Consider the following 57,671-nt stretch of genomic DNA (forward strand, 5'->3'; position numbering starts at 1 on the left):
GATTGTGTAAAAAACGAGGCGAATTGACTTGGGCTATCATTAAAAAAGTTTTTAATGAGTCCGTTTACATGCTTGGAGAAATAATCTTTCTTTTTAACCAAAGGATAGTATTCCCTAGAGCGTCCAAAGCTTTTGTAAGCCACAAAACCCTTATCTGCCATTCGTTTCAATAGGGTGGCCACAGTTGTGGTAGCGGGCTTTGGTTCCGGATAGGCATCCAATAAGTCTTTCATAAAAGCTTTCTTTTGCTTCCAGACGATGTTCATTAGTTCTTCTTCCGATTTTGACAGTTGCATTCTCTACAAGATTAGAATTAACTCTACAAACATAGAATAAATATTTTAATTCTACAAATGTAGAGAATATTAATATTAAAATTTTATTAGAAGAAATATTTCTAACCACCCCTTAATCAATACTTATAAGGGCTATAGCCTAACTATTGAGCTCAGTAAAATACTTGTAGAAATACGGGATGGTTTCAATGCCTTTTAAATAGTTCCAAACCCCAAAATGTTCATTTGGTGAATGAATGGCATCACTATCTAATCCAAAGCCCATTAAAATAGTTTTGCTACCTAAAACTTGTTCAAATAGGGCAACTATGGGAATACTTCCCCCAGTACGTTCCGGAATTGGGGTTTTTCCAAAAGTAGTCTCGTAAGCCTTAGCTGCAGCTTGGTAGCCAATACTGTCCATGTTGGTTACATAGGGCAAACCACCATGATGTGGAGTCACTTTTACCTTCACACTATCCGGAGCAATTGCTTTGAAATGCTTGGAAAATAATTCTGTAATTTCATCAGGGTCTTGATGAGGTACCAAGCGCATTGAAATTTTTGCATAGGCTTTGCTAGCAATAACTGTTTTGGCACCTTCGCCAGTATATCCTCCCCAAATACCATTCACATCAAGTGTTGGGCGAATGGAGTATCTTTCTGAAGTGGAAAAGCCCTCTTCACCTTGTACATCACCAATATCCAAAGCTTTTTTATAGTCCTCTAAATTGAAAGGCGCTTTTGCCATTTCCGCACGTTCGGCTGCAGATACTTCCTCAACTTTATCATAGAAATTAGCGACAGTTATTTTTCCGTTCTCATCATGTAAAGAGGCAATCATCTTACTCAATACGTTGATAGGATTGGGAACTGCACCACCATAAATACCAGAATGTAAATCACGATTTGGTCCAGTAACCTCAACCTCAACATAACTCAACCCACGAAGTCCCGTTGTAATGGATGGAACATCATTGGCAATCATCCCAGTATCAGAAATCAGAATAATATCATTGGAGAGTTTTTCTTTATTATCCTTTAAAAAATCGGCTAGACTATCACTACCTACCTCTTCTTCACCTTCAATCATAAATTTGATGTTACATGGCAACACTTCATTTTTAATCATGAATTCCGCTGCCTTAACGTGCATATACATTTGCCCTTTGTCATCACAAGCACCCCTAGCAAAGATTGCTCCTTGAGGATGTAACTCTGTAGCTTTTATGACAGGCTCAAATGGTGGAGAATCCCAAAGTTCCATTGGGTCTGGTGGCTGCACATCATAATGCCCATATACCAATACTGTTGGTAAGCTCTTGTCAATAATCTTTTTGCCATAAACAACAGGGTAACCTTTGGTCTCGCATATTTCAGTTGAGTCACAGCCAGCCTCTTGTAGTGATTTTTCAACAAATTTTGCAGTTGCTATGACATTTTTAGAATAAGCTGTATCTGCACTTATTGATGGTAGTTTCAATAGCTCAACTAGCTCCTTAATAAATCGGTCTTTATGTTGAGATATGTAATCTTTGATTTGTTCCATGAATATATTTAAAAGGAAAGTAAAAGTACGAAAAGAAGTTTTTGGAATTTGCTATTTCACAATTCGAAATTTGAATTATATTTGCATCCCAATAATTATTTGGGACTATGCGGGCGTGGTGGAATTGGTAGACACGCTAGACTTAGGAATTAAACAATAAAAGTTCATTAAAATTTTGAAAAAGCGGCTGTGATGGAATTGGTAGACATGCCAGACTTAGGATCTGGTGCCGCGAGGCGTGGGGGTTCGACTCCCTTCAGCCGCACTTTTTCAAAGTTTTCTTTAATAGTAAAAAGGCTCTCAGATTTGAGAGCCTTTTTTATTTGGGTACAACATAGGTACAACATTTTGCTTATTTTCTACTGGAAATTCAATTTGATGCTATTTACTTTCAATTTCATCCAACAACAATTATAATCCTCTGATTTACCCAAAATCTTTAGTTCCTTAAGTTAAAACCGAAGAGCTCTATTTTATGCTTAATGCAATTGGGGTTATCTCTTTGCCCAATATATAGTTGCAGTGCATAAGCATTAATTTCATCAAAATGATTCTGGAAACCTTCAATAAAGTTTTTAAATAGTCCAGAATCTTTAAAAAATTCATTACAAATAACCGTAACGTTTCTCGTTGTGTCTTTAAAGTCAATACTTACACCATTTGCTTTTGCAACACTAACATAGTGTTCAATAATATATTTGGTCCTTACTAATGTATGAGGATGAGACTTTTCCTTTGTATAGAATTCTGTATCTAAATTTTCTGGTTGAAAAGGATAAATTTTACCGTATAAGAAAAGCAACTGAGTAATAACGATACTAGAAATGCCCAAATACATAAGTCGTTTGAAATTATTTGGGGTTTGGTGGGTTATAGGTAATTGTTCCTGAAAAAACTGCTGAAAATAAATACTAACAAATTGGCAACCATTTAAATCGGCATCATATTCAAATACATGTTTTTCATAAGAATATTTATCGTCAGTCGAATGTTCATTCATTGAAAACACCTTACCCTTGTACTGAACTAAATGCGCAAATTCGTGATAGAAAGTGAAAATCGTAGATGCTTGAAACATCAAAAATTCTAGACTATTTGGGGTAACAGTTTGAAGATTTTTAAAGGCTACCCAATCGGTTTTATCAAAAAACTGTCCTTTTCTACCTAGCTTTTTATGTAAGGCCTCCATGTAAGGTTTTGAAAACCTAATCCTATATACTCTTTTACCTTTCCCGGCTACAGCATTAATTCTATAGGTATCCCAGTAATAAAAATAAGCAGGCTCTACACCAAATATCGGACTGTATTCAACAATATTGTCAACGCACCAATCAAAGTAACGCTGATAAAATGATTCAATCCTGTCTCCAGTAAAATCGTAAATTTCTTCCTCTGGTATCCCGAGTGAAATTAAATTTGCTTTATACTTTTGAAAATCAACTTTCTTCATCCAGGATTGGATTATTCTCAAAGATAGGATTAACTCTCAATTTGACTTTCGACTTAAGTGGATGGAACTATTCATAGAACAGCAGTTCTTGTTGTGCTCAGCACATTTCCCTTCATCCCATTTCGTGAAAAGAGCTTCACTATCTATATCTTGAACACAACCCACTCTTTTTTGCTCTTGCTCCAGTAAACCATTCCGGTACGCCTGGAATGGAACTTTCGCTTACCACAAAAAATACCGGGTTAAGTTCGCTTAGACGGAATTCCATTATTCGTTTTGGATACCCTTCTGTTTATTCGAAAACTTCCCATCTTTCATTTTACACTCACTTCCGAGCCGCCACTATTACTTCTTTTTTTGACCGCAAAACTACAACATCAGCGGTGGACAGCGGCATAAAGCCGTTTCGTTGCACTCCACTTTTTATACGCCTTACCGCCCTCTGATATTGCTGAATCGTAAAGCATCAAAAAAAAGGTAACAGCGACGGCGCTACGGGAAGTAAATCTAAAATCCGAACAATGAAATCGTATCAAAAAACATATCGAAGGCTATCCAAAAAATCAAAAAAGGAAAACGCTCTAGATACAATAAGTAAATCAATTTTTTAATCTCTTAAATTTTAATGTTATGAGTTCTATTCAAAATCACGTTCAGTTAATTGGAAATCTTGGGGATGACCCAACAGTAACAAATCTTGAAAACGGAAAGAAAGTTGCCCGATTGTCATTGGCGACCAATGAAAACTATAAGGACAAGGAAGGTGAAAAGCAGACCGAAACCAACTGGCACACTGTGGTCGCTTGGGGCAAGGTTGCCGAAATTATCGAGAAGTATGTTACCAAAGGCAAGAGAATTGCCATTGTGGGCAAACTAAAAACGAGAAGTTACAACGATAAGGAAGGTAACACACGCTACGCAACCGAGGTAATAGCTAATGAAATTCTATTGTTGAACGGTAACTAAGAAATGAAAGAGGGTGTACCCGTCGAAAAGATGCACCCTCTTTTTTCATTATCCAACTATTGAAAAGTAGAACTATGAGGAATAAAGTTAACGAAATAAAGATTAGCTACAAGGGTGGTTTAAAATCTTCTGAGTGGCAAGCGATCTCAAATTCACAGGATGCAGCAGAACTGCTATTCGAGGATTGGGACAAGAACACGATAAGCATCTATGAAACCTTCAAAGTGGTTTTGCTGAACAATAGCAACAAGGTCAAAGGTGTTTATCAGATTTCGCAAGGCGGAATAACAGGAACATTGGTTGATTTACGACTTCTATTTGCGGTCATTCTTAAATCATTATCTGTGGCAATAATATTGACCCATAACCATCCAAGTGGAAAATTGATTCCTAGTGAAGCCGATAAGAATTTAACGAACAAAATCAATAAAGCAGGTAAGCTTTTTGATATTAGACTACTGGACCATTTGATATTTGCACCTGATGGTGATTACTACAGCTTTTCAGATAACGGACTTCTTTAAAACTAAGTGCTATGATATATCTGAATTTCACAAATCTAGATGAGGAAACCCAGCAGGTACTGTTAGGTATGGCAAGAGAACACGTCGAGTCGGAAAGCAAAGTTGCGATTGAAAAATATTGCAAGGAAAATGGTGGAGACTATGAAAGAATCATAGATGAAGAATCCATTAAAAAATTATATACCTATGACTATGTATTCAATATATAATTTGTCTGATATGTTGGAAGAATCTTAACTAAAAAGCCGTAAATTAGACAACTGATTTTCGGCTTTCTTTTTTTGTGGTTATCGCATCTTTTTGACTTTCACTAGATGATCACAACAATCAATTTTTAAGGAACTATGGCAACTGGCGGTCATGCCATGTTGTTCGATTTTTTTGTGCGCCTCAGCGCACGAAAAGGAGAAGCAAGAGGGTAACACGCTATGCGATGTTATGGAAATTAAATAATTGATTTTCAAATATTTAATGAAATATGGATTACGTTTTAAGGAATGATTTACAGCAAATCAGCTTGAATGGCGAAAGAACAGGCAATTTTTTGCAGCAAAAAAATGGAAACATTCTCAAAATATAACTTTTCAGCCATCAATATCAAGAAAGATATTGCCTTAAGGTTTAGAGAATTTGCGAAGCAATTGTCCAAGACCAATACCGATGCCTTGGAATCCATGCTCAACTTTTTCCTGTACAATGGACTTGCACCAGATGATGATTTGGGCATCAAAAACGATGGGACAAAAAGAAGAATAAATTCCTTGATTGCGATTCTTAAAAATATCGAAAAGCACCAGACCAAACCGACTGCCGCTATGCTGAAAACGCTCTTTGAAGAAACCACCAATTTAGAAACGGATGAGCAAACTTTTGAAAGCCCAGAGCTGATTTCGGAAAACGAGGAACTGGAATATTATCGTGCCAACTACATCAAAATACAACAAGATTTCAATGTGCTTAAAAACGAAACCCTTACCCTTCTGAATGGAATTTCCCATGTCAAGGGAAGTTTTGGAAAAAGCTACCTAAAACTGGAAATGGACAAAACTGAATATGAACAATTAAAAGAAAAGTTGACCAATGTACATAACGATAACTCCTCAGAAATTGGGCAATAACTATACCCAAAGCGTCTCCGATTTTGTCTCCTATCTTGAAAAGGAAAATGAAGGCAAGATGGTTTCAGAACAAGAAAAGTTCTTTGACCAATATGGGGAAGAAATATCAAGTGGAGAGGTCATACAGGGAATAGACGGAAATACTGCTAAACTCAAAAAGAAGGAACCCAAATTTTATTCCATCACCATAAATCCAAGCAAGCGTGAACTAAAGCAATTACAAAACCATGGAAAGTATTTAAGGGCTTATACAAGGGAAGTGATGAAAGACTATGCCAAAGCTTTCAACCGTGAAATCAATGGAAGAAAAGTAAACGTCAATGATATCAAGTACTATGCAAAAATCGAATATCAAAGGGTATATAAGGGTCATGATATACAAATCAAAGAAAATCAACCCTATGCCACTAAGATATTGGAGCATAGAAACGTGATTCGTGCAATACAGGAAGGGAGGGTAGAGGGTAATATAAAAAAGTTGGAAAAGGAAATCACTCGATTGGAAAAAGAAGCTCCACATCAACAAAATGGGAAGCGAATCGTGAGAGGGATGCAGAAAGAAGGAGCACAGGCCCATATACATATAATCGTGAGTCGAAAAGATAAGTCGAACCTATTTAGTTTATCCCCAGGAAGTAAATACAAAGAGTCCGAGGTGATTATGAATGGGAAAAAGGTCAAACGAGGTTTTAATCGAGATGAGTTTTTCAAGAACTCAGAAAAAACCTTTGACAAATTGTTCCATTATAAACGCAATTATGTGGAATCATATACAGCGCGGAAGGCGTTTTTGAAGAATCCTAAAATCTATTTTTCAGCACTATCAGGATTGCCGACCAATGAGAAAGCTTTGGCTTATAAATTACTGGCCAAATCCGACATCACAATGATGAAAATACCAACAAACAAACTACAACTGACCTTGAAAGCAATTAAAAAGATAAGACAAGGCCTTGATAAAGCCGTTCAATCAAGTTCCATTGGCATATGAACACTTCCGTAGCCCAAATAGTTCTATACTTCGTTGTTCCATTGATTACAATTGGAATCGTTTTGTACGTCTTTTTTCAAAAAGAGAACATCGTTAAACAGAAGAAGTATCAGGTGACATTTAAACTTAAAAATGGAAAGTTCAGTATTGCAAATGTCAAAAGAGGGGTATCCATAATCGGTTCTGCAGGTAGTGGAAAAACACAGAGTGTCATTTATAATTTCATAGAACACTTCAGTAAATATGAATTCTGTGGCATCATGCACGATTATAAAGATTTTGAGCTAACTGAGATTGCTTATCCTTTGTTTAAGAATTCGAAGATTAAATTTTACACCGTAGCCTTTGACGAGGTATATTTCAGGGTAAATCCCATCGCGCCAAGATACTTGCCCAATGAAGAAAGTGTCAACGAAGTATCAAAAGTGCTCATTGAGAATTTATTGGAACAAAACCTTTCCGATGTTTCAGGGAGTAATAAATTCTTTTCTGATGCTGTTGAAGGATTGTTAAGCGGATTGATTTGGAAATTAAAAACATCACATGAACAGTATTGCACTTTACCCCATTTGATTGCACTTTTTCAATCAATGAATACAAAAAGACTGGTTGCTTTTCTGAGTTCTGATTTTACTTCAAGGGCTATGGCAAGTGCTTTTATAAATGGAATAGAATCTGAGAAACAGACTGCAGGTGTCAAAAGCACTTTGGCAAATGCCTTTAAAAAAATTAGTTCAAAAAAACTTTTCATGGTATTATCTGCTGACGAAGTTCCTCTTGATATTAACAATGCCAAAAACAAAGCGATTATATCAATAGTGAACAATCCACAATATGAATCTGCTTATTCACCAATAATTGCTATGATAACCCATACTGTTATAAAACAAATGAGTGTCAGAAATCGTGATGCTTCCTTTATCTTATTGGAAGAAGCGCCAACTGTAAAATTGCCAAACATGCATCGTATTCCAGCAACATTAAGAAGTTATAATATCAGCACTATTTATGTAATGCAAGACAAGATTCAAAATGATATGATATATGGTGAAAAAGCGAGTAAGGCGATTTTGAGTAATCTGTCCTATCAGTTTTTTGGTAAGGTGAATGACCCGGATACTGCGAAATACTATGAACGATTTTTTGAATTGATTAAACATCCTACCAAAAGTGTGAGCAAAGGAACAGGGCTTTCGTGGGATGCCAGAATTACCAAAGGAGAGAAGGAAGTGCCTAAACGCAGAGCTGATGTTTTTTTTAGATTAAATCAAGGAGAGTTCATTTCATTTGCAGATGGAAAAGATAGAAAGGTCAGATTTAAACTGAACCATATCAGTAAAGAAAGACCAAAACCCCAAATGTTTTATAGTCCAGAAGAACTGTCCATTAATCATCAAAAGATTTATCGGGAGGTCAAAAGGATTTCCTAGAGAATTATGATGTCTGTACGTAAGGAATTTGATAAGATTCCCTAATGATCTGGTAAGGGTGCCTGGATCTATATCTTTTTTTAAAAGGGAGTTTTTTGGTTTCCTTTTTCTTTAAAATGCCCAAACTTATATAATTATATTCCCAACTACACTCAAGCGTTTCATTGAAGGTGTTTCTGTATTTTATGGCGTAGGATTGCATAAATTCCTTTATAAATAGAAATGGTTTGAAGATCAAAAGGACAATTTTGCGTAATGCCATAATCAAATATTTACAGTAAAGTTACTTTTAATTAACGTTAAATTTACATAAAAATTATTTGATGGGATTATCAAAGATATCGCTACCCACATCCGAGGATGTTTAAATTATTTGAAATCAGTTAATTAATTTGGAAAGAAAGCCTTTTTTCAAAGGTGATTAGTTTGAGTATCGTTTAGCTTGTATGCCAAAAATCAAAAATAGAATGACATCCGTTTTGCTGCCTACGCTTTCCCTTATTTTTTTAAAGGCAATATTCATCTGCCTTTCAATGGTATTCTTAGAGATATTTAAATAATCCGCAATTTCAATATTGGTTAACCCCTCTTTCTTGCTTAATAAGAATATCTCTTTGCACTTTGGAGGTAATTCTTGAATTGCTTCTTTAACCAAAACGATTAACTTTTCCATAGTATCATTGTCTTGCTCAACTATTCCATCCAGCTCTTCGATGTATTTTTTTTCTAGGGCAGTAACCATTTGATTTTTCTTGTATTCATTAATACAAGCATTATAAACAGATTTATATAAGTAGCTTTTTAATGATAGGTCAGGTCGAAGGTTATCCCTTTTCTCCCAAACATTTATAAATACATTCTGTACAATATCTTCCGATGTTCCTATATCATTTATGAGGCTGTTTGCATATAAGCACAGTTTGTGATTATAATTTTCCACTAAGTCTACGTAGGCATTCTCATCCCCCCTTTTCAGTTGGAGTATCAGTTTAGAATTTTCAAAGGGGTTATTGATCATATTGGTATTTAGATAATTAGTGGAAATAAATCCAACAAGAATTAGAGGATAAAAATAGGAATATCAATAATATTTGAAAATTTTTTTGATAAAATGCAAAAAAAATACATTCAAAATTGGTGGTATGATAAAATTACATTGTAATAGATATATATGTCCATTCTTGAAATATGGAAAAAGTAGAAAACCTTATCATAAAATACCTCACGGAATCCATAACACACAAGGAGTGGAATGAATTAAATGAATGGATCAATAACTCTCATGAAGGCAAGTTGTTTAGTGAGTACGCAAGAATCAATTATGCAATAGATGATATCATGAGTGAATTTAACACTGAAAGAACGAAAAGAACACTTTTGGAAAAAATCCAGAAAGACAAACGCTTTAAGGCGAAAAAAAATAGGACTAGGTTAATTAAATATGCTGCAGTATTTACTGTTTTATTGGGATTGGGAATTTTATATCAACAACGTCAATCCTCTGAAAATTCGAATAAACCTGTGTCCCAAAGTGTCAATGAGATTACCCTGGAACTGCAAGATGGTAGTTTAAAGGTGTTAGAAAAAAATCAACCATATGAAGTTTTTGATTCGGAAGGAAATGTAGTTGGCGTTTATAAAAACAATCGTCTGGTTTACACAAACTCCCATGCAATAAATAATGAACCCGAAGAGAATTTATTGACTGTGCCATATGGAAAAAGGCTGGAGGTGGAGTTTTCGGATGGTACAGTTGCTTTTCTGAATGCTGGCACATCAATCAAGTATCCTGTAAATTTTGATAATTCAGAAACTAGAAATGTAGTGTTGACCGGGGAAGCATTTTTTGAAGTTGTCAGAGACTCCGTTAAACCTTTTTTGGTTAGCACCTCAAATAATTTTGATGTTAAGGTTTTAGGTACCAAGTTCAATATTTCCAATTATTCTGAGGATAACACTACCGAGGTTGTACTCGTTGAGGGATCCGTGGGATTGTATTCCCATAAAACAGAAACTGATGTTATTCTAGAGCCAGGACTTAAAGGGAGTTTTGATAGGTTAAAAGGGGATATTTCAACGAAACCTGTAATAACCAATGTATACACTTCCTGGATAAATGGAGAACTCATATTTAGAAATATGACTTTCGATAACCTGCTGAAAAAGTTGGAACGACATTACAATGTGACAATCATTAACCATAATTCTGAATTTTCTGATAAAAGGTTAAACGCAAATTTTGGAGATGAGCCAATCGAAGTTGTGTTGAAGTATTTCAAGAACACTTATGGTATAGAGTATACCATAAATCAGAGTACAATCATACTAAACTAACTAAACAAACTAATACTGCCAATGAAATAAACAGAGAGAATCCATGAAGAACATAAGTCGTTTTCTTAATAAGAAAATCGGAAAATGTTGGAGCATTTCCCGATTTAAAGAAAATGATTAGATGAAAAACTAATCACTTTAATTCACTATAAAATTATGAAAAATCTCATAGAACCAATGGGGTTTACTATCCCGTGGTTCAAATTTGACTTGAAAATGAAACTCAGCTTGCTGCTATTATTTACTTCTATTTTTTTATTGCAAGCAAATGAGAGTTATTCCCAACGAACCAAAATGACTCTTGATTTACAAGATGTCCCTGTGGAAGAGCTCATAGATGTAATTGAAAATAAATCTGAATATAGGTTCTTGTATCTCATTGAAGATGTTGACTTACAGCGAAAGGTATCTGTAAGAGCAAAAAACAAAAGGGTAGAATTTATTTTGGATGCTGTTTTTAAAGGAACGAACACGCAATATTCTATTGAAGATCGGCAGATTTCACTGACCAGGGCATCCGTTTCCGAAACAGCAAAGAAGGTTGTTCCTGTTAAAGTGCTGCAAGTCTCCGTTACAGGAACTGTTACCGATGAATCAGGTGCACCCTTGCCAGGTGCAAATATTATCGAGAAAGGCACTTCAAACGGAACCCAAACAGATTTTGATGGTAATTTCTCGATTACCGTGTCCAATGAAAACGCCACTTTGGTAGTATCCTATATTGGTTTTGCAGCCAAAGAGATACCGCTCAACGGACAAACAAGTATATCAGTGTCGCTTTTGGAGGACACTTCGGGCCTTGATGAAGTAGTTGTAATTGGTTATGGTACTCTATCCAGATCTAAAGTTTTAGGTGCGGTATCTTCCGTAAAATCTGAAGACATTAGCCAATTACCTGTAGGTGGGGTTGACCAGTCGATTGCCGGTAGGGTTCCAGGGGTTCAAATCGTATCATCAGGAGCGCCAGGAAGTGCATCTCAAATAAGAGTGAGGGGAGTTGGAACCATAACTGCTGGAAGATCACCTCTGATTGTGGTGGATGGATACCCTTTAACAGAAGGTAGTGATCTTAATGCAATAAATCCTTTGGACATTGAGTCTATACAAGTTTTGAAAGATGCAGCCTCAACTTCAATTTATGGTTCTAGAGGGGCAAATGGGGTCATTTTTGTTACTACAAAAAGTGCTGCTTCTGAAGAACCTACCTTTAATTTTGATACCTATACAGGTTTTCAATCCGTTTTAAATCCGATCAAACTTTTGGATGCCTACCAGTTTGCACAAATGGTTAAGGAAGCTAGGGATTGGGGCTATGTTTCCGCCGACCCTACAAATAGAAGTGAAAATGACGATACAGCTACAAGATTGGCTAATGGTGCAAGTCCTAGAAACCTTATCCCAGCCAATATAGATAGATATTTAGCTGGAACACCTGGACTGACAAACAATGATTGGCTAGATGATGTTTTTAGAGATGGAGCCATACAAAATCATAATCTGTCGGTATCGGGTCGTAGTGGGAAAACCAAGTGGTTTGTTTCCGGGGGTTACTTCAATCAAGAGGGATTGATCATTGGTTCGGATTTTGAACGTTTTACTGCAAGAATCAACTTGGAAACACAGTTGAGTGATGCTGTGAAATTTGGTATAAATATGACTCCAAGTGTTTCAAATCAAAATTCGGTTGTAGAAGGGTGGACAGATGGTCCGATGCAACAGGCAATTCTCTCAGAACCTTTTTTTACACCATATAACGATGAAGGTGAATTAAATATAAGTCAACAAATTCGTTGGCATAACAATGGGGGTACCGATGGAGCTCTAGTAGAGAATCCAGTTGCAATCGCCTTAAGAAGAAAGAATGAATTAAATAAGTTTAGGCTTTTTGGTAATTCTTTTGTGGAGGTTAATATTTTGAATGGTCTAACATTCAAAACGTTATTTGGTGGCGATTTTGATTTTTCCGTAAGAGAAGAATTCCGACCATCTACTATTGGCCGTTATCGAGTTGATGTGACTGCTACCGTACCGTCTGCAAGTGAGAGAACTCGGACCCGAAAAAACTGGATCACAGAAAACACCCTTACATATGACAAAACCTTTGGAAAGCATGATTTAAACTTACTGGCAGGATATTCCTATCAGAAAGAAAGATTTGATAATATACGTGTTGAGGCTCCAGTTCTAGAGAGCGACGATATTCCCAATGTTGCTGGTTCTCCTGAAACCATCTCCGATAAGGATGTGTCGGAATGGGTTTTGATATCGTACTTCAGTAGGCTTCAATATTCTTTTGACTCTAAATATTTGTTGAGTGCATCTATTAGACGAGACGGCTCATCAAGATTCGGGGACAACAACAAATTTGGAATTTTCCCATCAATTTCCGGGGGCTGGGTAGTAAGCAACGAAGGCTTCTTCCCCGAGAAATCGTTCATAAGTAATTTGAAATTGAGATATAGTTGGGGTAAGACTGGAAATAACCAAATAGGTGATTACGGTTCGATTGCAGTACTGAGGCAATTAAATGGTATACTGGATGATGGTCTTGCTGGCGGTCAGATTCCTGACACGGCTCCTAACGCTGATCTATCTTGGGAGACTTCAATTACAAATAACGCAGGTATTGATATTTCTTTCTTTGACAATAAGTTAAGTCTTAGTGCAGATTATTTTACATCCACTACGGAAGATATGCTGCTGAATGTGCCAGTACCACAACAATCCGGATTTGATACATCCTTACAAAATATTGGATCTATGGAAAACACAGGTTTAGAGTTGGCATTATCTGTATCTGATATCAATTTGGGTGGTGTAAAATGGAGCTCAAGTGTCAACTTTTCAAAAGTTGAAAACAAAGTGCTACAACTCGCCCCTGGACAAGACCAAATTATAGCAGGGGGTACCAATATTACCCAAATTGGCAGACCAATAGGGGAGTTTTATGGCTTTGTGGTAGATGGAATCTATAAATCACAAGCTGAAATCGATGCATCTCCTCAAAGTGGAACAGATGTCAAGGTTGGGGATTGGAGAATCATTGATGTGGATGGCAATGGCTTAATTAATGATGAAGATAGAACCGTCATAGGTACAGCGCTACCTGACTTCACTTATGGATTCAACAATAGGTTCGCTTACAAGAACTTTGATCTTAACGTTTTTATAGATGGTGTTGAGGGAGTTGATGTGTTATCAAGAACGGTAAGGAACTTTACAAACGGTCAGGGCTTCTCCAATCAATTGGCCTGGTATTTTGAAAATAGATGGCATCCACAAAACAATCCAAATGGAACATTGGCTCGGCCAGATTATACCCAGTCCAGTGAAAGACTTCGAGCAAATGTATCATCAGCTTTCTTGGAAGATGGTTCTTTTTTGAGGGTACGAAATATCACTTTGGGATATAATATGCCAACAGATATAATTTCTGGTATAGGTTTAAAAAGACTGAGAGTTTATGCTACGGCAACCAATCCTTTTTTGATTACAGATTTCAAAGGATTCAATCCTGAACAGTCTAGGTCAAACCCATTGGACCCTAGTGATACAGAGGGTAGTTATCCACTTAACAGAACACTCGTGCTCGGTTTGAACGTTAGCTTTTAATCAAAAAATATACTAATGAAGACTATAAAATATTTAATACTGATAACAAGCCTGTTTCTTTTTGCAACAGCTTGTGAAAATGATTTGGATATAGCTCCAGAAGACCAAAATACTTCCGCTGGATTTTACAACAATGCTTCAGATATGGAAGCTGCTGTAAATGCTATTTATGGTGGATTGCAACGAACAGGTCTGTATGGTTATAATTACCATTTTTTATTGGAAACACGATCTGATAATACTTTTGAAGAAGAACCATCAAATTCTGGAGGTTTTGGTGATGTTGACTTGTTCAATAGAGTGACAACAAATGGGGTATTTAGCAGGACTTGGGAAGATTCTTATGTTACTATCCAGGCGGCAAATATCGTCTTGAACAGAATAGATGGAATAGATGATATAGACAATGAAGTGAGAAGTTCCAGAAAAGGAGAGGCCAAATTCGTTAGGGCGCTCATTTATTACAATTTGGTAAATCTCTACGGAGATGTTCCACTTGTAATTGAAGAAACTACAAATCCTACAGATTTTTTTGGACAAGGCAGGACTCCGGTTTCTGAAGTATATGATCAAATTATTATTGATTTGACTGAGGCACAAAATGAGCTGCCTGCAAATAATGAAGACGGAAGGGCCACGAAAGATGCTGCCAACGCTTTGTTAGGAAAGGTTTATTTGTCCAACGGTAATCCTCAAGCGGCTGAAGCAGCTTTAAGGTCTGTTAACAACGCCACTTTAGTTCAAAATTACGCTGATATTTTTGGAATTAGTAATGAAAATGGCCCTGAATCCATTTTTGAAATACAATTCAAATCCGGAGTAAATGGAAACTCCGAAGGCAGTGATTTTGCAGCTTTATTTACCTCTCAGGCAAATCCTGGTTCTAGAGGAAACAATGTTATTACTGAAGATTTAGTTAATTCTTTTGAACCTGGAGATTTAAGAAGCAATGAAATTATTCCAGATGCCAGTACACCAACAATCTTTATTTCTACAAAATATGTCGATGATGATCTGCCTGTTCTGGATGACGGTGATAACAATGTAATTGTATTACGATATGCAGATGTTCTTTTAATGTTGGCAGAGGCATTGAATGAGCAAGGTTATGTTCCCGATGGAGAAGCGTTTAATCTCTTAAATCAAATTAGAATAAGGGCAGGATTGAGTGGTTTGGATTCTTCAACAATTACCAGTCAAGAAGAGTTCAGGGTTGCTTTATTGGAAGAGAGACGACATGAACTTTTTATGGAGTGCCATCGTTGGTTTGATTTAAAAAGATTAGGGGATGCAGTTTCTACAATGAATACTCATTTTGCCAATATTCCTGGTTTAAACATAACCATCGATCAAAATGATTTGTTGCTTCCAATACCTCAAGATCAAGTCGATACTGACCCCGATTTCATTACCCAAAACCCTGGCTACTAAAAGGTGACTTTTAATTAAACGTAATGACTAAGAAGCTTAATACATGGTTGGGAGGGATATTTGCTATCCTGCTTTTAATTTCTTGTGATAGTCAAGATTCTGACATTCAGGAGTTAAAAGCTTCATTTACTGTTCAATCAAAAGAAGTGGAAATTGGTACAACTGTTAATTTTTCTGACACTTCCGAAGGAACCGATGAAACCACCGAATATATATGGGATTTCGGAGATGGAGCTAATTCAACATTGAAAGCACCCACCCATGTCTATACTGAAATTGGCGAAGGTAGTTATCTAGTTACTTTGACTTTAAGAAGAAATGGTGAAGTAGTAACTACAAGTCAAGAGCTGTTAGTCTTTTTGTCGAACAATATTGATGGTAGAATTACCCTACTGGAAAGATTGGATGAAAATGAAATTATTGTTTGTGCTCACAGGGCAAAAAATGAATTAGATGCTCCAGAGAATTCTATTGCAGCTATCAATAATATCATATCTAAAGGTATAGAAATGATAGAGGTAGATGTTAGGGTAACCAGTGATGGAGAGTTGGTGCTTATGCATGACAAGACCATTGACCGAACCACAGAAGGGTCTGGTAATGTTTCTGATTTTACTTTGGAAGAATTGAAAGGGTTCAGGCTGTTCAATGACAATGGTGTTCTTACTGAAGAGAGGATACCCACGCTAAGGGAGGTACTATCATTGGTGCGAGGAAGGCTTTACATTGATTTAGATATAGCAAATAAAGTGCTATTTGATAGGATATATCCAGTTATCAATCAATATGGAATGTTAAAACAAGTCATCTTTTATACTTCTGATGATGTCAGTGAGGTTAATAGGATGATAGCAAGTGGACCAGATGCGATCCCAATGCCTCTTGTTGACAGTCAATCCGATTTTGACACGTATTCTAATTTGGATTTAAACGTTGCGCATTACACAAGTGCCTCTTTTACTCAAAGTTTGGTTCAACAAGCAAAAGATAAAGGATGGTCCATATTCATGAATGCTTATGTCAATTCAACTACACCCGAAGAGGACAATTTTAGTCGGATAGATAGGATAATAGCCTTAGAAGGCAATATTGTTCAAACAGATTATCCGGTTTCAGTTAAACAACATATCAATTAAAAATTATTTAGAAATGAAAAAAATACTAATATCAAAAACAATACTTGCAATACTATTGCTAGTTTCTTTTGCGTCTTGTGAGGATGACGAGACTCTTGGCACTCCAGCGCAAACAATAAAACCAGTGGCTGATTTTGAAGTAATTGCTAATAGGCTTAGAGCTGGAGAAAGAATAGAATTTAAAGATAATTCATCTGATCAGGATGGCTTTTTGACTTCATGGACGTGGGATTTCGGAAATGGTGATAGTTCAACTGAACAATCGCCAACTTACTTTTATCCAGAGGGAGGTGATTTCACAGTTAGTTTAACAGTAACTGATAATACTGGAAGCGCCAGTAAAACATCAAGTCAAAGAGTTGTTATCGAAGAGTCTGTTTTTGGAGACCCACCAACAGAGCTTTGGAACTTTACCTTGTCAGGTAGCTTAGATCGCTCATCTCCGGCCGTTAGCGATGATGGAACCGTTTTTATAGGCTTTAATCAAGAGAATAGGGATGACCAAGGGCCAGATTTTATTGCAATTAAAGACGGAGCACAAATTTGGGATCAAGTATTTATAGAAGGCTCTCAAGAAAGATCAGATCAGATTAGATCGTCTCCGTCTATTACCTCTGATGGCTCAGTGTATACAGCAAGTTATTTTAGTAGGACAGTATTCAAATTAAATCCCACCAATGGTAATATAGATGCGGAAATTAATCTTGATACTAGAATACGTAATTCCTGTCCAGTATTTTCATCAGACGAATCTACATTATATGTAGGCGGTCATAGTAGGGGTCCAAGAGGATTTCATTCTACGAATTCATCCTTGACCGTAAGTAATTGGATTTTTCAAGAAGATCAGGATTTTAATGCTACACCTGCTGTCGGCTCAGATGGTACTATTTACATAGCATCCACCAATGATTTTATCTATGCGGTCAATCCCGATGGTTCTGAAAAATGGAATGCGATGTACGGGTCATGGACGGCCACTGCTATCGCTCTTGGTGAGGATGGAACGGTTTACCTTGCAGCAGAAGACGGTTTTGAAGGTGTTTTTATAGCCTTTAACCCAGATAGTGGTACCGAAAAATGGCGGAAAGTATTCACTCCGGGCCCTGATGAAGAGGCAGGTACGACTTTCAAAATAAATCATGGAGGTCCGGCAATCGCTCCAGATGGGACAATTTATATCGGAGGCCATGAACAAAGATTGATAGCTTATGATCCTGATGGAACAGAAAAATGGTCTTTTGAGGCAAACGGTCCTATTGAAACAGTACCGGCTATAGATAATGAAGGCAATATTTATTTCGGAGATACAGCAGGTTTCTTTCATAGCATAAGTCCCGAAGGGGAGAAAATACGTCAATCTGTTCAGCTCGGTGATGAAATTTTGGCATCAGCTGCGATTGGTTCTGATGGTACAATTTATGTAGCTGCCAATGATGGTGATTTTGGAGTGGTATATGCTCTACAGACTGATGCAACGGGTTTAGCTGATGGAGGATGGCCAATGTATGCAAAAGACCCTAAACATACTGCGCGCAGATAAATGAATGTTATTAAGAACATATTAAAACTGACCCAACTTTTTCTATTGTTGGTTGGGTCGGTTATGTTATTATCATGTGTTAATAAGAATGGGGAACGGAAAAACGAGACGGCTATTGACAATGCCATAACAGCCAATAATGCCATCACTGAGATTGCTCAAAGAGCAAAAGAGGGGATATTGATTTGTGCCCATAGATCTTTTCATAGGGATGCACCTGAAAATTCGATAGAGTCAATCAAAAGAGCCATTGGTGAGGGAATAGATATGGTTGAATTGGATGTGCGCACCACGAAGGACAGTGTATTGGTACTCATGCATGATGACAGTATTGATAGAACTACCACAGGAAGTGGCAAGGTGAGCCAATATACATTTAAGGAACTTCAACAATTCAATTTAAAAAGTGGGGATTCAATATCAAATGAAAAGATACCGACATTGAAGGATGCTCTAGACATACTAAAGGAGAGTAGGTGTATTGCCAATTTGGACTTAAAAGCAGTGGATTATGAAAAGTTACATAAAGTGTTGCAATCAAAAAATATGCAGCATAAAGTAATCTCTTTTATTGGTAAAAAGGAAAAAGTCATGGAAATGGTGGAGATTGATTCATTGTATGCCATACTACCACTATCGAAATCTGAGGAAGATGTGCTGTTCTATGCTGAAAACACAACGTCAATATTACAACATTTTACAGAAGAGAGTTTTACAAGGGAATTGATGGAATTGGCAAAGAAGAACAATCAGTTAGTATTCATAAACACACTTTGGGATGAAGATGAAGACTTTAGGGAAGGGAATGTAGCCTCGATGGATAGCATTATTGCTTTTCGTCCAGCTATAATACAAACTGATTACCCAAAAATGCTATTGGGTTATTTACGTCAAAAAAAGCTTCATAGGTAAGTTTAGTTTTATATGCAGTTAGTTTGAGTTAGCTATGTAAAAGCGCAGCATCGCTGCGCTTTTCTTTAACTCTTCCCTATTGTTTTAAGAAATTGTAAATTTTATGTTAGGTTATTTTAAAAAATCCAATCCCATATCTGTTATTGGGAAAGAGGTTGAACAGCAGAAACGGTACAAAAGACTTAAATGGCAGGTATTTATATCTGCAACCATAGGTTATGGTCTTTACTATGTTTGTCGTTTGAGTCTCAACGTAGTTAAAAAACCAATCGTTGATAGCGGTTTTTTAAGTGAATCACAGCTCGGTATTGTAGGATCGGCACTGTTTTTTAGCTATGCTATTGGAAAATTTACCAACGGTTTTTTAGCTGATTACAGTAATATAAGGCGATTCATGTCATTTGGATTATTGGTATCCGCTTTAGCTAATATGGTGATGGGCTTTACCAATGCCTTCCTTTTTTTTGCTATTTGTTGGGGTGTTAATGGTTGGGTTCAGTCCATGGGAGCACCCTCTAGTGTGGTATCGCTTTCCAGATGGTATAAAGATAAAGAGCGAGGTAGCTTTTATGGTTTTTGGAGCACCAGTCACAATATAGGAGAAGCCATTACCTACATATTGACTGCTGTGGTAGCCTCTTATTTTGGCTGGCGATGGGGATTTCGGGTTGCAGCATTCGTTGGAATGCTTGGAGCCTTACTTATTTTTATTTTCTTTCATGACAGCCCTGAAAGCAAGGGACTGCCACCTGTAAATCATAAAGCCAGCTCCAATAAAACGACTACATGGCAAGAACAAAAACTGGCATTACAAAATCCTTTTATCTGGTTACTAGCACTATCCAGTGCCTTCATGTACATTTCTAGGTATGCCGTGAACAGTTGGGGCCCCTATTATTTTGAAACAGCAAAAGGATATAGCCTTACTGAAGCGAACTCACTGGTTGCAATTAGTGCAGTTTGCGGAATATTCGGAACAGCTTCTTCGGGGTTTATTTCTGATAAATTTTTTAGAGGCCATAGAAATATGCCTGCATTTATTTATGGATTGATGAATGTTGCCGGTATTTCACTATTCCTTTTGGGACCAAAAGGAGTCTGGTGGTTGGATGCTCTGAGTATGGTGATTTTTGGTTTGGCCATTGGTGCACTTATCTGCTATCTGGGAGGGTTGATGGCCGTTGACATAGCATCAAAGAAAGCCTCAGGTGCAGCTCTGGGAATGGTAGGCATCATGAGTTATGCTGCAGCTGGGATACAGGATATTGCTAGTGGTTTTCTCATTGAAGGCAACAAAACAGTAGTTGGGGGAGAGACTATTTATGACTTTACTCCAATTACCTTCTTTTGGATTGGTGCAGCAGTGCTATCGGTATTTCTTGCCTTACTGACATGGAAAAAAACATAGATTATTTTTCAAAAAACCGAAGCACTTCCAAAATGAACGAACACTTGCTGGCTCTTAAAGAAAAGCTGTTAAATCACGCAAAAAGTGACGCTATATATGCCTATGCTCCTGGCCGAATCAACTTGATAGGTGAGCACACCGATTATAACGGCGGCTATGTTTTTCCTGCAGCAATAAATCGTGGGATTATGGTAGCTGCTTCCAAGAACGGGACTAATCTGGTAAAGGTAATGTCCCTTGACCTGGATAGATATTTTGAGTTTAACCTGAACAGCATCAGTACGGTCAAGTATGATGGGTGGCAAAATTATGTTGGTGGTGTTGTTTCCCAATTGGTGAAATTAGGATATAGTTTTGGTGGGGTTAATTTGTGCATCATTGGAAACATACCTATTGGTTCTGGTCTTTCTTCCTCAGCTGCTTTGGAGAACAGTATTTTGGTTGCTCTCAACAAGCTTTTTGCGCTTGGGTTATCAAAGCATGAAATGGTATCTATTTCTCAAAAAGCTGAACACGATTATGTGGGGGTCAAATGTGGTATCATGGATCAATATGCTTCTATGTTCGGAAAAGCTAACCAGGCATTTCTGCTCCAATCCTCCACCCTCGAAAGTACATATCTCACTATTGATTTTGAAGAGTATGAGTTGGTATTGATCAATTCCCATGTAAATCATTCATTGGGCGATTCTGAATATAATGCCAGAAGAAAAACCTGTGAGAGCGTTGCTTCAAAACTTGGAGTTAGTTACATCAGTGAACTGAGATCATCCGTATGGCGGGCAAGAAAATCAGAGTTGACCAAAAATGAATATCAAAAGGCAAACTTTGTTATCGAAGAGAATAAAAGGGTTCTTGAGGCCTATAAAGCTTTGCTGGAAAACAATCTAAAGACCTTTGGGAAGCTGATGTATGACAGTCATGTTGGGTTGCAATTTGAATATCAGGTAAGCTGTAGGGAATTGGATTTCTTGGTTGAGTTTGCACGTCGCTCTGGAGTGGTGCTTGGTTCTAGAATGATGGGTGCAGGTTTTGGAGGTTGCACCCTGAACCTTATCAATAAGGAATCCAAGGTATTTAAAGATGCTATCTCAAGAGCCTATTTAAAAAAATTCAATAAAAAATTATCCTTCATCCCTGTAAAACTGGATGAAGGCGCTAGAATACTTGACAATGAATAAGAAAATTATAGTAACAGGCGGGTGTGGATTTATAGGTTCACACACTTCAGTAGAACTTCAAAATAATGGCTATGATGTCGTTTTGATAGATGACTTGTCAAATGCCTATGAAGATATGGTTGATAGAGTTTGTACGATTACAGGTATCCGACCAATTTTTGAAAGGGTCGATTTGAAAGAAGAGGAGGAAACGCTGCTTTGTTTTGAAAAACATAAGGATGCCATTGGAGTAATTCATTTTGCAGCGCACAAGGCCGTTGGTGAATCAAAATCTGACCCCATAAAGTACTATGAAAACAACTTCAAAAGTCTTATTCATGTGTTGAAGGGCATGCAATTAAATGGTATTTCCAATATCATTTTTTCGTCTTCCGCAACTGTTTATGGCCTACCTGAAAAACTGCCTATCCGAGAAGATTTGCCTACCCAACGTCCTTTCTCCCCATATGGCAACACAAAAAAAGTGGGAGAAGAAATATTGGAAGATGTAATAAAATGTGGTTGGCTTAGGGCTATCTCACTGCGTTATTTCAATCCGATTGGAGCACATGAATCAGGAAATATTGGTGAATTGCCACAGGGGACTCCAAATAATCTGATGCCTTATATCACTCAAACTGCGATTGGAAAACTTGAGCAATTACAGGTTTTTGGGAATGATTATCCCACAAAAGATGGAACGCCTATCAGGGATTACATCCATGTGGTAGATCTGGCTTTGGCCCATGTCAAAGCATTGGAATATTTGTTAAACAACCAAGATACGAGAGATTTAGAAATATTCAACTTGGGTACTGGAGAAGGCTCTACCGTAATGGAAGTTATCAAAACCTTTGAACGGGTAAGTGGTCAAGAATTAAACTATAAGGTGGTAGAAAGGCGAGAAGGTGACGTTCCCTCACTTTTTGCGGATGGGGACAAAGCATCTAAAATTCTGGGATGGGAAGCAAAGAGAGATCTTGAAAAAATGATTGAGGATTCTTGGAATTGGGAGCAAAAGATTATGGAGAGCTAATTGAAGATGTCATGAATAAAAGAATAACACTTAGAGAATTGGCAAACAATCTAGATTTATCAATTTCTACGGTCTCTAAATCCTTGTCTGGGAGTTCCGAGATAAGTGAGGATACCAAGAGAAAAGTAATTCAATTGGCCACTGATTTAAATTATAGTCCGAACTATCACGCATCAAGGTTAAAAACGGGTAGTTCCATGGCCATAGGAGTTATTCTTCCATCTATTTTAAACCCTTATTACGCCAAACTGCTGTCGGGAATTGAAAAAGTACTTGCCGAGAGCAACTACAAGATGATAACATTGTTTTCGGAGGATTCAAGAAGGAAAGAAGAAGATTGCCTTTACCGAGTGCTTGATGGTTCTGTTGAAGGAATAATCATTTGCATGGCTCGCGAAACTCAACTTTCAGGAAAAATACAACACCTCCAACAATATGGCGCAAAGCGCATACCAAAAGTTTTCGTTGATCGACTTTACGACCTCATAAAAGCTGATCAGGTGGTATCAAATGATATGGAAAGTGCACATGAGGCTTCCAACAGGTTATTGGAAAAGTATAAGTTGAAGAATTTGATTTTTACTTCGCTGATGGGAGATATCGAAATTGAAAGATTACGATTTCAAGGATATGCTTTATCGATGGTTAGGCATGGTCTCGAAAATAAGATTAATGCATTGATGATTTCCAATCTTTCTGAATTCCAAAGGCATTTGACCAGACTTCTCAAAGAACAAGCTGTCGATGGTATTTTTTGTGCCAACGAATCAACGTTAAAATTGGTTCTTGAGATAATGAGAAATCAAGACACTAATGGTTGGGGAACAATTCCGGTTACAGCTTTTTCAGGAAGTGCAGTTAAAAAATTAAGCAATTACCCCTTGTTACATATCATTGACCAGTGCGCAGAGAAAATCGGAAGACAGGCAGCAGGACTATTGCTAAGAAGGGTAGAGTTTGGATATGATAAAAGATTTAAAATCAAAGAAGTAAAAACCAAGATTATATGAACAATGATATAACGAAAAGTCTGAATAAAACACATATAAGAATCAATATTTTGACGGGTTCACAAGTCTTGGTGTCACCACATCGTACCCAAAGACCATGGCAGGGCAAACAGGAAGATTCTCCTAAAGATGTACAGGTAGAATATGATCCGGAGTGTTATTTATGTCCAGGAAACAAAAGAATTGGAGGTGATCAAAACCCTGATTATTCGGAGACCTACACTTTTACGAATGATTTTTCAGCTTTGATTCCCGAAATGGAAGATGTGACATTAGACTCAGGGCCTTTTAAGGCTCGGTCGGAAAAAGGGATTTGCAGAGTGGTCTGTTTTTCTCCAAATCATTCGTTGACCTTGTCTCAAATGCGTATTGACAAAATAGAAAGTGTCATTGAGACATGGAGGTTGGAATTTCGGGATCTTTCAAAATACAAATTCATTAATAACGTACAAATTTTCGAAAATAAAGGGGCAATGATGGGTTGCAGTAATCCGCATCCGCACGGGCAAATTTGGGCACAACAGTCTATTCCTTTGGAAATTCAAATTAAAGGCCAAAACTTTTCGAAATACTGGAAATTGAATAAACACTCAATACTGGAAAACTATTTAAAGGAAGAGCTGAAATTAAAAAGGCGCGTAATTATTAATAACAAGCACTATGTTGTACTTGTACCTTTTTGGGCAGTATGGCCTTTTGAAACAATGATTGTTCCCAAAAGGGCTATGAAGAATATCACTGAAATAAGTGATAGTGAAAGGAAGGCTTTCGCAGAAGCAATAAGTGGGATTACTAAGATCTACGACAAACTATTTAACTGTTCCTTTCCCTATTCCTCTGGCATTCATCAAGCACCAGTTAATGGTAAGAAAAATATGGGTTGGCACTGGCACATGAGTTTTTACCCACCCTTATTGCGGTCTGCAACAGTCAAGAAGTTTATGGTGGGTTATGAAATGTTTGGCATGCCCCAACGCGATATTACCCCAGAACAGGCTGCAGACACCTTGAATAGTTTAAAAGAATAAGATTTAGCAACTGACCAACATATTCATAGTAGCAAATCAAACTAACTAGAGTATGTTTTATGTGAATATTATCAATGAATTCAACGAGAAAATAGAAGAATTAGAAGGGAAGACGACCACTCAGCTAATAAAAGCTGACGAGGGTATAAGAATTTCTTCATGGGCATTGGACGAGTTCAAAGCACATGTGATGAACAATGGATTTGCAACCGTTAAAGATGAAATAATTTTTTTCAAAAGCATTAAATGCCAGCCCATGAAATATCTTATACACTACACTGAGATTCGTTCTTGTGAATTGCGCTTGCCAAAATCAGATGTAAATAGGCAACTGAGCTATCTCACTAAACAGACGAAGAAGGTCAATCAGTTCTTTGGTAGGCATACGGAGTTTTTATTATACATGGAACAGGGATATTCACATTTTGATGAGCATTACTTTACCAGGGAAAATCTGAATAATAACGCTATTGTAAAAAGTTACCCTTATTACAAAGATTCGATATTCAACACTTCGCATGATGAGATTTGGGCTCGGATTAAAGGTCTTGCGATGTACGCCAACTACTTAAAGAAAAAGAAGAACATGCTCACTCACAAATCACAGCAAGTAGGTTTTGACAAACTTAAATGGACGGGCAGTTACGCCTCTTTTGTTGAAATGGTTTATGGTCTCAAGATTATGGGCTATATAAACCAAGGCAATGTGGATATTAAAACAATTATTGAGGTTTTGGGAGAAATACTCAATGTTCCCAGAGGAAACCATTCGCGAACTTATAATGAATTGAAAGCCCGTAAAAATTCAAGAGTTAAATTTTTTGAAGAGGCTGCGGAAAAACTCCGTAAGAAAATGGACGATGAGGATGGTTTAAACTGATTAGTGTATGATGAAAATGTTTATTGATTATACACAAGAATCAGTTGTTTTGGTTATGCTATATTGTTCTTTAATCAATGGCGGTTACAGCGTATTTGGTCAAGAAAATTTTGAAGCATTGATTCAACCTAAAATCGCTATTAATCTAAATTCTGACAAACTCTTTTCTCAAAACTTCTCTTTCTCTCTTCGTTCCTTTGTGTATAAAAATGATTGGAGATATAGAGGTCAACACGTACAAGCCTCCCATTTTTCAACTTTGGCAGTAAGCCCCTATTCCAAACTTAGTGTTGGCATAATGTATCGGAATCTCAATCTTTTCGATGGAAATATTGTAAATGAGATACGAACCACCCAGCAGTACAATTACGCCAAAAGAATCAACAGCGTGAGATTTGGACATCGCATACGTTTCGAGGAGCGCATCCGGCGTCAACGTTTTGCATTCAGAGCGCGATATAGGTTTGCGGCTGATTTTCCCTTACAGGGGCAAAATCTCGACACAGGAGAATTTTATGGTCTATCAAATGTAGAAGCAGTCTCATCTTTTCAGAGAAACAGAACAGGTCAATATGAATCTAGATTGACCCTTGGTGTTGGAAAAGTTTTAAAAGAGAACATCAAAACCCAGATAATGCTTCACTATCGCTTACTCGATGTATTTTCTTCAAGGGAAAATCAATTGTTTTTCCTTTTGGAAACACATATTAAAATTTAAGTGTCAAAAACAGAACTCGGTCAAGACTCTGTTTTGTTATTCTCTCAACTTCTTGTTTCCTTTAGTTGATTTAAATTGGATTCAATCACGTGCAAATACGCCTTATATCCCAACGGATTAACAAGGCGAAAATTTTACCGAACTCTGCTTAGACTCTGTAAGAACAGGAAAAAATCAATTCAAATTTGCCAATGAAAGTCAAATCAGTACAAAGCTGTCTAATACATCTATTTTGATTGAAGGCAGCTTTGTTTTAAAATCATTTCTACAAATATGGCAGCAACAATTATCACCACCGAAGACCTTCGGGAGTTTAAGTTGGAATTACTCGATGACATCAAGCAACTTTTACAAAATCAATCTGGCCATTCTTCGAAAAAATGGCTAAAGTCCCCAGAAGTAAGGGAGCTATTAGGTATATCACCAGGTACGTTACAGAATTTGAGGGTAAACGGTACTTTGCCATACACTAAAATTGGCGGTGTTCTGTACTATGATTACCAAGAGATTATGCAGGTTCTGGAACAAAACAGGATTCACAACAAATTCTAGATTTTGGTTTGCAAGACATCAATTACATCAAGCATCTTAATGGTGTGTTTGAGCAATTTTCTAAAGACGGTCGATTAAACCCGACCCATGTCAGTTTGTATGTGGCCTTGTTTCAAATCTGGAATAACAATTTCTTCAAGGATGAATTTTACATCAATCGGGAAGAAGTCATGAATTTCTCAAAGATTGGCTCTAAATCTACCTACCACCGATGTATCAAAGAATTGAGTCATTGGAAATATTTGCTATATACACCATCACATAATCCGTTTAAAGGTAGTCGAATCAAGATGTTCAATTTTGGGACAAGTACCGAACAAGCTCTGTACCCAAGCCGTACCGAAATCGGGACAAATAATGGACAAGCATTGGTACCTATAAACAAACATATACAAACAATAGAAAACCTTAAAAACTCAAACAAACGGCAAGTTTCAGAAAATTCAAATTCTGAAAAAAATGAAAACCATCTGGCAAGTATCCCATATCAGGACAACCTAAAGACCAGTTCAGATAAAAACTATGATGATCCCTTATGAGCAACCCAAAGCCACATATCATTGTTGAAGGAGCTGTAGAGTATTCGCTGGGTACAATGAGGGGCAATCAAATTCTTTATGATTTTGATAAAATGTTGATTTATCTAGATGCCAAAGGAAAACTGCTCTTTGGAAAAAATTTTAAAATCTATAGGGAAGACAGGGACATTCTTTACAAACTTTGCCTTTACTCAATTCAGGACAGAAAAGCCTGCAAAGAATTTGGGATTGATATTGATAAAGGCATTTTGCTTTCTGGACCTGTAGGTTGTGGTAAGACTTCTTTGATAAAGTTGTTAAAACATCTAGTGCCACATCGAAAGCCCTACGAGGTTGTACCCACTAGAAACATCGTCTTTGGATTTAATCATATCGGTTACAAAACCATTGAAGATTATGGTAACACCCAATTTTTCTGCTTTGATGATTTGGGTGTTGAACCCATTGGCAGGCATTACGGTCAAGACTGTAATGTGATTGGGGAAATCTTGCTTTCTCGTTATGACCTATTCACAGAGAGAAAAATTAAGACCCACGCCACCACCAATCTCAATGCAGCAGAATTGGAAGAACGCTATGGCAGCCGTGTCCGTAGCCGCATGCGACAGCTATTTAATTTGGTGGCTTTTGATAAGGGCAGTAGGGATAAGAGGAAATAGGTAATTTTAATTATTTTGCGTTTTCAACGTATTGAAATTTGAGTAAAAAGAAAAAGAGGATACCGATTCCGCAAAAAACTAAAGTCAGAGCAGAACTTCAAAAAGAGATAGATTCAGTTTGTCCCTTTTGTACCAATGATGATGTTGGTCATTTTCAAATTCACCATATAGACGTAGATCCTTCAAATAACGAATTCCATAATCTATTATTAGTATGCCCGACCTGTCATTCTAAAATATCGAAGGAGGAAATTCCCAAACAAGAGGTTATAGATAAAAAACTATACTTGAAAAATAAAGAGTGCTTAGTTCAATTTATATCAGTTTCCGTAGATGAAAAGAATTGTGGATGGAATCCAATTAAAAATTCAAAAAATGCCTTTGAAGCCTTAAGATTTCAATCTTTATTTCCAATATTTATTTTTAGTTTAATAAATAACTCTACTAAAACTTTATTGCTAACCAGTATTAGAGTTAGAAGAAAAAACCTTCCTATCGGTTTATCTGGACCAAACCTTCCTTTACCTAATATTTTGAGGCCTTCCATAACATATAAAATAAAATTGCCTTTGGATGAAGGAACAGAGGAGACAGTTCTACAAGATGAAATAGAAATTCCACAGACTCGTGCTTTCAAATTTAAGATAGAGCTCTATTCAGATTCAATGGAATCCTTTAAACCGCAATGCAAATACGCTCTTTTCTTTGAGTTTGGCTTCAATCACGATTTTTATGCCAAAATTCCAATGATTCTTTTAAACAGTTCGGAATACTATGAAAAACTGAGACTCTATGGAATGGCATAAATTATAGGATAACGTATTCGATTAATTTCATAAATTCTTATATTTAAGTTTATTAAACCGGACATAGATTTTACCAAAGCTGATGGGTTTTCATCGGCTTTTTTTGTTTTAAAATAGTTCTGAAATGTCAAAGGAGTTTTTAAAAAGATTACGAGAGGATCCAGAGTATTTTGAGTTTTGGCAAGACTTAAGAGAGTATTCTAAAGACCTTGATATACCAGACAATTCAGAGTTTGTCGAAACTCTGCCAGCACTCTTCAAGAAGATAGAAAATGATGGAGCCGGATACTATATCTATGAAGGACTGAATAAGTACGCACAGAAAAAACCCAGTGAAGGAGTCAAGCTATTCAAGCTAATTGAAAAGAAGAGCACCAAAGAAACTTTAACATTCAGTGCCTCAATTCTCAGCGGTCTCTCAAAGTCAAAAACAAGTTTTGATTACAAGAAGAAAATATTAGAATTTCTCGGCAGTAAAGATGCGAACAAAATTTCCGCAGGAGTAGATGCCGCTTACAGAAGTATTATTGCTGACAAAGAGGAGGAAAAGAAGTTTTTAAATGAGGTTCACAATAAATTACAAAAGGTCTTGGATGATGAGCCAAAGGATTGTTTAGGAATAATTACCAGGTTCTACAACAAGAATTTGAATAACATTAGCGGTGCAAAAGAAGTTGTTCTAAGGCTTTTGGAACTTAAAAATGTCGTAGTCCAAAGTGAAGTGGCAAGGTCTCTAAATGAAGAATTTAAACCCGATGAGGACATAGAGTTTTTTAGAAAATGTTTAAGTCATTTGACTTACGTTGATGTTAAATACAAAGGAGTATATAATACAATACGCTTTCGATTAAAAGATATAACCAAATCTAATCCACAACTAATCCTAGACTTTTTAAATGAATGGGTTCTCAACAACAAAAGGAAACTAAAGGGTATAACCGTTTTAGAGGGAATTACCCAGGAACTTTATTTTGAACATCCCGAGGCTATAAAAAATATGTTTCTTGATTGGTTGAACTCTGAAAATCATTTATTCAAGTTTGCTTTGCCATTTGTGATAAGTAACCTAAGCTCCAATATAGATGCTGTAGGCCTACCGAAAGAATCACTAAAAAAGCTATCCGAAAAAGATTCACTCTATGTCGTTTATATGATAGTTGGACATATTTTAGACAGAAAATATGCTTCCGAAATGCTTTACTCAATTCTCGAAGTCAACCATAAAAGTGAAAGAATAAGAAACCATATTGCTTCACTGTTTGCCAAGTATCTAATTATAAATTATTACTCCGTTACTGAGATTCTAAAGAAAAAAAGAGATTCGGCAAACAAAACGATTAAATCGGTTATAGACCAAATAATTGAATCTTCTGAAAACTATTACAAACAATTTTCTGAATTGCAGATGATAAATGAATTTGAGGCCTCAGACAAACGGATGCAATACTTTTTAAAGCAACAGAATATTCAGATACAAAAATTGATGGATGATTCAGAAAAAAAGAGAGACTCATTTTTAAGTATGCTAACCAATATAAATCTAAGAGCGGGCAAGTCTTTCTTTTCGAAATATAGAGGTGAGTATACCCAAGAATCAGAAATGCAGAATTTCAGGAGCAGTTTTGAAGTCGCCCGGGTACAATCCATTGATGAAATCGGGCAAGAAAAACTAAGGTTAATGTGGCAAAATAGAACAAGAGATGAATTTTCTGACTAGCGAATATTTAGCCTTATTAAAGGAAGATGGTGAACTGGACACCTTGCTCTTAGATATTCTGAACAGTAAGGGTATAATCCCAATTACAAAACCTCAAAAGGGTCGACAGTACGGTGTAGATATTGCTGCAGTTGGCAAAGACAAAGATGATGTTGAAAAGCTATTCCTCATTACTGTTAAGCAGGGAAATATTTCAAGGTCAGTTTGGGACTCTGGAAAAAATAGTGTTAGGCAATCCTTAAATGAGATAAGGGAGGCCTATATAAATATTTCTCTTACTGCCCGTCAAAAAAAACTGCCAAAAATAATCATTATAGCCACTAATGGTATCCTTGAACAAACTATCCAAACTAGTTGGGCGCAATACACGGAAAAATATAAAGAAACGGGTTTAGATTTTGATTTTTGGGGAATAGACGACATCTCAAAAATGGTTTCTGAAAACTTACTTTCTGAAAGGCTTTTTAATTCAGAGATGCGTTCGCTTCTCAAAAAGACATTGGCTTTTCTTGAATTAAAAGATTATGATTTAAACCATTTCAATAAACTAGTTGATTTAATTTTTGACAAACCAATAAAAACGAAAAAGCCGCTGTTAAAAAGGTTAAAACTTCTTCAAATTTGTCTGGATATTGTTTTTAAATGGGCGGAAGACAATGGATATATTAAATCGGCTATTAAAGCAGCTGACAAGGCCATTTTGAAGTCCTATGAATGGCTTAACCATCAGAATCATTTTAAAAAAAGATATGTTTATTTAGAGTTCTATAATATTCATTTACTAAGACGTAAAATTGGAATAGCATATTACAACAAAGTAAACGACCACTACTTTGTTGAGCATAGCTTACAAAGATATTCCCGTAATCAAATCGAATATGGTTTGACGGTCTGGGAAGAAATAGGGTTGCTCGCGAATATTGGCTTGACGGAAATTAGACATTATCAATATCATTTTGACCCTAAAAACCCTAAAAGTGCGGCTATTTATGAAGAGTCAGCTTTGACAATATCTGACGCGCTTGTTTCCCTGATAAATACAAATCCAACCTCTCATTATCCTCTTTATGATGACCATCTGATAGATATTGAACCAGCGATGCGGTTTCTGTATTTGACAGGAAAAAAAGATGAATGTTCTAAATGGTTAAGGACGCTGATTATCGGCATCCATGATGCCAAAGTACTCAAAGGTTTTTTTCCATTATTCAAAACTCACTACGAGAACTTGGTCGATTTTTATTTAGGGAATAAAAAGCAGGATGAAAAATCTTCAATGTTACTTACGCTGCTTGCAGATTGGTCTGCTATTTTAAATAGTGATAAGGCATATCAAGACCTTAAGAATATTACAAAACTTTTTGAAGATAAATTGAATCTCCAAATTTGGTTTCCAAAATCGGAAACTGAAAATTTTTATTTGGATAATGGTTATAGTCGGAAATCCGGAAAGGTCAAACACTCAATTACTCTATATGAGTCGTTGAATGACTATCGGAAAGAAGTAATCGAGGAAATTGAACTATTTTCATCAGAAAAAGACTTTATTTCAATCAAAATAGGATATGACTATATCTTCACAATAACCAGTTTTTATCATAGAGAATTACCCTTTCCTTTCTTCTGGAGAAGATTTTTGCAGGTAGGTGAAAATATGTACCCAGAATCTTCTGAAAGAAGTGCCAAAAATCTCGATTGAAATTTAGATTGTTGTCAACATCAAAACCATTTACAATCTAGCATCTATCTAGCATCTATGTAATTCATAACCCCCATCAAAACAGCCAACGCCATGGCTCTGATATTTTTAGATTTCAAAAAATAATCAGCTTCATCAGTATTAGTCATAAATCCCATTTCTAAAAGTACAGCAGGACAATATGAAATGGTCTCCCTTAGCATCTGAAAATTGGCAAACTTTACACCCCGTTTTTCAAAACCTAGCTTTTGGGTGCTTTCATTCAGAATAGAAGTACTAAGAGTTATAGACTTTTTATTTTTTGAATGATGTACATAAACTTCCATACCTCTAGAAATGTTATGAGAAGCATTACAGTGTAACGACACCAATACATCCGCTTTTACACGTTTAACCAATTGACTTCTGTCTGATAGAGAAATGAGCGTATCATTATATCGAGTCAAATAGACATCCAATTCGTTATCAAAAAAAGATTTGTTCAGCTTCAAAATAGCTTTGGCAACCTTTAGAACAACATCCTTTTCATAAGTACCATTTACACCGACGGCACCCGAATCAATTCCACCATGACCAGGGTCTATGACCACGACTTTTTTCTGACCAAAAACCAAACATATTTTCAGCAGTAAAATCATAAAACTGACGTTTTTGAGTACGGAGCGATTCAAAAATTTTGAGGTTATCAACATAGGAGCTTCAATTTTTCATACAAATTGATGTCAATTCATAGCATTGAAAATCAATCGGATATAAATAATATTTTATTCACAAAACACTGATAATCAGTATTTTGATATTCAATATAGTGTATTTTTCAAACAACGAAATCCAACAAATTTTAAAACAATTTCGACATGAAAAAATCACTATTCCTGACCGCTTTTTTATTGCTTATTTCCAATACCATTTTTGCCCAGATTGGGGGCATTGAAGATTCCGTTAACGATGTTTCCGATACCATAAGAGCCATCTTTCCCATTATTCTGGGGGTCATCTTCCTAATAGGTTTCTTATTCAATGCAGGACACTTTTTTGGTGAGAATGCAGACCTCAAAAAAGGAATTACCCGTGTATTGGTCTTTGTACTTATCGCGGGTGCAGTAGTGGGCATATTTACTTATCTCATAGGCATCGTAGTATAGCATGAAACGCTACGAAATCTATAAGGATATTCGAAAGCGAGCAGTGATAATGGGTTTGCCTATTTCATTGTTCGCTTTGATGATGACATCCGTCATCGGCTCGTTGCTGTTTGTCATCTTTTCCTTCAGCTTTTTGGTCATCATATCGGTATTCATTTTTAACGGAGGTCTCTATGTGGTATTGACCCAACTGACCAAACACCCAACCCTATTGCATTTTAAAAAAGTATTCCCAACCACCATCAGTAACAAACGAGAAAGTCAACTCCAATATGAAGGCCCATAATGGGCTTTTAAAAGATAAACTATATGAATAGAATAAACCTATCCGCATATCATCCTATCCTGAGCATAGAAAAGCATATCGTTTTTGCCAGTAATGGCAATGTAGTATTGTGTTATAAAGTAGACTTGCCAGAAATCTATTCTCTGGCCTCAACCGATTTTGAGGACATACACGGCTCTTGGTTTCAGGCATTCAAATCCCTGCCAACAAGTACAGTCATCCATAAGCAGGATATCTACAAAAAAAGCCCATACGAGGCAGATAATCTCCCAAACAAAAGCTTTTTAGAAAAGGCAACCTACCGATATTTTAAAGGAAGGGAATGCCTAATCCATCAATCCTATTTGTACTTCACGCTGCCTTTGGATAAAGCATTGAACGCTTCCAAGTTTACCAACCCTTTCCGAAAGATTGAAAAGGGTATTCATAAACAGCTGGACCATAATGTCCAAGAGTTTATTGCTTCGGTAAACGATGCGGTTTCTTTTATCAATAACAGCCGTAAGGTGTCCCTAAGACAATTAAATGAGAACGAAATTTTAGAGCTTACGAGTGCCTACTTCAATGGGTTTAATGAGGGTTTTGATACGGATATTCAATTGAAAAAATCAGCAATTGAAATTGGGGAGAACCATTTTGACGTTTTGGCTGTAAATAGCGAACTCTGTTTCGGTGATGTGGTACAAAGCAGTAAAACCAATGACAGGTTTACTTCGGACGATTTTGTATTCCATCAGGGTTTTATTGATGGATTGGGATTGAATCTGAATGAAAACCATATCATCAACCAAATCATTTACCTCGATGATAAACACAAATGGAGAAAATTACTGGATAAAAAAATTGAAGAACTCAGTAAGAGTTCCAAATTCGGAACACAGAACAAAGTCATTCAGAAGAAAATTGAGGCCATTGTTGCTAAAATTAATGAAGACGATAGTTCTAGAATTATACGTGGGCATCTCAACATTGCTTTCTGGTGTCCGGAAGCCGGACAGCTAAAAAATATTGCTTCCAAGATTAAGACCGAATTCAAGGAGCTGGACATTGTGCCATACTATCCAAAAGGCGAAGAACGAAAGCACTACTTTCTCAATTCCTATTGTTGTTTTAGTTCCAATTTCTCCAATGAAGATTTATACGTAACTGATTTAAAACATGCACTTTGTTTATATATCAATAACAGCAATTATAAATCAGATGGGCAGGGTATCATTTTCAATGAAAGGCAATTTAATATTCCAGTTTTAAAGGATGTATGGGACGAGCAAAAGAACCGTATCAAAGCCAGAAACTTTGCCATTTTCGCTCCAACAGGAGAAGGTAAATCCTTTTTGGCCAATAATATACTTCGACAGTATTTCGAGCAGCAAGTCCGATTGGTCATTATCGATTTGGGAGGTTCTTATTCCAAATTTGCCAAACTCTATCCCAATGACCATATCATCTTACGATATGAGCAGGGAAAAAATTTGGGCATCAATCCCTTTTACATCTCCAATGAAGCAGATTTGACCCCTGAACGACTGGAAGACCTTGCCATTTTCCTATTGGAACTATTGGCAGAAGGCAAACAGGTTTCAAAAGCCAAAGAAGTAGCTATTAAAAAGGTATTACTGCATTACTACAAGCATATCCGAATAAATCATTCGCTGGCTTCTTTGTATCAGTTTATAGATGATAAAAAGGATTCGCTCATTGAAGAACTCAAAATACATGAAGAGCATTTTAGTGTATACAACTTCCTGCATATCCTTTCTGAATATGTAGATGAGGGGTTGTATAGCTTCCTATTCAATGTGAGTGAAGACCAGACCTATAAGATTGAGGATAAGCGAATGATTGTCTTTGAACTGGATGAAGTGAAGGACAATAAGGAAATCCTTTCCGTAATGCTGAAGCTCATCAAGTCTGCCATCCAGCGTACTATCTGGCGTAATCGTTCCGAAAGAGGGATTATCCTATTTGATGAGTTTGCCAAACAACTGAAGTTTGACAATGTTTTAGAAAGCGTGGAATTCTACTATCAGGCTATCCGAAAACAGAATGGAGCTATTGGTATTATTCTACAATCCATCAATCAATTGCCTAACAATTCCACATCGGCAAGTATTCTGGAGAATACTCAGGTCATTTACAGCCTTCGGAACGAAAAAGGATACGAAGAACTTCAAAAGCGATTGAACCTGTCAAGCCACGATTTGAACCAATTAAAATCCATTCGCAACAACCTTACAGGAGATAGAAAGTACACGGAGATGTTCATCAAGATTGGAAAAGAGAGCAACATCTTTCGTCTCGAAGTGCCCAAAGAAGTGTATGCTACTTACCTCACAGATGGAAAAGAAAGTGAGGCCATAATGAAACTATACGAACAGCATCAATCGATGGAAAAAGCCATCAACATATTTATTAATTCCTAAAACGAAAATCATGAAGAACAAAATCAAAATTCTAGTATTATCACTAACTATAGCCATTTTATCATCTGGCCACATTGTGGCCCAAGGGATGCCAGTGTATGACAATACCAATTTTATCAGCTTTACCAAATCTCTGATAGAATCGGCAAAACAGACCTCACAATTACTAAAAACGGTACAGTTTCTAAAGACCCAAAAAGAGAACATAGAAAAGGTCAATAATGTCATCAGGCAGCTAAAGGCGGTTCGGGAAATGGCAAGAAACAACCAACGCTTGTTCAACATTGTACAGGACGATTTACGAGAGATTCTAAATTCACCCTATATCAAACCTGATGAAGTGAACCGTGTTTCAGAATCCTTCAATTCCATTATTGAAAACTCTCTATATGGATTGGAATATATCGACCAGATATTATCCAGTAATACCCTTAAAATGACAGATGCAGAACGTGCTGAAGTCCTGAAGGACATGGAACTAAAATCCAAAGAAATGGTGGCTGAGATTGAAGCCAAGACCAAACGCTATCGTGAGATTATTGCCTTTCGTGAAATGCAGGATAAAATCAATAACAGGGAAACCAATTACTAATGGCAGGTATCTTTTTGGGCATAGGATTGGAATATGTTGATGCGGTTTTCACCACCATCAAAAACAGTGACTTTTCGCAGTATACCATTACTGGAATGAAGACACTGGCCATTCTGTTCTTTCTTATCAATATCCTTAAAAAGTACAACGAAGGCGTTGCCAACAACGAAGGTTACACCTGGGGGCTGACCCCTGCGGAACTGGCAAAGAATTTTGCAGTGGTTATCCTGGTCATTTTCTCAACACAGGTATTGGCTGTTTTTGATACCATTCTGGTGGCCATAGAGGCCCAATACCGAGACACGGCTCCTGCGCTCCTCCCGTTACAGATGCAAGACATCGATTTGGAACAGGATGTGGGCGCATTGGAAGCCGCCAAAAAGGCAATGGCAATGTTATATGAAGCTCTGGTAACACCGCTTTATGGTTTAAAGATGTTGGCTTTTATCATCGGGGTATTTCTATGGCTATTGGATTTGTTTATCTACCCTTTATTTCTTGCAGAACGCTTCTTCCTTTTAGGTATCATGCAAGCCTTTTTCCCTTTGGTGATTAGTCTTGCTGTATTTGAAAAGTTCCGTTCATTGGCTTACAACTTCTTTAAGCTCTATGCAGGAGTTTATATGTTGGTGCCTGCTTTTTTTCTGGTCAATGTATTTGTAAACAACCTATATACAGAAATCAATTCTAACTTTTGGAACACCCTTTTTGGAACGGATTGGGGGAGTACATTTTTTGCGCCATTGCTTCAATTTGGCTCCATCGGATTTATTGTTTTTCTCAAATTCAAACTCTATCGCAGGGCAACATCATTTGTCTTAAAACTTTTTTCTTCCTAATGTTATGAAAACACCCTATCAAAATATTTACAACGTACTCCGCCTGAACCGATTCATTGTTTTGGTAGTCGTTATTGGAGCAGTTTTGACCTGTACCATCTCAGTAATTATGGTCATAAAACTTCACAAAGAATCCGTAAATAATGCCTTTGTGGTCAATTCGGACGGAAGTGTTATTCCTCTTAAAATGGTACAGCAATATGAAAATTTAGAAGTAGAAGTGCTATCACATTTAGAACAATTCCACACCTATTTCTACCACATCGATGCAAGCAATTATGAAAAGAACCTAGAGAAAGCTTTATGGTTAGGAAATAGTTCTGTGGATGCATTGTACAGACAGAAAAAAGCTGATGGCGTTTACAACCGATTATTGCAATACTCCTTAGTGCAAAAGGTATTGAAAATTGAATCGAAAATCGATATCCAACAAGAACCCTATCAATTTGAAACTACTGTCATTTTTGAAATCAATCGCGGGTCGATAATCGACATTTATGAATTGACCACATCTGGGAATATTATCCATGTGGATAGAAACTTTCCCAACAATACCCACGGATTATTGATAACCAACTTTTTTGAAAACAAACTTAAAAAGCTAGAAGACTATGAAAATAGAGAAGAATAAAATCGTGTTTGCAGCTATCATTTTATGTGTAGTACTGTTTATTGGCTCCTATGCTGTGATAACATTGGGAGATGAAGAAGAACCAACGATTGAAAACAATCAGATTCCAGTTCCAGAATTGGGTGATGAACAAAAGGAATACGATTCCAAATTGGAAGCTCTGGACGACCTAAAAGAAGTAAGACAAACCAATGCTCCCAGCATTTATGATGAACGTCTGTTAGATTCTACTGGAGTCTATGACCCCGATTTATTGGATAAAGAAAAGATGCGGATTGTTGATAGCATCTATAATGAAGGTCGTATCAGTTATTCCGATAGAAGTTTTAGAAAGCCTAAAGTCAAAATTGAATCAAAGACACTTAAGAAAGATTCTATTTCTAAGATAGATATAGAAGAAGAGCGTATTGTCCCTAAAGAATTAGGATTGGAACATCAACTGTTTTTTGCTTCAAATCCGTTGGAAAATCAAAATCTCATTACTCAAAATACAGATGCTTTCATATATGTGAGAGTAGATGGTACACAAACGGTTCGAAACAATTATCGTTTGCAAATGCGTTTGTCCAAAGATGCTCTTATCAATGGTAGTACCGTCTTAAGAAATACACCTATTTATGGTTTCGTAAGTTTTAAACCCAATCGCACCATAATAGAGATTGAAAACATTAATCACAAACCTGTTAAACTGAATGCTTTTGACCTTCAGGACGGAAGTGAGGGCATCTATATTGAAAATAGCTTTAGAGCTGAAGCTAGACAGGAAGTAGTAGGAGATATTGTAGATGATATCAACATCGTTGGAGTACCACAAGTAAGCGGAGTTAAAAGGATATTCCAAAGAAACAATCGTACGATAAAAGTCACCTTAACCGATAATTACCAACTCATTTTGAAACCTATACTATGAAAGCTATAATCATCATAATCCCAATTACACTATTTACAAACCTTGTGGTTGCCCAACAAACACTGGATACTATTTACGCCAACGATAAAAAGAATGTTGCTCTGTTTTTTCCAGAACCCATTCGCCAAGGAATTACAGGAACATCCAATTTTGTATTCACCTACAATAGAGAGAAGGAACAATATTTTGGTTTGCTGCAAGCTACTCCTGGAACTGAGAGTAACTTACTAACCGTAACCAAAAATGGCCAGGTCTATTCCTATATTTTGAAGTATAAAGAACAGTTGCCGAAACTGAACTACTTCATTTCATTAAAAGAAAGTATTGGCTATGAGAGACCTCTGGTTTTAAAGCAAAAGCCAATTTCTCAGCCTCATAGCAGGATAGACTATTTTAAAAAGTTCAGTAACCATTTATTGAAATCAAATTCAGGCCATATCGCAACCAAGAGAAAAAAAGGAATCAAATTACAATTGCAAAAGATGGTTTATAATGCCTCTGAAGTTTACCTGGTATTAGAAATCAAAAACAAGTCTGAAATCGATTTTGAGGTGGATTATTTAAACATCTTTAGGATGAACGGTAACAAAAAGCGTAAAGCCTCTTATCAAAAACTATTAATTCAAGTTGATTACGAGCACGAAATGCCTAAGAGTATCAAAGTGGGGGAATCACATCGGCTTGTATATGTGCTGCCCAAGTTTGTGTTGGGGGATGATGAAAGGTTTATGATTGAATTGCAAGAGATAAAGGGAAGTAGAAAAGTAAATTTACTGGCTAAAAGTTAACTACACTGTCCAAAGCGGAATCTGCTTCTTTATGAATAAAATTAGCTTGATAATTTATAGTTGTCTTTAGGTCGCTATGTCTGTAAAGCTTTTGTAACATTAATGGATGAATTCTATCACCGGCAATATTACCGAACGAATGACGTGCAATATGCATAGTTACTTTTTTGCGTATTCCAGCTTTTTTTGTAATTGATTTTAAGTTGTCATTAAACTTTTTGGTAGCAGTTTTCACCTTATTAAAAACATCCTTTGGGTTTTTGAGGTCAGCTTTTTTCATCTCTGGGAAAATGAAATCATCATCCAGTATTTTATCTGCGATGTAATTTTCCAAAAGCTTAAGAACCTTATCTGGAATTTTTAGGGAAAGAAGCTTAGCATTTTTACCCATACGATAATGAAGGCGGCCATCATATATTTGAGACCATCGAGTAAATAAAACATCTGAAACGCGCATTCCTGCAAAATAGAAACTGTAAAGCCAAATATTTAGGGTGTGTCTTTCAAGGGATGTTAAGTTCTGTAATGATTCTAGGGCTTGAATTTCGTTTTCGTTTAGTCCAATTTTTATAGTCTCCGGAAACTTGATTTTAAATTTTCCAGCTCCAAATGGGTAAAGTTCATTACTAACTACTTTGTCTTTAATTGCCCGGTTATACAATAATCGAATTAATACCATAACATTCATCGTTGATGTCTCAGAAAGGGAATAGTTACCACGAAGTGAGGTTTTTAATTTTTTAAGAAATCTTTCGTCAATTTCTTGAAATGAAAGAGATCTTGACTTAGAAAACTTTTGAACAAAACCAATCCATGCAGAATCGACAGAATATCTATTCATCTTTCCTTCAGCTTTTAAGGTTTCAAGATGCTCTTCTGCATAATCAAAAAGAGTGAGGCTTGAATTTGGTTTATAAATTTCACTCTTTATTTGTCTTGCGGAAGCATCTTTGTTTTCTGTTTGAAGTGAGATTAACCCTTTTTTGGCTTCGGAAAGTTTTGAAGCAATTAAGTTGTTCAGGTCCTGTGAGTTGGGGTTGGTTTTTCTGACCTCACGGTTTTTGGAATCCCAATCCTCTAGTTCAACATATTGGCCAATCTGCTTAAATGAGGATCGTCTATTTTTTGTAATCCTAATGGCAAGAGGGTAAAGGCCTTGGGAATTTGGCTTCTTACGTAGAACTATTTTTGCGCTTGCTGACATAAACCTGATTTTTGAGAAAGTCAAATCAGGTACAACATTTTAGCGAAAATGTACTCTAAAGGTACATAATCTCTAATATTTTTGGGTACAACATAGGTACAACAAATGTTGATTTTAACTGATATTAGATGACTTTAAATAAAATGATAAAACACATAATTCATTGAAAATGAGTTAATTTGTATTTTATTGAGGCAATATACGCTAGACTTAGGATCTAGTGCCGCGAGGTGTGAGAGTTCGAGTCTCTCCGCCCGCACTTTTTCAACTGTAAATTTACAGTCATAAAACCTCTCAGAAATGAGAGGTTTTTTTGTTTGGGTACAACATAGGTACAACATTTCTACTTTTTTTGAATCAATATCAAGATTTGATTCCTTTGACCTCTTCTGATATCAATCTAAATTTAATTTCCTCTCTCATCATAGTATTTGAATACTGTTTTTATAATAATGGAATATGCCTTTAAAGGACTTTCTATGAATTAAAATTTTAATTCTGTAACCTTTTTGAGTTAATCTGTATCCTATAGGTAGTAACAACCTAAATTTTACAGAAATGACATTTAAACTACGAACAGTATTAGCAACATTAACTTTAGTTATAACTTATAACCTTGATGCACAAAGCAATACAGAAACAGAATTTTTCAAAACACTCAAAATGGCAGATAGCTTACTATTTGATGTTGGCTTTAATGAATGTAATCTTCAGCAAGTTGCACAATTAGTAGGTGATGATATTGAATTCTATCACGACAAAGATGGGATTACAAAATCAAAAACAAAGTTTCTTGCCTCCATAAAGGATAATTTATGCAGTTCTGGAAAAAACATGCTAAAGCGCGTTTTGGATGAAAGTAGCTTAGAAGTTTTTCCTTTGTATAAAGACGGTAAGTTATATGGAGCCATACAAAATGGAGTTCATAATTTTGCACAAACAAAAGCTTCTTTTTCTCATGTATGGCTAATTAAAAAAGGTCAATGGAAACTCTCAAGAGTATTAAGCTATAATCATCATCAGGAACAGGATACTTCAAAAGATAATCGAATTACCCTATCTACTAACGAATTAAAACAATACATTGGTGATTATGAGTTTTCACCAGAATTTGTGTTAACCGTAAGTCTTAAAGATGGAGACCTTTATGGTGGTGCGGAAGGTCAGGATGTAAAAATCCATTGCTACGATAAACACAAATTCATAGATGATGAACAGACCAGCGACTTAACCTTCTTGATGGATGATAATGGTACCGTTTCAGGATTGTATATGAAGGGCTCTGGTATGGAAATGACCGCAAAAAAAAGATAGAATAACCTTAATAATAACTTCTATGATTGAATCTATAGTATTCTGCATAATAACTGTTTCAATAATTGCCGCTATATTCTTTGCGTGGCTCTTTTACCAAAAAGCAAGAGACAAAGAACGAATGTATCTTATTGAAAAAGGAGAAAAGTTTGCCGATGTTTTTAAAGCGCAAAAAGAGCACGGTATAAAATTTATTTTTCCTTGGCTGCAGCTCGCCATTGTGACAAGTAGTTTGAGTATTGCTTTTGTGATTATAGCTTTTCTTATTCAATATTTAGATAATGACGAAGAACTTTTCAAAGGATTTTTGATAACGGCAATCATAGGGTTTTTCTTGAGTATTTCACTATTTATTTTGAACGCGATATTCAAAAAGAAGCGTTAGTACGCTTATGGATGATGTCTATATAGATAGAGTGCTCTCTGGAGACGTAGAAGCGTTTTCGTATTTCATTAAAACGTATAAAAATATGGCGTTCAATATATCATGTTCTATTGTCAAAGACGAACAATATGCAGAGGAGATTGCCCAAGATGCCTTTATGAAAGCGTTCAACGGACTCAAAAAGTTCAATAGAACGGCTTCTTTTAAATCTTGGTTTTACAGGATAGTGGTGAATGAATCTTTTTTGCGACTGCGGACTTTGAAAAAAGAATCTTCGGTGGTTTCTATTGAGGACCAAAGCGACGCCATTCTGGAAGAGCAAATGGAAGATGTGCCAGAAATCAACACCAAAAAAATAAATGAGGTATTGGCACTTTTAAATCCAAAAGAGTCTCTTGCAATAGAACTTTTCTATTTACAAGAACTAAGTATTAACGATATGGAAACGATAACAGGTTGGTCAAAAGCCAATACGAAAGTCATTTTACATAGAGCAAGAAAAAACATACGTCACATCTGGAAAAAACAATAAGGTATGCAAAGCGAAAAAAATGAATTTAAAGATGATTTTATAGAAGCAATTGCCAATAATGCTGAACGTAAGGAACTATCCAAGGATTTTGAAAAAAATCTAATGGATACCATCCGATTGCGAAATGAATTTAAAAAAGAAATAGCATCTAAACTTAGAACTTCACTATACTGTTTCATGATTGCAATGGCATTGGTATTTGTATATTTAATAATAATGGCAATCAGTAAATTTTCGGCAGGTGATATTGTTGGTATCTTACCAATAATAACTCTTTTTATGGCTATTGGAATCGCAGTAGTCGTCAGTTCAAATTACAACCGAGTATTACATAAAACGATGGTTTGAAATGAAAATACTAACGAAAGGACAATATTATGGAATAAAAGATTTAGAAAAATCATTCGATGGGATTCTATTGTCACAATACAACTATAATACAGGTAGACCTACCGATTGGCACTATCACGAAAACCCATATTTCTGGTATATCTTAAATGGAAATATGAAGGACTGTAATAAGAAAACGAAAACCCTGTGCCCAGCAGGTAGTTTGATGTTTACCAATTGGCAGGAGACACATTACGGGTCTAAGCACTCTGGTGATGCAGCTGGTTTTCATCTTGAATTTGAGCGAAGTTGGCTTCAGAGAAATAATGTGAACCTATCAATACTGGAAGGCAGCGAATTAATACAACAACCCAAAGTACACTTTTTTTTTGCTAAACTTTACTACGAGTTTTTACAAAATGACAATTACAGCAAAATATCCATTGAACTTTTGTTATTACAAATTTGTGATGAGCTTAGTGACACTAAAAAAGATATTGAAAATCAGAATATTCCTCAATGGGTCGGGCATTTGAAAGAACTAATACATTACGACAAATCTGACCTAAATTTGAAATGTCTTTCAAAAGAGCTTGGTGTACATCCTGTTCATATCTCTAGAGCAGCACCCAAATATCTTTCGGCAAACCTTGGCGAATACATAAGACAACAAAAGTTAAAAAAGGCCATTCCTCTTTTGCTGGGTAAAAATGATTCGTTGACGGCTATAGCTTACAAAACAGGCTTTTCAGACCAGAGCCATTTTAACCGTGTATTCAATTCTGTTTTTAATATAAATCCAAAAACATATCGCAAAATATTAAACGGAAACTTATGATGTTAATCTGATACAATTTTTTAGTAAACCTTGTGACTATTTTTGAAAGTTCACCAAAACTAGATGTATGCTTAGATACCCAAACTTACTATTCTTTCTTTTGATAATATCCTTTGTCAGTTGTGCCCAGCAAATAAATGATAAAGAGCTGATAGGCGAATGGAAAGGAGAACTCACAGATTCTAATGATATATTATTAGATATGATGATAACATTGAAAGGAGAAGATGCAATTTTCAAACTTTCAAAAGATAAAAATACGCTAACCCACAAGTTTAAGCTTGGCAATACTTTTAAAGTTAATCTAGATGACAATGTTACTTTTAAGGGTGAGCTTAATAGAGATAAGTCTCAAATAGAAGGATTTATGGTAATAAACAGAAATCTTTATCCCGTCAAACTTGTTAAAAAAGGAAACGAATATTTTGGGAAATCAAACTTATCCATATTACATCATTTAAAATCAAATAATTTAAGATTAAACATAAAAGAAGTAAACGAAAATGGGTATACCATATATCCAATGTTTGGAACATTTTGGGTTAGTGATTTTAAACAAGAAAAAAATAACCTGTCGTTTAAAGATTACAAAACAGGTCTCAAATTTGAGGGGCAATTAAAATCCTCTGAGATGATATTTGATGTTAGTTTAGCTGGTAGTTTTATTGCAAGGACAGTATTTAAAAAAAGTGGGCAAGATAAAGTGTCAACTTTAGTTTCGTCAAATGAAAAGGTCAAAATGAATGACGGTTGGGAATCATCAAAGAATCCATTGGTGCTTTCACAAATGGAAACAGACATTAAAATTGACAGTTTAGTAGGTGTTGAGGGAGTTCTTGTGGCGCGAAAAGGCAAAATCGTATATGAGAATTACTTCTCAGGTTTCGAGGCAAACATTCCACATACTATGATGTCTGCTTCCAAAAGTATCTCTTCAGCGATTATTGGTGTAGCCATTGACGATAAGATTTTTAGTAATGTGGATGAGAAACTCTACAATTTTATACCACAAGAATATCAGTACACCAAAGACTCTTTAAAATCTGAAATCACTATCAGGGATTTGTTAACAATGAGTTCAGGATTAGATGTAAACAATAAAGCTTTTGAAGATAATTATCAAGAATCAAATAATTGGTTGAAAACAGTTTTAGAGGCCCCAATGGTTAAACAGCCTGGTACTTATGCTGATTATGGGTCTGCTAATCCATTTTTACTCGGTGTAGTTTTGCATGAACGGTTAGACATACCGTTAGAAGTTTATATGGAAGAGAAGTTTTTTTCACCTTTAGGAATTACAAATTATATCATGAATGTAGATGATACGGGAGTGATACCTTATTTTGGAGGTGGATTGAATCTAACCCCTAGAGATATGCTGAAGTTTGGACAACTGTACCTTAACGGAGGTGTATGGAATGGGCAACAAATTATTTCGGCACGTTGGGTGGAAGAATCGTTTAAAAAACATGTGCAATTACAGGATAGAAATAAAATTGAATATGGTTATTTATGGTGGCACGACACCACCGTTGTAGATGGAAAACCTATTCAATCTGTTGAAGCAAGAGGCGCTGGAGGTCAACGCATTTGTATAGTGCCAGAATTGGAAACCGTAGTGGTGATAACCGCAGGAAATTTTAGAAACGGAAAATCTCTACAATCTGGAAAAATATTTAAAGAGTATATACTTCCTGCTCTTATGAATTAATAAAGGAGAAAGGAAAATGAGTATCTATGAATTATAAAAATTTCGGACAGTTCGGCTTGTTGTTATTTCTATTCCTAACGGTTGGTTCGTTTGGACAGACAAATCCAAACGAAAAACTCAAATACCTCAAACAAGAATCACCAAAACTAAAGCCAGAAGTATTTGCCCCAGGGGTTATTTCAAAAAGTGGAGCGTATGAATTTGGCTCGGTATTTAATAAAGCTGGCACAGAATTTTTTTATGGTGTAAATGTGAATGGTAAGGAAGAAATTCGGTATTCAAAACTTATGGGAAAGAAATGGAGTGAGCCTAAGACAATACTGTCTCATAAAAATTATGGGTACAATGACCCTTTTCTTTCAATAGATGAAAACAAACTGTACTTTATATCGCAAAGAACATTGTATGGATTGGATAAAAAAGAAGATTATGACATTTGGTATGTTGAAAGAGAAAGTGAAGGATGGTCTGAACCTATAAATGCTGGACCAAATATTAATTCAGAAAACAATGAATATTACATCTCATTTACAAATGAAGGTAAAATGTATTTTTCTTCGAATAGAAGAAATGATGATTTCGATATCTATTCTTCTGAATTTAAAGGTGGTAAATTCCAACAGCCAAAGCTATTGAGTGGAAGAATTAATACCTCTAACTATGAAGCGGATGTTTTTGTAGACCCTAATGAATCCTATATTATTTTTTGTGCTACAAGGCCAGATGGTCTAGGTAGAGGAGATTTATATATCAGTTTTAAAAATAGTGATGGTGCATGGACAAAATCGAAGAATATGGGAGGCCTTATTAATTCTAAGAAGCACGAATTATGTCCATTCGTGACGAAGGATGGCAAGTACTTTTTCTTTACTAGTAATCAAGATATTTACTGGGTCGATGCTACGATTCTTAAGAACTACCGGGATTAAAATAATAAGGAGAAATAGAATAATGTTTCAATTAAAATAAGACTACCGATGATAAAATCAATTTTAAAATACGTTCTGGTGCCGGTATTCGCAATCTCAGTATCTAGTTGCGAACAACCTGAAAAGCCAGTACAAAAATCTATTTCCGATAGTCAAGATGCAACCTATGTAATGAAGAGCTGGTTTCTGTCAACAGGAGATTGGGATACCGACCCACAAATCTATGTTAGGGAATTTGGCACAGGCAATGATACCATTATATTACTTCACGGCGGTTGGGGTGCTGAGCATAGCGGTATGATAGATATGGTAAAGGGACTTGAAAAAGAATATAAGTTTTTTGCTTACGAACAGCGTGGGTCTTTGCGTTCGCCCTTTCCAGATTCCTTGATTACCTATGACCACCATATAGAGGATGTTGAGCTTCTAAGGAAAGAATTGGGGCTTCAAAAATTAACGCTCTTAGGCCACTCAATGGGTTCCGTATTGGCAAGTGCTTACGCAAAAAAATATCCAGAGCATGTAGAAAAATTGGTATTGGTAAGTCCCGCTTTTCTAAAAAACCCAGTTCCCGATAAGGAAATAGAACTACTACAAAACTCACAAAAGGCCTATGAAAGTTTCGCTACAAATAAGAGATTGGATAACGAGTTGAAACATCAAAATTTATTGCGGGAACAACCAAAATTATCTTCAAAAGAAGCAACCATACGTAACCGAATCAACTTTGCTCATATGATGTTGTACGATATTGATAAATGGAATAAACTCAATAATGGTAGAGCGCTTTATAAGGGCAACATATATGGATTGACTGAGAGCACCTACCCTGAAGAAGGTTGGAATTTTATTGAAGATTTTAAAGAGCAATCCTATCCTGTTTCGGTTATTATCGGAGACCACGACCGCTTTGATATGGGCAATCATATCTTCAAAAAATGGACTGCTGAAATTCCCAGAGCAAACTTCGTAAGTATAAAAAATGCAGGTCATCTACTATGGATTGACCAACCTGAAATCCTTACGACAACTCTTAGAAAACACCTTTAATTTTAAAATCGTAAACTGCCCGTCATGAAATAGGATAATTTCTATTTAACCTGTTCAATACTTTAGGCATAGTTCTTATACCTTGTTTTCACCAATGAGTAAATCAATATTGATAACTATTCAGCACATTCCCCTTCATTTCGCGGCTTCCTGCTGAAAAACCCCATTGAAGAGTCTTTTACTACTAGATTAAAAATCTAGTTTACAAAATTGAGAATCGTCTTTAGAAATATCTTTAAACATGGGATGTGATAAACAAAAGATGTACGTATCTCCTGTAGAATTTTGTTTACGGGTACAACATAGGTACAACAAACACCCCTATTTTATATATAATCCTGACTTTTAAACTTGTTCTAAAATTATATAAATTATTGATAATCAGTATATTTAAAATCAATCGTCCGTAATTGCTAGACTTAGGGTCTAGTGCCGCGAGGTGTGAGAGTTCGAGTCTCTCCGCCCGCACAAAAGGAAAAGCTTCTTGGAAACAAGAAGCTTTTTTGTTTGGGGATGATTGTAGGTACAACAATTCCTTACTATAATAGAATAAGCTGAAAATTCTTATGAAGCTATTAATTGAATACACCCCTTCTTGCTAATGTCCCATTTTTCTTTGTATTGAACAATTCTTTTATACTTTCATTATTTTGACCTTTCCATTTATCTCTTCCTACTTTTTTTAAAGGGTCAAATTGATATTTGTGATGGTAAAAAGCACTGTCACTTTCATTTAACTCTAGATATAATAGTACGTAACGCGGTTTTCTAAAAGGAGGTTTCCCGTAATGGTCAAATGCGATGAAATTAATAGTATCAGATGGGAGTTCATTAAACACATTTTTACGGACTTTATATTTTGCCCTAAATGCATGGTCCATAACTAGATTAACATATGTAACACTATCTCCCGTAATGGAGTCAAAAACTGTTTCCTCAGTGCTTTGAAGATGGAATTCCTGAATTGAAATTTTTTCTCCTATGAAAGCGTACAGATTTATGGAATCATTCTTTATTTTAAAATCTGCTTGATTTACAATAAGTGTGGTCTTACACCCTAAAAGTGTGTATAAAAGCCCTAAAGTCAGAAGGCTCAATATCCAAATACTTGGAGAAAGTAAATTTGCTTTCCTTTCACGTATCATCTAAATTGACTTTGTTTGTATCAATATAATGATTTCCCTGATGGATATTTTTATTAATCCATCCCGGTTATTGAAATTACTTAGCATGTTCCTCTACATTTTAGGAAAAAGAACTTAATTACAAGCCTCTTATATAGTTTAACTTAGCTATGTTTAGGTTTTTAAAAGTTGGTAGTTTATAATCCTCTGAAAGATAGACTGCCTGAAATCCAGATATAAGTTTTAATCCCATTGGCTGCTGAAGATATTGTGCTCCAGTAATAATATAGTGTTTCCTATTACTACAGTTAGAGTCGTTACAGATGAATTCATAATAAATATGGCTGTCCGATACCCAGGTCAATTGATTATTTGAATTTAGGAATGCATAATGCGGATTTTTTGAGGAAATTTGTCCGTTAGAATCAAAATGATATACAAATCCCAGAACAATTATACTGTTCTTCTTTTTAACTATATAATTCCATCCAAAGCCGTCTCCTGTAAAACAGGACTGAAAGCCGATTAATGTAAATCCATGATTTAATTCTTTACTGGATTTTCTAACAGGGAGCCAAAGGTGATGTACTTTCATGGCTTTCCATTTCCCATGCCATTTCCCAGAAAAGGTATTTAATACTTTAGAGGCTCTTGATGCGTTCGTTTTATCTGTGTTGGGTTTGTTGATAGGATGTTCCAAACCGGAATTCATCCACAATTGTTTTTCAACCAAGCTGTTTACTAATGACTCTTTTAAGAATTCAGTAGATAGGTAAAAATCAAGTGATTTTTCCGCTCCTTTCCAAAACAATTCTTTGAAGCTTTCTTTGCAAATCCCGTATGCTTTCATTTGTTCTGAAAAACCAGATAAATTCCGATAATCTGATAATAAAATATCATTGAAATTTTCGGGCTTTTTCAAGACATCTGTGGCTTTTTTCAAATTGATTGTCAGACTAAGCAAGAACGTTAGTAGTGTCACTATGAAGTCTAGATATGTCTTCATCTTTTAAGATTTAAATCTTTAATCTCTTGGAAGGCATTCGTATTCTCTTGAATGGAATCAGTATTTTTTTCGCTTTTACCCTGATGTTGAGCTTCCCACTCTTTTATGCTTTTATCACGGGGACTCAGCGCCCAACTTGAGAAACAGCCTGTTAAGAATAACGAGGTAAGCCCCATTAAACCGAATACTGTCAGAAAACGAACTAATTTTTTTATCTGTTCTTGAATATTATTGCTTGCTTTTTTCATGGCTTTATTTGATTTATTAAAATGAACAATCAGTACTATTAGAAAAGTTGATTCTGAGTCAAATACATAGTGTTGTCTTGGATTAAGAAGAACTTTTGTTAAAAATTAAAAGGAGGTTAAACCGTATTCGCCTTAATCGTATTGGTTTATGAATTCTGATAAGGAAAACGGCAATTGCGATAAAAGACCAAGACCATATATTTCCACCTCAAGAAGTTGTAGTGTGTCATGCGTTTCATGTTCCATACTAATATTAGTTTTCATGGCTATTGCAACTGATGGTTTTTGTTACGGGTTGGCAACTTCCAAACAATACCAATAATGACTATAAATGCTATCGTATTTACCGTTGCGAAAAATATTTCATCCATGTGGCCAGGTAGGGTATATAAGATACCAAGGCTGGAAACAGTAATAGCGAAAATGTTCGCCCATTTATTGGTTTTGGTTTTTAAAATTCTGGATAGAACTATCATTGCTATTGGTATTTCTACTAGGAATGCATAAAAAAGCATTTCACCTTCCGGTAATTTCAAGGCTATCATTTCTTCGATATACCCTTCTGTTGGGAATTCATGGAGATCTCTGAGAATCATATTAAAAAGGACAAGCACCCAGAGGGATGAAATTAATGCTCGTGGTTTTACATTGTTTCGTAACATACTGTTTAAGTTTTAAAGAATTTATACTTAAACAAATGTCCAAGGTTTAGCGTGGGGGCACAATTCTGTTATGCAAAACAAGTGTATGTGTCTGCATAATAACGGTTTGCGCCTGTGAAATGTTTAGGGTTGGTGTAGAAAACTAATAGTTTTCACTATTTATTTTTCGGAAAAAGTCGGCTTTGTAGGTTTCAGAGATTGGAATGAGTTGATTGGCTATTTTTATGCGACGTCGTTCAACTGAATCAATTTTGCTAAGGGAAACCATATACGATTTATGAACCCTACACACCAAATGAGAAGGTATGATTTGTTCCAGTTCCTTGAAATTTTGTAAGGTCATAATCCTTTTATCCACGGTATGGATTCGTCGGTAATCGCGCATTCCCTCGATATAGACGATATCGAGAAGGTTGATCTTTTCAAGCCGATTTTCTGTTTTTACAAAAATAAATTCAGGAGCTGTTTTAAGGGTGATTTGGCCTAAATTATCTTGGGCCTTATTGACTGCTTGTAAAAATCGATTAAAATTAAAAGGCTTTACCAAATAGTCCGTTACATTGAGTTCATAGCCTTTAAGTGCGTATTCTTGATACGCCGTAGTGATGATGACTTGACTGTCTATTTTTGAACTTTCCAATAGTTCTATCCCTGTAAGCTCGTCCATATTAATATCCAAAAAAAGCAGATCCACTTTATTGGTTTTCAAAAAGGCAAGGCCACTTAACGCATTATCAAATGTGGCACAGATGTCGAGAAAAGGAGTTTTCTGTGCAAAGCCCTTTGTTCTTTCGAGCGCCAGAGGTTCGTCTTCGATGATGATGCAGGTGTACTTTTTCATTTTTTGTTGGTTCTCATCCCAAATTAAATTTTTTTGGTCTATTGACGTATCGTCAGGCTAACGTTATAGAGCTCTTGTCCCTTTACAACTTTTAAAACATGCTGTTCAGGATATATAAGTTTCAATCGTTTTTCGATAAGTTCGTTGCCCAAGCCATTGATTCCTTGTTTTAATTTTCTGTTCGGATTGAATTTGTTCACACACTCCAATATCACGGATTCATTCTTTACTTGAATATGGATGATAATAGCATTATCCAACTTCTTGTTGGTAGTATGTTTAAAGGCATTTTCAATAAAAGGAAGAAAGACCATTGGGGCAATGGTTTGAGCTTTTGGCAAACCTGTTATTTTGAAATTGATGTAGTTGGAATTGGCCGTTCGTATCTTTTGTAAGGCGATATACTTTTCAATGTATTCGATTTCTTTGGAAAGCAATATTTTATCCGCTTTGGTTTCGAACAACATAAACCGCATAATATCGGACAGTTTGTTTAAGTAAATGGAAGCCTCGGTCGCGTCCTTTAAAATAAGGATGTCAATGTTATTCAAAGTGTTGAACAGAAAATGTGGGTCTAGTTGTGATTTTACCAGAGCCATTTCCATTTCGTGATTTTTTTGTTTGAGTTCCTCTTTCAATTTTAATTCTTTATACCAAGTGATAAACCCTTTAGTAACTAGAGCCACAACGCCAGTTGCAAAACAGACAAAAGAACTGAAAATGAACCCAACGGTCATAGATTGCTCACGTTCCGTCAAGCTCTCTATTCCTAAGAAAATATAAATTAGAAGATTTCCTATCAAAGCTGCGCCAACAGCAAGCGAAAGTGCATAAATAGCAGATGACACAAACTTCTTTTCACGAATTTTTGGAAAGACCAGAAAATAGTACAAATAGTAGGAAATAACAGATGGAATTACTGTAAAGTATAGGACTCTCTCCGTTGTTTCATCTACGATAGCATTATTATCCTCTCCACTTAATGAAAGGACAACTAAGACAATGGTCAAGACCAAGTAGCATAACCAAAACCCAATATGTAATCCGATAATAATTGATTTTTTCACAATTTTAAAATACTGAATAATTCTAAGCAAAAATCAATGTATTCTTCACCTATAAAAAATACATTCTGCGAATTGGGAATATTTGTCTGCGAAATTTGGCTTGTAATAATCTCATTCTACCAATGTATGGAATAGTATACAGAGCTTCTGTTGATAAAATGTGACATGAAAAATATAGAGATGGGTATTGCCTAGTGATATTATAAATTAAAAAAGCCTCTCCAATATTTGGAGAGGCTTTTCACTAAACACGTAATTAACTTAAATTTTTTTGTGGTTAATTAAGTCATCATATCAAGCCAACCAAGGCCAGTAAAGTTCCGATTGCTGTAATGGCCAAAACGCCATTAAGCCCAATAATTAAAACAGATAGATATGAATCTACCCCATTTTTAAATGATAAATTTTCCATAATAAAACCTACTTAAATTATGATTTACATTCAAGTTAGTCTTAATAATAGGCTAAATAAAGTTTAATGTTGTAAAATCTTACAAATTAGTGGTAAAAGTCTTAAAAAATGTGGTTAAGTAAGTTTTATATGTTGAGAAACTTACTAAAGAGGTACTTATAGTATTCCTAATAACTCTAATACAATACATACGGGTATTGCCACCAATATAGCGACCAAAGCGAAAATCATAAGGCGCAAAAAGCCGTCTAAAAGACTAGTTCCAGTTGATGCTTTTTCTGACATAATCATATAGTTTGCTTCAATGTACATAATTAATTCTCAAAAAGACAGTAGATAAGTATGCTTATTCGATAAAAAGTAGGGTTTTATACTTGTTTTACAACTATTTGATATTGATTGTATTACTTTTTTCTACTGCTCATTTTCTTTGCCAATTCTTCTAAGGAAACTCCTTTGGTCTCTGGCATCAAAAAAATAACAAACAGGAGCTGCAATACCATCATGGCTGAGAAGAAAATAAAGATTGGCCATGGATTATCCTTAAAAATTCCAATTTCACTATCTAAAAAAGTTGGGGTTAATAGCGTAATAAGTGCTGCAAATACCCAGTGTGTTCCGGTACCCCAGGATTGTCCGTAAGCTCTCACCTTGTTGGGGAATATTTCAGAAATAAATACCCAAATGACCGCACCTTGTCCAACAGCATGTGACGCTATAAAAACTAAAATAAAAATTAGAAGAAGTACAGAACTTGCTCCACTGTAAAAACACCATCCCACCATGGCTAAGCTCAAAATGTAACCAATAGAGCCAATATATAGTAGCTGTTTTCTACCCAAACGATCAATTAACGCAATGCCAACAAACGTAAAAACTAGATTGATCACTCCAATTGAAATAGAGCTAAAAAGTGATTCACCAGAAGCGAGCCCGGCTCTCTCTAAAATTTCTGGGGCATAGTATAGAATAAAGTTTATTCCAGACAGTTGATTGAAAAATGCCAATAAAAAAGCTAATAGCAAGGGCTTCTTATATTTTCCCGAAAAAAGCTTTTCTTTTTCTTGTGATATAGATTCATTGATTGAATCCTTTAATTCAGAAAGTCTATTTACAGCTTTATCTTTTTCTATACCTAATTTGTTAAGGGCATTTAATATGGATGATTCATCACTCCCCTTTAGCAGTAGCCACCTTGGGCTATTGGGAATTTTAAAAACCATAATAGTGTAAATCAATGCCGGAAGTCCTTCTATACCTAGCATCCATCGCCATGCAGTATCCGAAGAAAAAATCAGCCCGATTATATAATTGGAGATAAAGGCGATTAATATTCCAAATACGATATTGAATTGATACATGGCGGTAAGTCTACCTCTATTATTTGCGGTGGAAATTTCAGAAATATAAATGGGTGCGGCAACAGATGATGCTCCTACGCCGACACCTCCTATAAACCTAAAGAAAGAAAAACTATAGGGTTCAGTTGCGAATGCGGAACCTAATGCAGATAAAAAATAAAGCACACCAATCCAGAATAAAGTCTTTTTTCTTCCGAGTTTGTCACATGGTATACCTCCAAATAAAGAACCCAAAACAGTTCCCCATAGTGCCATGGACATGATAAATATTCCGTGAAAAGTAAATAGCGTATCCCCTAAAAACCAATTGGTTCCCCAAAGTTCTTTTATAGGTTGGTTTGCTCCACTAATTACTACGGTGTCAAAACCAAATAGAAAACCTGCCAGTGCAGCGGTCAAGGAAATTCTTAGAATACGTTTGTCCATGGTTGGTTAATTTGCTTAAAACTAGCAAAATTTAAAGAACCTTATGAATGTAGCTGATGATTTTGGAAGTAGTCCCTTTATTTGAACTTATATATTGAGAATTTGTCTTTCCGGTTGACAATGGTAAGGTGTCATTTTCCAATAAGTTATTTAAGGTGGTAGAAAATTCTTCTTTAGTTTTTATGGAGAGTACCCCTCCTTTTTTAACCAATTCCTCAGCTTCTTTAAAACCATGATAGTTAGGTCCAATTAAAATGGGAATACCAAATACAGCAGGCTCCAAGGTGTTGTGTAATCCAGTTTTGAAACCACCTCCAACATAAGCAATATCTGCATAGCTATAAATTTTAGTAAGTAAACCGATGGTGTCAACTAACAAGACTTCATAGTTGTTTAGGGGTTTGTTTTTCAGTTGAGAGTAACAAACAACTTTTTTTGTAATACTGTTTTTTAACTTTTTAATATGTTCCCCTTTAATATTATGTGGGGCAATTACGTATTTTATTTCTTTATCGGAGGTATTTATAAAATCAACTATAACTTCCTCGTCCTCGGCCCAACTACTACCAACCACAAAACAAAAATTGTCTTGTTTAAAATTGTCCATGAAATCCAACCTATTGTCTCTTTCTAAAATTTCGAGTACTCGGTCAAAACGGGTATCACCACTAACAGAGACATTATTTAAACCTATGGAATTCAGTAATTTTCGAGAATTTTCATCTTGTACAAAGAAATGCTTGAATACTGATAAGCTCCTTCGCATAAACTGTCCGTACCATTTAAAATAGACCTGTTTTTTTGAAAATAAAGCGGAGACCAATAGTGCTGGAATTTTTCTTCTGCATAATTCTTTTAGATAATTTGGCCATATTTCATATTTGACAAACAACGCCATTTTTGGGTTAGTAATTTCCAAGAACCTTTCGGCATTTGTAACTGTATCCAATGGTAAATAGGTAATGATATCTGCCACATCAGAATTCTTTTTCACTTCATAACCAGAAGGGGAAAAAAAAGTGAGTAATATTTTGTAATCGGGATAAAGGGCTTTTAGTTGCTGTAGAATGGGCAGTCCCTGCTCATATTCACCTAAAGAAGCAACGTGCATCCAGATTATTTTGTCGGTAGAAGTAATTGAGTTTTCTAAAATGGGGAACACACTTTTACGACCATCAACAAAAAGCTTGATTTTTGGTTTAAAGTGAGCGATTTGTTTTAGGACAAACCACGCAACATGTACTAAAAAGGAATAAAGTGCGTGCACAAAATTAGTTTGTGCTAAAATACATTTCTTAGACGAATGAAGATTTGCAGTAGCTTAATTTCTTAATTTTGTTCAATTAATCAATATAGATGAAAAAAATTCAAATGGTTGACCTTGGAGGTCAATACCAAGGAATAAAAGAACAGGTAAATTCATCAATTTCCAACATTTTAGAATCTTCAGCATTTATCAATGGCCCAGAAGTTCATGCTTTCCAAAAAGAATTGGAAGATTACCTTAAGGTTAAACATGTAATCCCATGTGCAAATGGCACAGATGCTTTACAAATTTGCATGATGGGTTTAGGACTGCAACCAGGCGATGAAGTAATTACGGCTGACTTTACTTTTGCTGCCACTGTAGAAGTAATTGCACTCTTACAACTTACTCCTGTTTTAGTAGATGTAGAGCCAGATACCTTTAATATTGATATAGCCGCTATAGAAAATGCAATTACACCAAAAACAAAGGCAATAGTTCCTGTACATCTTTTTGGTCAATGTGCGAATATGGACGCTATTATGGATTTAGCTGACAAGCATAATTTATATATTATTGAAGATAATGCTCAAGGTATTGGTGCCAAACATACCTTTAAGGATGGGACTAAAAAAATGTCTGGTACTATAGGTCATGTGGCATCAACTTCGTTTTTCCCTTCAAAGAATTTAGGTTGTTATGGTGATGGCGGAGCAATTTTCACCAATGACGACGATTTAGCACACACAATACGTGGTATGGTAAATCATGGAATGTACACAAGATATCATCATGATGTGGTTGGAGTGAATTCTAGGTTAGATTCTATTCAAGCTGCTGTGCTAAGAGCTAAACTGCCAAATTTAGATGAGTATAATAGGAAACGAC

At 35.9% G+C, this 57,671-nt stretch carries 57 protein-coding genes and 1 tRNA gene (2 of these 58 cut by a window edge); 43 read left to right on the forward strand and 15 right to left on the reverse strand.

Going from position 1 to position 57,671, the window contains the following annotated elements:
* Together AACP56_RS14335 and AACP56_RS14340 are read right to left on the reverse strand one after the other, a co-directional pair.
* A protein-coding gene (locus AACP56_RS14335) for a BlaI/MecI/CopY family transcriptional regulator (RefSeq protein ID WP_339337467.1) crosses the window boundary here: on the reverse strand, nt 1-296 show its 5' portion. 70 nt of this gene lie to the left of the window's left edge; the window shows 296 of its 366 coding nt (coding positions 1-296); the start codon lies at nt 294-296; its stop codon lies off the left edge, out of view.
* 139 nt (nt 297-435) lie between these two features.
* Entirely contained in the window at nt 436-1,824 is a 1,389-nt protein-coding gene (locus AACP56_RS14340; RefSeq protein ID WP_339337466.1) for a dipeptidase, read from the reverse strand.
* A gap of 183 nt (nt 1,825-2,007) precedes the next feature.
* Between AACP56_RS14340 and AACP56_RS14345 the strand changes: the two genes are divergently transcribed.
* Nucleotides 2,008-2,089, forward strand: a tRNA-Leu gene (locus AACP56_RS14345).
* A gap of 174 nt (nt 2,090-2,263) precedes the next feature.
* On the opposite strand, the gene AACP56_RS14350 is transcribed toward AACP56_RS14345, so the two are convergent.
* Nucleotides 2,264-3,274, reverse strand: a complete 1,011-nt coding sequence (locus AACP56_RS14350) for a hypothetical protein (RefSeq protein WP_339337465.1) — start codon at nt 3,272-3,274, stop codon at nt 2,264-2,266.
* Between the two features lie 630 nt (nt 3,275-3,904).
* On the opposite strand from AACP56_RS14350, the gene AACP56_RS14355 reads away from it, so the two are divergent.
* The 6 genes from AACP56_RS14355 (at nt 3,905) to AACP56_RS14380 (ending at nt 8,303) form a co-directional block, all read left to right on the forward strand.
* Nucleotides 3,905-4,240 (forward strand): single-stranded DNA-binding protein, encoded by a 336-nt coding sequence (locus AACP56_RS14355; RefSeq protein WP_339337464.1) that lies wholly within the window; start codon nt 3,905-3,907, stop codon nt 4,238-4,240.
* Between the two features lie 74 nt (nt 4,241-4,314).
* Entirely contained in the window at nt 4,315-4,764 is a 450-nt protein-coding gene (locus tag AACP56_RS14360; protein WP_339337463.1) for a JAB domain-containing protein, read from the forward strand.
* An 11-nt stretch (nt 4,765-4,775) separates the two neighbouring features.
* A complete protein-coding gene (locus AACP56_RS14365; RefSeq protein WP_339337462.1) occupies nt 4,776-4,973 on the forward strand; it encodes a hypothetical protein in 198 nt (65 codons plus the stop codon).
* Between the two features lie 312 nt (nt 4,974-5,285).
* The gene (locus AACP56_RS14370) at nt 5,286-5,882 is read left to right on the forward strand and encodes a BfmA/BtgA family mobilization protein (protein WP_339337461.1); all 597 of its coding nucleotides are present in this window, start codon (nt 5,286-5,288) and stop codon (nt 5,880-5,882) included.
* On the forward strand, nt 5,845-6,873 hold the full coding sequence (mobB, locus tag AACP56_RS14375) for a MobB family relaxase (protein ID WP_339337460.1): 1,029 nt from the start codon (nt 5,845-5,847) through the stop codon (nt 6,871-6,873). Before AACP56_RS14370 ends, mobB begins: the two co-directional genes overlap by 38 nt.
* Entirely contained in the window at nt 6,870-8,303 is a 1,434-nt protein-coding gene (locus tag AACP56_RS14380; RefSeq protein ID WP_339337459.1) for a type IV secretory system conjugative DNA transfer family protein, read from the forward strand. Before mobB ends, AACP56_RS14380 begins: the two co-directional genes overlap by 4 nt.
* Nucleotides 8,304-8,724: 421 nt before the next feature.
* On the opposite strand, the gene AACP56_RS14385 is transcribed toward AACP56_RS14380, so the two are convergent.
* Entirely contained in the window at nt 8,725-9,321 is a 597-nt protein-coding gene (locus AACP56_RS14385) for an RNA polymerase sigma factor (RefSeq protein ID WP_339337458.1), read from the reverse strand.
* Nucleotides 9,322-9,491: 170 nt separating this feature from the next.
* Here AACP56_RS14385 and AACP56_RS14390 point away from each other — a divergent pair, with 170 nt between their 5' ends.
* The 19 genes from AACP56_RS14390 to AACP56_RS14480 all read left to right on the forward strand — a co-directional run bounded on the left by AACP56_RS14390 (nt 9,492) and on the right by AACP56_RS14480 (nt 32,483).
* Nucleotides 9,492-10,637, forward strand: a complete 1,146-nt coding sequence (locus AACP56_RS14390) for a FecR family protein (RefSeq protein WP_339337457.1) — start codon at nt 9,492-9,494, stop codon at nt 10,635-10,637.
* A 216-nt stretch (nt 10,638-10,853) separates the two neighbouring features.
* Entirely contained in the window at nt 10,854-14,249 is a 3,396-nt protein-coding gene (locus tag AACP56_RS14395) for a TonB-dependent receptor (RefSeq protein ID WP_339337456.1), read from the forward strand.
* 15 nt (nt 14,250-14,264) lie between these two features.
* Nucleotides 14,265-15,680, forward strand: a complete 1,416-nt coding sequence (locus AACP56_RS14400; RefSeq protein WP_339337455.1) for a RagB/SusD family nutrient uptake outer membrane protein — start codon at nt 14,265-14,267, stop codon at nt 15,678-15,680.
* A 23-nt stretch (nt 15,681-15,703) separates the two neighbouring features.
* A complete protein-coding gene (locus AACP56_RS14405; protein ID WP_339337454.1) occupies nt 15,704-16,816 on the forward strand; it encodes a glycerophosphodiester phosphodiesterase family protein in 1,113 nt (370 codons plus the stop codon).
* Nucleotides 16,817-16,829: 13 nt separating this feature from the next.
* Entirely contained in the window at nt 16,830-18,359 is a 1,530-nt protein-coding gene (locus AACP56_RS14410) for an outer membrane protein assembly factor BamB family protein (RefSeq protein ID WP_339337453.1), read from the forward strand.
* Nucleotides 18,360-19,271 (forward strand): glycerophosphodiester phosphodiesterase family protein, encoded by a 912-nt coding sequence (locus tag AACP56_RS14415; protein ID WP_339337452.1) that lies wholly within the window; start codon nt 18,360-18,362, stop codon nt 19,269-19,271.
* A 103-nt stretch (nt 19,272-19,374) separates the two neighbouring features.
* Nucleotides 19,375-20,679 (forward strand): MFS transporter, encoded by a 1,305-nt coding sequence (locus AACP56_RS14420; RefSeq protein WP_339337451.1) that lies wholly within the window; start codon nt 19,375-19,377, stop codon nt 20,677-20,679.
* Nucleotides 20,664-21,860 (forward strand): galactokinase, encoded by a 1,197-nt coding sequence (gene galK, locus AACP56_RS14425; protein WP_339337450.1) that lies wholly within the window; start codon nt 20,664-20,666, stop codon nt 21,858-21,860. Before AACP56_RS14420 ends, galK begins: the two co-directional genes overlap by 16 nt.
* The gene (gene galE, locus AACP56_RS14430; RefSeq protein ID WP_339337449.1) at nt 21,853-22,875 is read left to right on the forward strand and encodes a UDP-glucose 4-epimerase GalE; all 1,023 of its coding nucleotides are present in this window, start codon (nt 21,853-21,855) and stop codon (nt 22,873-22,875) included. Before galK ends, galE begins: the two co-directional genes overlap by 8 nt.
* 11 nt (nt 22,876-22,886) lie before the next feature.
* Entirely contained in the window at nt 22,887-23,885 is a 999-nt protein-coding gene (locus AACP56_RS14435) for a LacI family DNA-binding transcriptional regulator (RefSeq protein ID WP_339337448.1), read from the forward strand.
* A complete protein-coding gene (locus tag AACP56_RS14440; RefSeq protein ID WP_339337447.1) occupies nt 23,882-24,913 on the forward strand; it encodes a UDP-glucose--hexose-1-phosphate uridylyltransferase in 1,032 nt (343 codons plus the stop codon). The genes AACP56_RS14435 and AACP56_RS14440 overlap by 4 nt, the downstream gene beginning before the upstream one ends.
* A 52-nt stretch (nt 24,914-24,965) precedes the next feature.
* Complete coding sequence (locus AACP56_RS14445; RefSeq protein WP_339337446.1) at nt 24,966-25,793, forward strand: RteC domain-containing protein; 828 nt, start codon at nt 24,966-24,968, stop codon at nt 25,791-25,793.
* A 7-nt stretch (nt 25,794-25,800) separates the two neighbouring features.
* Nucleotides 25,801-26,511: a DUF2490 domain-containing protein gene (locus tag AACP56_RS14450; RefSeq protein WP_339337445.1), complete on the forward strand. Its 711-nt coding sequence runs from the start codon at nt 25,801-25,803 to the stop codon at nt 26,509-26,511.
* A 273-nt stretch (nt 26,512-26,784) separates the two neighbouring features.
* Nucleotides 26,785-27,063 (forward strand): helix-turn-helix domain-containing protein, encoded by a 279-nt coding sequence (locus tag AACP56_RS14455; RefSeq protein ID WP_339337444.1) that lies wholly within the window; start codon nt 26,785-26,787, stop codon nt 27,061-27,063.
* 8 nt (nt 27,064-27,071) lie between these two features.
* The gene (locus tag AACP56_RS14460) at nt 27,072-27,602 is read left to right on the forward strand and encodes a hypothetical protein (RefSeq protein WP_339337443.1); all 531 of its coding nucleotides are present in this window, start codon (nt 27,072-27,074) and stop codon (nt 27,600-27,602) included.
* On the forward strand, nt 27,599-28,261 hold the full coding sequence (locus AACP56_RS14465) for an ATPase (protein ID WP_339337442.1): 663 nt from the start codon (nt 27,599-27,601) through the stop codon (nt 28,259-28,261). Before AACP56_RS14460 ends, AACP56_RS14465 begins: the two co-directional genes overlap by 4 nt.
* A gap of 38 nt (nt 28,262-28,299) precedes the next feature.
* Nucleotides 28,300-29,067 (forward strand): HNH endonuclease signature motif containing protein, encoded by a 768-nt coding sequence (locus tag AACP56_RS14470; RefSeq protein WP_339337441.1) that lies wholly within the window; start codon nt 28,300-28,302, stop codon nt 29,065-29,067.
* 124 nt (nt 29,068-29,191) lie between these two features.
* A complete protein-coding gene (locus AACP56_RS14475; protein ID WP_339337440.1) occupies nt 29,192-30,784 on the forward strand; it encodes a hypothetical protein in 1,593 nt (530 codons plus the stop codon).
* Nucleotides 30,768-32,483: a hypothetical protein gene (locus AACP56_RS14480; protein WP_339337439.1), complete on the forward strand. Its 1,716-nt coding sequence runs from the start codon at nt 30,768-30,770 to the stop codon at nt 32,481-32,483. The genes AACP56_RS14475 and AACP56_RS14480 overlap by 17 nt, the downstream gene beginning before the upstream one ends.
* 44 nt (nt 32,484-32,527) lie before the next feature.
* On the opposite strand, the gene AACP56_RS14485 is transcribed toward AACP56_RS14480, so the two are convergent.
* Complete coding sequence (locus AACP56_RS14485) at nt 32,528-33,121, reverse strand: N-acetylmuramoyl-L-alanine amidase family protein (protein ID WP_339337438.1); 594 nt, start codon at nt 33,119-33,121, stop codon at nt 32,528-32,530.
* Nucleotides 33,122-33,340: 219 nt separating this feature from the next.
* Between AACP56_RS14485 and AACP56_RS14490 the strand changes: the two genes are divergently transcribed.
* From AACP56_RS14490 to AACP56_RS14525, 8 genes are read left to right on the forward strand one after another with little or no spacing between them, the layout of a single operon-like run.
* Entirely contained in the window at nt 33,341-33,628 is a 288-nt protein-coding gene (locus AACP56_RS14490) for a hypothetical protein (protein WP_097047315.1), read from the forward strand.
* Nucleotide 33,629: 1 nt separating this feature from the next.
* Nucleotides 33,630-33,914: a hypothetical protein gene (locus tag AACP56_RS14495; RefSeq protein ID WP_339337437.1), complete on the forward strand. Its 285-nt coding sequence runs from the start codon at nt 33,630-33,632 to the stop codon at nt 33,912-33,914.
* Between the two features lie 23 nt (nt 33,915-33,937).
* Nucleotides 33,938-36,337, forward strand: a complete 2,400-nt coding sequence (locus AACP56_RS14500; RefSeq protein ID WP_339337436.1) for a TraG family conjugative transposon ATPase — start codon at nt 33,938-33,940, stop codon at nt 36,335-36,337.
* Nucleotides 36,338-36,347: 10 nt separating this feature from the next.
* Complete coding sequence (locus AACP56_RS14505; RefSeq protein WP_339337435.1) at nt 36,348-36,929, forward strand: conjugal transfer protein; 582 nt, start codon at nt 36,348-36,350, stop codon at nt 36,927-36,929.
* Nucleotides 36,929-37,768, forward strand: coding sequence for a hypothetical protein (locus AACP56_RS14510; protein WP_339337434.1), 840 nt, complete (start codon nt 36,929-36,931; stop codon nt 37,766-37,768). Before AACP56_RS14505 ends, AACP56_RS14510 begins: the two co-directional genes overlap by 1 nt.
* A gap of 4 nt (nt 37,769-37,772) precedes the next feature.
* A complete protein-coding gene (locus AACP56_RS14515) occupies nt 37,773-38,399 on the forward strand; it encodes a conjugal transfer protein TraK (protein WP_339337433.1) in 627 nt (208 codons plus the stop codon).
* On the forward strand, nt 38,380-39,309 hold the full coding sequence (gene traM / locus AACP56_RS14520; RefSeq protein WP_339337432.1) for a conjugative transposon protein TraM: 930 nt from the start codon (nt 38,380-38,382) through the stop codon (nt 39,307-39,309). Before AACP56_RS14515 ends, traM begins: the two co-directional genes overlap by 20 nt.
* Nucleotides 39,306-40,097 carry a DUF4138 domain-containing protein gene (locus AACP56_RS14525; protein ID WP_339337431.1) on the forward strand — a complete coding sequence of 264 codons (792 nt, stop codon included), beginning with the start codon at nt 39,306-39,308 and terminating at the stop codon, nt 40,095-40,097. Before traM ends, AACP56_RS14525 begins: the two co-directional genes overlap by 4 nt.
* Here the strand turns inward: AACP56_RS14525 and AACP56_RS14530 are convergent.
* On the reverse strand, nt 40,087-41,301 hold the full coding sequence (locus AACP56_RS14530; protein ID WP_339337430.1) for a site-specific integrase: 1,215 nt from the start codon (nt 41,299-41,301) through the stop codon (nt 40,087-40,089). The two genes, AACP56_RS14525 and AACP56_RS14530, sit on opposite strands and share 11 nt — an antisense overlap.
* 663 nt (nt 41,302-41,964) lie before the next feature.
* Between AACP56_RS14530 and AACP56_RS14535 the strand changes: the two genes are divergently transcribed.
* The 8 genes from AACP56_RS14535 (at nt 41,965) to AACP56_RS14570 (ending at nt 48,390) form a co-directional block, all read left to right on the forward strand.
* Complete coding sequence (locus AACP56_RS14535) at nt 41,965-42,615, forward strand: DUF3471 domain-containing protein (RefSeq protein ID WP_339337429.1); 651 nt, start codon at nt 41,965-41,967, stop codon at nt 42,613-42,615.
* 22 nt (nt 42,616-42,637) lie between these two features.
* Nucleotides 42,638-43,000 carry a hypothetical protein gene (locus AACP56_RS14540; RefSeq protein WP_339337428.1) on the forward strand — a complete coding sequence of 121 codons (363 nt, stop codon included), beginning with the start codon at nt 42,638-42,640 and terminating at the stop codon, nt 42,998-43,000.
* 7 nt (nt 43,001-43,007) lie between these two features.
* Nucleotides 43,008-43,532, forward strand: a complete 525-nt coding sequence (locus AACP56_RS14545) for an RNA polymerase sigma factor (RefSeq protein ID WP_339337427.1) — start codon at nt 43,008-43,010, stop codon at nt 43,530-43,532.
* 3 nt (nt 43,533-43,535) lie between these two features.
* Entirely contained in the window at nt 43,536-43,880 is a 345-nt protein-coding gene (locus AACP56_RS14550; RefSeq protein WP_339337426.1) for a hypothetical protein, read from the forward strand.
* Nucleotide 43,881: 1 nt separating this feature from the next.
* Nucleotides 43,882-44,700 carry a helix-turn-helix transcriptional regulator gene (locus AACP56_RS14555; protein WP_339337425.1) on the forward strand — a complete coding sequence of 273 codons (819 nt, stop codon included), beginning with the start codon at nt 43,882-43,884 and terminating at the stop codon, nt 44,698-44,700.
* A gap of 67 nt (nt 44,701-44,767) precedes the next feature.
* The gene (locus AACP56_RS14560; RefSeq protein ID WP_339337424.1) at nt 44,768-46,411 is read left to right on the forward strand and encodes a serine hydrolase domain-containing protein; all 1,644 of its coding nucleotides are present in this window, start codon (nt 44,768-44,770) and stop codon (nt 46,409-46,411) included.
* A 26-nt stretch (nt 46,412-46,437) separates the two neighbouring features.
* Complete coding sequence (locus tag AACP56_RS14565) at nt 46,438-47,340, forward strand: hypothetical protein (RefSeq protein ID WP_339337423.1); 903 nt, start codon at nt 46,438-46,440, stop codon at nt 47,338-47,340.
* A gap of 48 nt (nt 47,341-47,388) precedes the next feature.
* Nucleotides 47,389-48,390 carry an alpha/beta fold hydrolase gene (locus tag AACP56_RS14570; RefSeq protein WP_339337422.1) on the forward strand — a complete coding sequence of 334 codons (1,002 nt, stop codon included), beginning with the start codon at nt 47,389-47,391 and terminating at the stop codon, nt 48,388-48,390.
* 575 nt (nt 48,391-48,965) lie between these two features.
* On the opposite strand, the gene AACP56_RS14575 is transcribed toward AACP56_RS14570, so the two are convergent.
* The 9 genes from AACP56_RS14575 to AACP56_RS14615 all read right to left on the reverse strand — a co-directional run bounded on the left by AACP56_RS14575 (nt 48,966) and on the right by AACP56_RS14615 (nt 56,804).
* A complete protein-coding gene (locus AACP56_RS14575) occupies nt 48,966-49,535 on the reverse strand; it encodes a hypothetical protein (protein ID WP_339337421.1) in 570 nt (189 codons plus the stop codon).
* Between the two features lie 118 nt (nt 49,536-49,653).
* Nucleotides 49,654-50,520 carry a hypothetical protein gene (locus AACP56_RS14580; RefSeq protein ID WP_339337420.1) on the reverse strand — a complete coding sequence of 289 codons (867 nt, stop codon included), beginning with the start codon at nt 50,518-50,520 and terminating at the stop codon, nt 49,654-49,656.
* Nucleotides 50,517-50,768, reverse strand: coding sequence for a hypothetical protein (locus tag AACP56_RS14585; protein WP_339337419.1), 252 nt, complete (start codon nt 50,766-50,768; stop codon nt 50,517-50,519). The genes AACP56_RS14580 and AACP56_RS14585 overlap by 4 nt, the downstream gene beginning before the upstream one ends.
* A gap of 266 nt (nt 50,769-51,034) precedes the next feature.
* On the reverse strand, nt 51,035-51,430 hold the full coding sequence (locus AACP56_RS14590) for a DUF6326 family protein (protein WP_339337418.1): 396 nt from the start codon (nt 51,428-51,430) through the stop codon (nt 51,035-51,037).
* Between the two features lie 142 nt (nt 51,431-51,572).
* Nucleotides 51,573-52,271 carry a LytR/AlgR family response regulator transcription factor gene (locus AACP56_RS14595; RefSeq protein ID WP_339337417.1) on the reverse strand — a complete coding sequence of 233 codons (699 nt, stop codon included), beginning with the start codon at nt 52,269-52,271 and terminating at the stop codon, nt 51,573-51,575.
* A gap of 38 nt (nt 52,272-52,309) precedes the next feature.
* Nucleotides 52,310-53,338: a sensor histidine kinase gene (locus AACP56_RS14600; RefSeq protein ID WP_339337416.1), complete on the reverse strand. Its 1,029-nt coding sequence runs from the start codon at nt 53,336-53,338 to the stop codon at nt 52,310-52,312.
* Between the two features lie 289 nt (nt 53,339-53,627).
* Complete coding sequence (locus AACP56_RS14605) at nt 53,628-53,750, reverse strand: hypothetical protein (RefSeq protein ID WP_339337415.1); 123 nt, start codon at nt 53,748-53,750, stop codon at nt 53,628-53,630.
* A 404-nt stretch (nt 53,751-54,154) separates the two neighbouring features.
* Nucleotides 54,155-55,537, reverse strand: a complete 1,383-nt coding sequence (locus tag AACP56_RS14610; RefSeq protein ID WP_339337414.1) for a sugar porter family MFS transporter — start codon at nt 55,535-55,537, stop codon at nt 54,155-54,157.
* A 31-nt stretch (nt 55,538-55,568) separates the two neighbouring features.
* Nucleotides 55,569-56,804, reverse strand: a complete 1,236-nt coding sequence (locus AACP56_RS14615; protein ID WP_339337413.1) for a 3-deoxy-D-manno-octulosonic acid transferase — start codon at nt 56,802-56,804, stop codon at nt 55,569-55,571.
* A gap of 89 nt (nt 56,805-56,893) precedes the next feature.
* Between AACP56_RS14615 and AACP56_RS14620 the strand changes: the two genes are divergently transcribed.
* Nucleotides 56,894-57,671 carry the 5' portion of a DegT/DnrJ/EryC1/StrS family aminotransferase gene (locus tag AACP56_RS14620; RefSeq protein ID WP_339337412.1) on the forward strand. The gene runs 377 nt beyond the window's last position, so only the first 778 of its 1,155 coding nucleotides appear in the window; it begins with the start codon at nt 56,894-56,896; the stop codon falls past the right edge of the window.

Origin of the sequence: Croceitalea sp. MTPC6, from assembly GCF_036985525.1 — a bacterium.
Lineage (GTDB): Bacteria > Bacteroidota > Bacteroidia > Flavobacteriales > Flavobacteriaceae > Croceitalea.

Coding starts and splice junctions, on each gene's coding strand:
- AACP56_RS14585 (WP_339337419.1), bottom strand. CDS start 50,768: ATGAAAAAAGCAAGCAATAATATTCAAGAACAGATAAAAAAATTAGTT.
- AACP56_RS14400 (WP_339337455.1), top strand. CDS start 14,265: ATGAAGACTATAAAATATTTAATACTGATAACAAGCCTGTTTCTTTTT.
- AACP56_RS14455 (WP_339337444.1), top strand. CDS start 26,785: ATGGCAGCAACAATTATCACCACCGAAGACCTTCGGGAGTTTAAGTTG.
- AACP56_RS14385 (WP_339337458.1), bottom strand. CDS start 9,321: ATGATCAATAACCCCTTTGAAAATTCTAAACTGATACTCCAACTGAAA.
- AACP56_RS14405 (WP_339337454.1), top strand. CDS start 15,704: ATGACTAAGAAGCTTAATACATGGTTGGGAGGGATATTTGCTATCCTG.
- AACP56_RS14505 (WP_339337435.1), top strand. CDS start 36,348: ATGAAGAACAAAATCAAAATTCTAGTATTATCACTAACTATAGCCATT.
- AACP56_RS14575 (WP_339337421.1), bottom strand. CDS start 49,535: ATGATACGTGAAAGGAAAGCAAATTTACTTTCTCCAAGTATTTGGATA.
- AACP56_RS14365 (WP_339337462.1), top strand. CDS start 4,776: ATGATATATCTGAATTTCACAAATCTAGATGAGGAAACCCAGCAGGTA.
- AACP56_RS14550 (WP_339337426.1), top strand. CDS start 43,536: ATGCAAAGCGAAAAAAATGAATTTAAAGATGATTTTATAGAAGCAATT.
- AACP56_RS14535 (WP_339337429.1), top strand. CDS start 41,965: ATGGCAGATAGCTTACTATTTGATGTTGGCTTTAATGAATGTAATCTT.
- AACP56_RS14395 (WP_339337456.1), top strand. CDS start 10,854: ATGAAACTCAGCTTGCTGCTATTATTTACTTCTATTTTTTTATTGCAA.
- AACP56_RS14570 (WP_339337422.1), top strand. CDS start 47,389: ATGATAAAATCAATTTTAAAATACGTTCTGGTGCCGGTATTCGCAATC.
- AACP56_RS14580 (WP_339337420.1), bottom strand. CDS start 50,520: ATGAAGACATATCTAGACTTCATAGTGACACTACTAACGTTCTTGCTT.
- AACP56_RS14525 (WP_339337431.1), top strand. CDS start 39,306: ATGAAAGCTATAATCATCATAATCCCAATTACACTATTTACAAACCTT.
- AACP56_RS14545 (WP_339337427.1), top strand. CDS start 43,008: ATGGATGATGTCTATATAGATAGAGTGCTCTCTGGAGACGTAGAAGCG.
- AACP56_RS14595 (WP_339337417.1), bottom strand. CDS start 52,271: ATGAAAAAGTACACCTGCATCATCATCGAAGACGAACCTCTGGCGCTC.
- mobB (WP_339337460.1), top strand. CDS start 5,845: ATGTACATAACGATAACTCCTCAGAAATTGGGCAATAACTATACCCAA.
- AACP56_RS14540 (WP_339337428.1), top strand. CDS start 42,638: ATGATTGAATCTATAGTATTCTGCATAATAACTGTTTCAATAATTGCC.
- AACP56_RS14490 (WP_097047315.1), top strand. CDS start 33,341: ATGAAAAAATCACTATTCCTGACCGCTTTTTTATTGCTTATTTCCAAT.
- AACP56_RS14420 (WP_339337451.1), top strand. CDS start 19,375: ATGTTAGGTTATTTTAAAAAATCCAATCCCATATCTGTTATTGGGAAA.
- AACP56_RS14390 (WP_339337457.1), top strand. CDS start 9,492: ATGGAAAAAGTAGAAAACCTTATCATAAAATACCTCACGGAATCCATA.
- AACP56_RS14480 (WP_339337439.1), top strand. CDS start 30,768: ATGAATTTTCTGACTAGCGAATATTTAGCCTTATTAAAGGAAGATGGT.
- AACP56_RS14435 (WP_339337448.1), top strand. CDS start 22,887: ATGAATAAAAGAATAACACTTAGAGAATTGGCAAACAATCTAGATTTA.
- AACP56_RS14415 (WP_339337452.1), top strand. CDS start 18,360: ATGAATGTTATTAAGAACATATTAAAACTGACCCAACTTTTTCTATTG.
- AACP56_RS14610 (WP_339337414.1), bottom strand. CDS start 55,537: ATGGACAAACGTATTCTAAGAATTTCCTTGACCGCTGCACTGGCAGGT.
- AACP56_RS14475 (WP_339337440.1), top strand. CDS start 29,192: ATGTCAAAGGAGTTTTTAAAAAGATTACGAGAGGATCCAGAGTATTTT.
- AACP56_RS14370 (WP_339337461.1), top strand. CDS start 5,286: ATGGCGAAAGAACAGGCAATTTTTTGCAGCAAAAAAATGGAAACATTC.
- AACP56_RS14590 (WP_339337418.1), bottom strand. CDS start 51,430: ATGTTACGAAACAATGTAAAACCACGAGCATTAATTTCATCCCTCTGG.
- AACP56_RS14340 (WP_339337466.1), bottom strand. CDS start 1,824: ATGGAACAAATCAAAGATTACATATCTCAACATAAAGACCGATTTATT.
- galK (WP_339337450.1), top strand. CDS start 20,664: ATGGAAAAAAACATAGATTATTTTTCAAAAAACCGAAGCACTTCCAAA.
- AACP56_RS14485 (WP_339337438.1), bottom strand. CDS start 33,121: ATGATTTTACTGCTGAAAATATGTTTGGTTTTTGGTCAGAAAAAAGTC.
- AACP56_RS14510 (WP_339337434.1), top strand. CDS start 36,929: ATGGCAGGTATCTTTTTGGGCATAGGATTGGAATATGTTGATGCGGTT.
- AACP56_RS14515 (WP_339337433.1), top strand. CDS start 37,773: ATGAAAACACCCTATCAAAATATTTACAACGTACTCCGCCTGAACCGA.
- AACP56_RS14465 (WP_339337442.1), top strand. CDS start 27,599: ATGAGCAACCCAAAGCCACATATCATTGTTGAAGGAGCTGTAGAGTAT.
- AACP56_RS14350 (WP_339337465.1), bottom strand. CDS start 3,274: ATGAAGAAAGTTGATTTTCAAAAGTATAAAGCAAATTTAATTTCACTC.
- AACP56_RS14450 (WP_339337445.1), top strand. CDS start 25,801: ATGATGAAAATGTTTATTGATTATACACAAGAATCAGTTGTTTTGGTT.
- traM (WP_339337432.1), top strand. CDS start 38,380: ATGAAAATAGAGAAGAATAAAATCGTGTTTGCAGCTATCATTTTATGT.
- AACP56_RS14380 (WP_339337459.1), top strand. CDS start 6,870: ATGAACACTTCCGTAGCCCAAATAGTTCTATACTTCGTTGTTCCATTG.
- AACP56_RS14445 (WP_339337446.1), top strand. CDS start 24,966: ATGTTTTATGTGAATATTATCAATGAATTCAACGAGAAAATAGAAGAA.
- AACP56_RS14605 (WP_339337415.1), bottom strand. CDS start 53,750: ATGGAAAATTTATCATTTAAAAATGGGGTAGATTCATATCTATCTGTT.
- AACP56_RS14555 (WP_339337425.1), top strand. CDS start 43,882: ATGAAAATACTAACGAAAGGACAATATTATGGAATAAAAGATTTAGAA.
- AACP56_RS14440 (WP_339337447.1), top strand. CDS start 23,882: ATGAACAATGATATAACGAAAAGTCTGAATAAAACACATATAAGAATC.
- AACP56_RS14495 (WP_339337437.1), top strand. CDS start 33,630: ATGAAACGCTACGAAATCTATAAGGATATTCGAAAGCGAGCAGTGATA.
- AACP56_RS14500 (WP_339337436.1), top strand. CDS start 33,938: ATGAATAGAATAAACCTATCCGCATATCATCCTATCCTGAGCATAGAA.
- AACP56_RS14410 (WP_339337453.1), top strand. CDS start 16,830: ATGAAAAAAATACTAATATCAAAAACAATACTTGCAATACTATTGCTA.
- AACP56_RS14530 (WP_339337430.1), bottom strand. CDS start 41,301: ATGTCAGCAAGCGCAAAAATAGTTCTACGTAAGAAGCCAAATTCCCAA.
- AACP56_RS14565 (WP_339337423.1), top strand. CDS start 46,438: ATGAATTATAAAAATTTCGGACAGTTCGGCTTGTTGTTATTTCTATTC.
- AACP56_RS14355 (WP_339337464.1), top strand. CDS start 3,905: ATGAGTTCTATTCAAAATCACGTTCAGTTAATTGGAAATCTTGGGGAT.
- AACP56_RS14360 (WP_339337463.1), top strand. CDS start 4,315: ATGAGGAATAAAGTTAACGAAATAAAGATTAGCTACAAGGGTGGTTTA.
- galE (WP_339337449.1), top strand. CDS start 21,853: ATGAATAAGAAAATTATAGTAACAGGCGGGTGTGGATTTATAGGTTCA.
- AACP56_RS14560 (WP_339337424.1), top strand. CDS start 44,768: ATGCTTAGATACCCAAACTTACTATTCTTTCTTTTGATAATATCCTTT.